Below are 57671 nucleotides of genomic sequence, written 5' to 3'. Positions count from 1 at the left end.
CGGTGGGGGCGCGCTCCGGGGGTGGAGCAGCGCTTGACCAGATCGTGCCGGGGCCGGCATCGGGCAAAAGGCCGGCCCGGGGAGGATGGGGCTTGAAACACGGTGGGGAGGTCGATAAAGAGCGCCTGAAGCGGGCGACGGCAAAGATCTTGCACAGTCATGATCATGCGTCGCTCGCCCCGGCCGAATGTCGGCGCGCTCACTGGCGCACCACCGAGATCTTGTGAGCAGCCGCCCGGTGCACTACGCTTCTTTGCGTGGAGATCCCCCCGATGATGACCTCAATGACATCTTTAAAGACCTGGCTTGGACGCACAGCGCTTGTGGGGGCGCTGAGCATCGGCGCGCTCAGCGTGGGCGCGACCGGCTGCGGCGAAAGTTTTAATGAGAGCGCCGGAGCCGACCCAATCTTTGATGCCGACAACGAGCCGGGAGAGCCGGTGCCCTCGCTGGGAGAGGCCGAGCAGGCCTTGATGGCCCACGATGTGGCCGGGGCGCGGGCGATGTACCAGCAGCGCCTGGAGGTCGACCCGAGCGATGGGGAGGCGGCTGCGGGGCGAGCGATGTGCGATCTTTTGCTGGTGCCGGGGATGCCCGAGGTGGGGCGGCTGCTCACCGAGTCGCTGGGGGCCGCAGAGCCGCTTGCCGCCGCCGAGGTTCTTTACGGCGATGAAGGGCTTTTGTACTGGGCCAGCCGCGGGGCGCGCTGGGCCGACGACGGGCAGTACCTGGGGATCCGCAGCCTGCTTGCGCCCGAGCTCCCCTGGGAGCTTGAGGAGCTGGAGTCGATCACGCGTTTTGTCGAGGGGCTCAACGAGCCGGGCGACACGCTGGCGCGCCACCTTGTGAGCATCGCCAACGCCCTCGGCGGGCTGGACGCGCAGCTGCAGGTGGCCATCGACGATCCGGATTTTGTGCGTTTTTATGTGCCCGGGGAGGTCTTTCACGATCCCTCGCTGAGCCTGACGCTGGGGCGCGCGGAGCTGGCCACGATTCAGGCCGCGCTGCAGGTGGTGCGCGCGGCGCTCTACGCCGTCTCGGCCTACGAGCATAGCTGGACGCTGGACGGGGCGTTCGGGGCGTGGCGCCAGGACGTAAACCTCGATGATGAGCGCTACGTGGCGGGCTACACCCCGACCGACTACACGGTGAGCTACCTCGACGCGCGGCTCTTTCGTCGCGTGGCGCAGCCCGACCGGCTGCAGGCCTCGCGCACCGCGCTCAGAGACGCCCTCTCCCGGGCCCGCGACGCCCTGCGCATGGGTCTGACCAGCGAGGTGCAGACGACCCTGCAGTGGGAGCAGCCCACCGTGGAGAATATCCAGCGCATCGACGAGCTCTTCAGCGCGCTGGCCGGCGCGCTCTACGAGCCGACCGCCCTGCCCTACAGCGAGCCGGCGGTACACCTGAACCTCTCGAGCTTCTTTGAAGGCGGGCGCACGCTGCCGGCGGAGGTTCCCTGGATGGTGCGCACCGAAGATCCCGCGCGCATCGACGAGGGCATGGGCGTGAGCGAGGAGAACTTCCTCTGGAAGACCAACCCGGAGGCCATCGACCTGGTGTTCCAGCAGGGGGTGGTCGAGGGTGTGAGCTCTGAGGAGAGCGTCAACGTCGATCTTGGGGAGGGCGGCCTGGGCGGCTTTATCGACGCGCTGGCCGGCGCCTACGTCGATGCGGTGCAGGACGTCTACTTCACCACCCGCTAAGGGTGCATCCAGCTCCCCGGCCGTCGCTGCGATCAGGGCGCGGCATGGAGGGAGCTCTGCGGGCTCGATTGAGACGATGTGGCAATACCCCGGCGCCCTCCTGTGTTACGATGGGTGTGTGCGCTGGTTGAACTTTGCCCGAGGATCGATGTGACGTCTCGACCCGACCCCACTCCCCGCTTTCGATTATTAAAACGCCCGATGCTCGTGGGGGCGCTCAGCCTGATGGCGCTTGGACTTCTGAGCGGCTCAAGCTGCAGCGCCAACTCGTCGAGCGAGGCGCAGGTGCGCCCGCGTTATGTGCTCGGCCAGGCGCAGAGCGCCCAGGTCGCCTCGGAGCGTGATGCGTTTGAGCGCCCCAGCCTCGAGGAGATCCCGATTCGGGAGGCCCAGCCCGAGGTTCAGCTGAGCGAGGAGGAGTGGCGCGAGCGGCTCACCCCGGCGCAGTACCGGGTGTTGCGCGAAGAGGGCACCGAGCGGGCGGGCAGCGGGGAGCTTCTGCACGTCAAAGAAGACGGGACCTTTGTATGCGCGGGCTGCGGCCAGGCGCTCTTCTCCTCGGAGCATAAGTACGACTCGCGCACGGGCTGGCCGAGCTTTTATGCGCCCATCTCCGAAGAAGCGGTGGGCACGAAGATGGACACCCGCCACGGGATGCGCCGCGTGGAGGTGCATTGCAGCCGCTGCGGCGGGCACCTGGGGCATATTTTTCCCGATGGGCCGGCTCCCACCGGGCTGCGCTACTGCGTAAACTCGGTGTCGATGGGCTTTACGCCGGCCGATGGGACTCCCGTCGAAGTGCCCCCCACCGAAGAAGCTCCCTCCGAAGACGCCCCCGCGACGCGCTGACCCCTCGGCGTCGGATTCGCAATGATCCGGGGAGGTCGGCCGCGCGGAGGGGAGCGGGGTTTAAGTACGCCAACCTCGTAATTTTACAGCTGAATTGACATTCTCCACCCCTTTCTCCAAGGTGATCCCGTCTGGGCGCGCACCCCGTGCCTGCGGAAATCCCCTAACATTACGGTGGAGTACATCATGTTTCATCACGCGACCTCTGGCCTGCGCGCCCTGGCTGCGGGCGTCATTGCCCTCGGACTTGTCGCCTGCGGATCCGACGCCGACGTCAACGAGCCTCAAGCCACAGAGGGTGCCATCGTGGGGATGGTCTCCTTAAGTGACGGCGAAGCCCCGGAGGGGGTGCTCGTGGAGACGGGCGCCCGGTCGACGACCACCGCCGAAGATGGCTCCTTTCGTTTTGAAGACGTGAGCGCCGGCGCGGTGCTGGTGAGCGCGAGCCTGGAGGGCTACCGCCCGGCGGAGGCCTTCATCACCGTGATCGCCGGCCAGGATAACGCCGTGCAGCTGGTGCTCGAGCCCCGCTCGGCCGGCCCGCAGATCGTAAGCCTGAGCGCCGATGTGAGCGCGCTTGCTCCCGGAGAGCAGACGGGCGTGCGCGTAGAGGCCATCGACCCGGAAGGCGGCCAGCTTGACGTGAGCTGGAGCGCCACCGGCGGCTTTGAGGTGGAGGCCGACGCCGAAGATCCCTTCTCGGCCACGCTGATCGCCCCCGAAGAAGCCGGCGCCGCTGGCGAGGTTGTGGTCACGGTGACCGACAGCGCGGATCGCCAGGCCGAAGAGCGCCTGAGTGTGAGCACCGTGGGCAACGCCGCGCCGCAGATCGCCTCGATCAGCGCGGATACCCCGGTGGTGGCGCGCGGTGGGCAGGTCAGCTTAAGCGTCGCGGCCAGCGACGCCGAGGGCGGCGCGCTCACCTACGCCTGGAGCGCCCCCGAAGGGTGGGAGCTCGACGCCACCGACCAGGCCACCGTGGTGGCCACCGCCCCCGATGCTCCCGGCGAAGTCGGCAGCTTTTCGGTGGTGGTCAGCGATGACCAGGGCGCCGAAGCCAGCGCCCAGCTCAGCGTGAGCACCGCTCAGAACCAGGCCCCCCGCATTCAGTCGGCCACCGCCCTTCCCGCCGAAGTCCTCCCGGGCGCCACCCTCGATCTTCAGGCCACGGCGGCCGACGCCGATGGTGACGCGCTCCTCTACGAGTGGCTCGTGCCCGAAGGCTGGGAGGTCTCCAGCGTGGTCGGCGCCCAGACCACCCTGACCGCCCCCGAAGCCTACGGCGTCTCGGGTCGCATCACGCTGATCGTCAGCGATGACTTTGGCGCCAGCGACCAGACCGAGCTCGTCGTCAGCACGCTGACCAACCAGGGACCGACCATCTCCAGCCTCATCACCACACGTCCGGTCGCCAACCCCGGCGAGCTGGTGTTTCTGGAGGCGATCGCCTCGCACCCCTATGAGGAGGAGCTGACCTACAGCTGGGAGGCCACCGGCGGATTCAGCGTCATCACCGAGAACCGCCCGGTGAATGAGCCCGCGCTGCGCGCCCCGGACCAGGAGAGCGCCATCGGCACCGTGCGCCTGACCGTCAGCGACTCGGCCGGCGTCACCGCTGAAGCGGCGCTCGTGGTGCAGACCCGCACCTATGCTGCGCCCATCATCAACAGCATCACCGCTATCTCTCCTGCGGATCTCGGAGACAGCGCGCTGGTCTCCGTCTCGGCCCGCGACCCGGAGGGCGGTGATTTGAGCTACGCCTGGACCACCACCAGCGAGAGCGTCGTGATCCTCTCACCCGACGCTCGCACCACCGAGATCCTCGGCGGCAACCCCGATGAAGTCGTTGTCATGACCGTCGAAGTCACCAACTCGGTGGGCAAGACCACCCGCGGGGAGACACGTATCCGTATCCCCGGCATCTAACCTTTTTCATACCTCCCCTCTCCCACGCCACAGGCGCGTGACGAGATCGAAGCCCGCAGCGCCATCAAAGCGCTGCGGGTTTTTTCATGCCCTTCATCCCAACCCTCCCGGGCGCGATCGATTCTCAGGTTGATGCTCGCCAGCCTCTTGACTGCATTTGCACAAACAGAAATGTAAAGTTACGTTACAAGAGTTCCACCCCGCATCACCGCTGCCCCCTACCCGAACGTCCGGTCGCCCAACGCCCGGCGTTCCTTCTTGATAAGGAGCGTCACCATGCACGTCGTACGCCTGCATTGGACATTGTGGCCGGTCACGAGCTTGCTCGTCGTCGGCGTTGGCCTGGGGTGCGGAGCCCCGGATGACACCCCTGGCGAGTTGCAGTCGCCGCCGACCGGTACCATCGTCGGGCAGGTCACGCTGGACGACAGCGCCGACGCCTCCGGGGTGCGCGTGGAGGTGGGCGCAGCGCACGCGCTCACCGAAGCCGACGGCAGCTTCAGCTTCACCGTGGCCACCGGCAACCGCCTGGTCGTGGCGTCGCTGGAGGGTTATGAGCCGCAGCAGCAGGAGGTCGAGGTCGTCGAAGATGAGGAGGTCGAGGTCAGCCTGATCCTCTCGCGCGTCAACGCCGCGCCCGAGATCCTCGAGTTCAGCGCCGAGCGCGACGTGCTCCTCCCCGGGGAGTCGGTGATGGTGGAGGTCGACGCCGTCGACGCCAACGGCGACGCGCTCAGCTACGCCTGGGAAGCCTCCGAAGGCTTTGTGGTCGACGCCGGCGATGCCTCCGGCGCGGCGGTGAGCGTGATGGCCCCGGAGGGCTTTGGCGTCAGCGGCGAACTTCGCGTGGTGGTCAGCGACGGGCGCGGCGGTGAGTCGAGCGCGGCGCTGAGTTTGAGCACGCGCACCAACGCCGCCCCAATCATTTTGAGCATGTCGGCCGATCCCGCCTCACTGGCCCCCGGCGGCGAGTCGATGGTGCGCGTGGTGGCCGAAGACGCGGATGAGGACGCTCTGACGGTGGCCTTCAGCGCCCCCGAAGGCTGGGTGCTGAGCGTCGACGAGAACGATCCTTTTGCCGTGCAGGTCAGCGCCCCGGACCAGCCCTCGGCCAGCGCGGCGGTGGTGGCCGTGGTCCGCGATCCTTTCGGCGCTGAAGCCACGCAAGAACTTAACCTGAGCACCGCTGCCAACAACGGCCCGCGGGTGCGCAGCCTGGTCGCCGTGCCCGCGCGTGTGGCCCCCGGCGCCACCCTGGAGCTCGTCGCCAGCGCAGTCGACGCCGATGGCTGGGATGAAGACCTCCTCTACGAATGGATGCTCCCCGAAGGCTGGGAGAGCGACACCATCATCGGCCCCACCATCGAGGTGGTTGCCCCGCAGGTCTACGGCGCCTCGGCGCGCGTGGAGCTGATTGTGAGCGACCGCTACGGCGTCGAAGATCGCGCCGAGATCGTGGTGAGCACCGAGGCCAATGAAGGCCCGCGCATCACCTCGCTCATCGTCACCCCACCGGTGGCCGAGCCGGGCGAACTTCTGGAGGTTGAGGCCAGCGCGTCGCACCGCTTCGAAGACGCCGCCTCCTTGACCTACGCCTGGGAGGCCCCCGAAGGTTGGGAGGTCATCACGGCCAGCCGCCCCGTCGGCCAACCTCTCTTGCGTGCACCGCAGGCCGAAGGCGTCAGCGGCGCGCTCACCCTCACCGTCACCGACGCCGCTGGCGCCAGCACCAGCGCTCAGACCACCGTGCAGACCCGCACCCTGGGAGCTCCGCTGATCACCTCCATCAACACCGATCTCTCCAGCCTCATCCCCTCCTCCACCACTCGCCTCTCCGTCATCGCCAGCGACCCGGAAGGCGGTGACTTGAGCTACGCCTGGAGCGGCCCGGCGGGTTGGCAGATCGACGACGCGAGCCTGCGCCGCCCCACCATCACCGCGCCGGCTGGCTACCAGCAGTCGGCGACCTTCCGCGTGGATGTGAGCAATGAGGCCGGCAAGAGCGCGCGCGCCGAGATCATCGTATCGACCATGGCCAACCCCGGCCCGAGCATCGCGCTGGCCTCGGCCCAGCCCGACCAGGTGGTGCGCGGCGGGGAGATCGAACTTTCGGTCGACGCCTCCCACCCCCACGCCCTGGAGCTGAGCTACGCCTGGTCGGTACCCGCCGGCTGGACCCTCTTAACCGAAGGCCACCCGGCCAACTCGCCGCACCTGCAAGCCCCGGCGACCTCTGGCGAGTCGGGCCAGGTGGTGGTCACGGTAAGCGACAGCGCCGGCGGCGAAGCGTCGTATGCCATCGGCGTGCACACGCTGCGCAACCAGGCCCCGGCCATCGCCGAGCTCGTCGTCGCGACCTCACTCGTCGCCCCGGGAGATGTTGTGGAAGCCTCCGTGGTCGCCACCGACGCCGACGCTGACGCGCTGACCTACAGCTGGAGCATCCCCGCAGGCTGGACGATCATCGAGGGCCAGGACGCCGCGTCGGTGCGCGTGCAAACCCCCGAGCAGTACGACGTCTTTGAGCAGCTCACCGTCACCGTCTCCGACGGTCAGGCGCAGAGCTCGGCCAGCGCCACCATCGGCACCCGCTCCAACCGCGCCCCGCAGGTCAACGCCTTCTACGCCGACCGCATCATCGCGCAGGCCGGCGAGTCGATTGCGCTGACCATTGACGCCGAAGATCCCGACGGCGACGACTTCATGGTCGTCTGGGAGAGCAGCGATCCGAACTTCCTGGTCGGCACCACCGCGCCGGGCCAGGGAATGGTGCAGACCTCGTCGGTGCGCGACGCCTCAAGCCTCATCACCGCGCGCCTGGAAGATGCGCACGGCGCGACCACCTCGGTGAGCCTGCGTGTGTCCACCTACCCCAACCGCGCCCCGCAGATCGTGCAGGTGCGCGCCCCGGCCTCCATCCTCCCCGGCGAGCCGGCCGAGGTGCAGCTGAGCATCGAAGACGCCGACGGCGACGCCACCTCGGTGGCCTGGTCGGTCGACCACGCCGCCGCCTCACTGAGCCCCTCCGGCGACGCGGCCACCTTAAGCGCGCTCAACATCGGCGAAGCCTACACCGCCACGATCAGCTATGAGGTCAGCGACGGTCAGGGCGCGCTGAGCACGGGTTCTGTGGCCATCCAGGTGCGCGAGGGCGGCCAGCCCGCGGCCTTCAGCTTCGTTGACGCCAGCGTGCCAGCCGACGCCGAGATCACCTCCGACGCCGTGGTCGCCGCGGGCTTTGAGGGCCGGGTCGTCGCCACGGTCAGCGGCCCCTGCGGGCTGCTCGTCGACGGCGGCCCGGCCACCTCCAGCGCTCTGGTTGAAGCCGGGCAGTCGCTTCAGCTTTATTACCCCGGCGGCCCGGTCGGCGCCGTCAGCTGCCAGCTGAGCCTGGCCGCGACCAGCGCCTCCTGGGACCTCACCATCTTTGAACCCCTGCCGCTGGTCTTCGACACCTGCAACACCTCCGGGCGTTTTGGCCCCGAGCAGGCCGCCTGCGACACGACCTACGCCGACGCCAACATCTACGCCCCGCGCAGCGTCACGGTGGCCGCCGGCATGCAGCGCTGGAGCGTGCCCACCTCCGGCACCTACCGCATCGAAGCACTGGGCGCGGCCAGCGGCGGCGCCAACGCCGACCACCAGAGCCGCGGCGCCCGCATCCAGGCCGAGTTTGAGCTGGAGGCTGGCGAAGAGCTCGTCATTGCCGTCGGCCAGATGGGCGGCATCGCCTCGTCGGGCTACGAATGGGGCGGGGGCGGCGGCACCTTCGTCGTGCTCAACGATGAGCCGCTGCTCGTCGCCGGCGGCGGCGGAAGCCCGGGAGGTTGCAGCGTGTATACCGGGGGCAACGCGCTTGGCATCGGCGGCCAGACCACCCCGGAGGGCAGCGCCGGCAACGGCGGCGGCCCGGCCGGCGGCACCAACGGAAACGGCGGCGCAGCCACCACCAACAGCTACCCCGGCGGCGCCGGCGGCGGCTTCTACTCCCACGGCCAGAGCGGCACACGCACCTTCACCGGCGGCTGCTCGCCCAGCGTCACCGCCTCGGCCGGCGTGGAGTATCTGCCCCTTGAACTCGACCCTGACCGCACCCAGGGCGGCGGAAGCTTCGTGAGCGGCGCCTTCGGCGCGCGCGGCTGCTACACCCCTGAAAACGGCTTCGGCGGCTTCGGCGGGGGCGGCGGTGCCGGCGGTTGCGGCGGCGCCGGCGGCGGGGGCTACTCCGGCGGGGGCGGCGGCACCAGCGACAACTACGGCGGCGGGGGCGGCGGCTCGTTCAGCGCCGGCGCATCTACCGTGAGTGAGGCCGCGTTCAACCTCGGCCACGGCAAGGTCTCCATCGAGCGCGTCAACTAAGCCTCAACGCTCAGCTCTGAAGCCACAAAAAAGCCGCCGCACCCTCGGGCGCGGCGGCTTTTTCATGTCTCACAACGTTTTTTATCGGCCCATCAACGCGCCGGCGAGCTCGCCGCGCCGTTGAACACAATATCGCCAAAATCGTGCAGCTCATCGGCCACGCCTGTCGCGGGGTTGATGCGCAACAACTTCCCCTCGCCAGTGGTGCCAAACAAGATCCCCCACGCCGCCGTCAAACCGTAGATGTCGGCGTGGCCGGTGCGACCGCGCAGGCTTCCCTCGCCGGTGTCGCCGTTGAGCCACACCAGCTCATCGTCCTGACTGAAGCCGCGCGGCGCGCTGCTCATGAGGATCGTGTTTCCCTTATCGATGACGCAGTCGCCGCTGGAGCTAAAGCCCCCGCCGGTCTCACCGACCAGCGCCACCGCCCCGCTCTCCAGGTCCACGGTGTAGAGCTCATCGTAGGAGGTCAGATAGCCCTGTCCGCCGGTGTCGATACATAAACCGTTGGGGTTGGCCAGGCCGGAGAGCGGCTCCATCAACTCCCAGCTCTCGGCGCTGGCGTCGAAGCGGTAAAGCCCCTCGGGCGTGATGCCAAAGAGCCGGCCGTCGGGGTGAGTGTCAATATCAAAAAGCCCCTCGGGCACCGAACGCACCTCCTCGATCGTCAGCCGGAAGGGGTCGATCAGGTAAAGCATCGAGGCCGAGTGGGCGTAAAACTGGCAGACCGCCTCGGACTGAAGGTCCATATCCAGCGCGCAGGTGTCTTCGTCCCCACCCGCGTCCGCATCCTCGCCGGCGTCGGGGAGGTTGCCGGCGTCGTCCCCACCCGCGTCCGCATCTTCGCCGGCATCTGCGCCGGGGCCGCTGCGCACATCTTCCACACAGCGCCCGCTCACCGGGTTGAGCCGCTCTCCCGGATCGCAGCTCTGCCCCTCGACCTCATCGCTGCCGCACCCACCCAGCGCGATGACGATCGCTCCCAACACACACAGCGCCCCCGACGCGCTCCAACCACCGCGAGGCAGGTGCATCTTCTCTCCCTTAGCTTCCTGACGTGTCATGAGTGTAACGATCTCGTCTCCTACATTTCAACAGATGTTCACACACCGCCACACAGATGTCACGAAAGTCCACAAAACGCGCCCACTTAGGGCGTGTTACACGTTGTAGACCGCGTCATCCCGCCATCAAGATCATCGCCACACCCACACACATCACCGCCGCGCCCACCAGCCGACGCGTGATATTGCGCTCGCCAAAGAAGAAGTATCCGGCGGCGATCGCCGCACTCACCCCCACCGCGCGTTTGACCGTCTCCACATAGGCCACGTCGATAAAGGCGTAGGCGCTCAGCTGAAAGGCCATCGCGCCCACGGCGAAGAAGCCCCCCAGGGCCAGCCAGCGCGGCGTGGACTTAAACTCGGTGATCAGCGGACCAAAGCTCCCGTCGCGCACGCGCCGGCTCAGCGCGAAGATCGTGCCCACCCCGCCGGCCAGCACCATCGTATGCCAGATGGGGCTGGTCATATCGGCCGCGCTCTTATCGAGGATCGGGGTGATGCTCCAGATCATCGCCACGATCAGCATGAAGGCGCTGCCCCGCTCGGTCCACAGGGCCTTTAAGGGCGCCAGCGGGCCGTCTTCTTTGTTGCCCGGGTTCATAAAGAAGGCGCCCACACACACGATCGCGATTCCCGCCCAGCCGTAACCCGAGGGCACCTGCCCCAGAAAGATCAGGCCGGTGATCGCCGTAAACACCGGTGTAAACGCCAGATAAGGCGTCGTCAGGCTTAAGGGAGAGATCTGCACCGCGCGCAAAAACAAAAAGTTCGCCGCCAGGTTCATCAGCACCGACACCGAGGTCGGCAGCAGATACGCGAGCGGCACCTGCGGATACCCCGCCAGCAACGACTCCCCGAGCGCCCCCTCCACCTGGGTGAGGCTGCCGGCGAGTAGCACGGGGTTGATGTAGACCAGGTGCAAAAGCATCAGGCCGGCGACGGCGCCGGTGGCGCTCATCTTCACGCCCAGCTTCTTGCGGGAGATATCCAGCACCGCCCAGCAGCTCGCTGAGGCCAGCGCCAGCACAAACCCGAGGGTAAACGCGCTCGACATCGTGGGGTCCTACGTCTCAAGCGAAGGCTTTGGGGGCCTCCAGAAACAACCTCGGCGGCGCAGCGCGCGCCGCCCTCAACTCCCAACCTCGCGCCGTCCAGGCAGACGACGCAACGCGGGAGCGCCCGGCATAGTCCGGCGCGCGCGCTCGCTCAAGCGTCAAAAAGCAGCCGCCGCACCACTCCGGGCGCATAGCCGCGGTAGACCATATGGCGAAAGGCGCGCCGCTGCGTGCGTTCATCCAACTGCCCGGGCGCCCCAAACTTCCCGCGCAAATACTCCGAGGCCCGCACCGTCCAGCTCGTCTCGGCCTCCACCAGGTCGAGCACCGCGTCGATATGCACCGAATCCACCCCGCGCTGGCGCAGGCGATGGGCGATCTGCGCCGGCCCCCAGCCCTTACGCGCCAGCGCCTGCCCCTGGGTCTCGGCAAAACGCTCATCATCGAGGTAACCCCGATCCACAAGCTCCGAGAGCACCTCTTCGACCAGCGCCTCCTCAAAGTCGTAGCGACCCAACTTCTGGCGAAGCTCCCCGCAGGCATGATCGCGGCGCGCCAGAAAACGGTAAGCTGCCGCCTCCACATCCTCGCGCGTGTGCTCTTTCGGTTCTGATTTCAAGGACGTCTGAGGGGCTGAAAAAGGCTCGACTTTCGACGGGTTAAGACTTACTACGCCCGGAGCAAAACGCGACGGCGACGGATGCAACGCGAAGCGTGACGCTGGCGAGGCGCAACACCCCGAAGATGCTATCGCATCGCCGGGGCATTGCAACGCCGCCCAGGCATGCGCTCCATGCAGCAGACGCGACCTCGACGACAGCTCCGGGCCTCGCCAGCCGGGGGCGCATCGCGCAAACAACGCCTGCTCAAAACGGTGGCGTTGCGACGCCCCGGCACAATCGTTATCCTGCGCCGCCGCTGGACCTCTTAAAAAGGCACCCGATGTCTGATACGCCTCCTCAAACACCGCCCGAAGCTCAAAGCAACGCGACCTCGCCAACGGTCGGTCGTGGCGCGCTTATCGGCGGCCTTATCGTCATGCTACTTCCCGCCGGCGTCCCCATCTACCTGGGGCTTAAACAACCCGAGGGCGAGGGCATGTTCCTCTTTGTGCTCGCGGCGATCGTCGCCCTGATCAACGCGGGCATCGTCTACACCCTCTGGCGTTGGATCCGCGATCAGACCTCCGACTCCGCCTCCTGACCCCCTACCCTACTCTTAAGCTGTGTGCCCCATGTCGAACTCGCAAGCCACCGATGTTGAGCTCTCCATTGTCATCCCCATCTACAACGAGGAGCTCATCCTGGAGTCCTCCGTCGAGGAGCTCACCGCCAACATCGCCGCCGATCCTCGCCTCAACTCCCGCACCTACGAGCTGATCTTAAGCGAGAACGGCTCGTCGGATAACACCGTCGCCCTGGCCAAATCACTCCAGGAGCGCTTTCCGCAGCTGCGCATCCTCCACAGCGACGAGCCCAACTACGGCCTGGCCATGCGCCGCGGCATCATGGAAGCCCACGGTGAGATCGTGCTCTGCGACGAGATCGATCTCTGCGACACCGACTTCTACGCCCGCGCGCTGGAGAAGATCGAAGGTGAAGGCTACGACCTGATCGTCGGCAGCAAGGCGCTGGATCGCTCCATGGATCACCGCCCGGCCTTCCGCCGCCTGGCCACCCGCGTGCTCAACGGCCTCTTCCGCGTCTTTCTGGGCTTCCACGGCACCGACACCCACGGGCTCAAAGCCTTCCGCCGCCAGCGCCTGCTCGATGTGATCGACCGCTGCGTGGTCGACCGCGACCTCTTCGCCAGCGAGTTTGTGATTCGCGCCGAGCGCATGAACTTCCGCATGACCGAGATCCCGGTGCACATCGTCGAGAAGCGCCAGCCCTCCATCCACCTGGTGCGCCGCGTGCCCAACGTGCTCAAGAACCTGGGCCGCCTGGTCTGGGTGATCCGCGTCACCAACCGATGAGCGCCCGCGCCTCGGTCTCGGTCGATCTCGACGCCCTCTCCTGCTACCGCCAGATCCACGGGCTGCCCGAGCAGCCCGTGGATGCGCGCGGCGATCTGACCTGGCGGGTCGGCGTCGATCGTCTTCTGAGTCTTTTCAAAGAGCACGATCTGCGGTCGACACTCTTTGTCGTCGGCCGAGATCTGCAACACGACGCCCACCGCGAGCTAGCGGCCCGCGCGCATCACGAGGGCCACGAGCTGGCCAACCACACCTACGATCACTTCTACGATCTTCGGCGGCGCTCCCCCGACGTCATCCGCACCCAGCTCGAGCGCTGCGATGACGCCGTGGAGACCACCGGCGCCCCGCGCCCGGTGGGTTTTCGCACGCCCGGTTACAACCTCAGCAACCCCCTGCTGCAGACCTCCCGGAAGCTCGGCCACCGCTACGACGCCTCGGTCTTTGGCTGCGGCCCCTACTGGGTGGCCAAAGCCGCGGTGATGGCCTTTCGCGAGCTGCGCGGTGAGCCCAGCCGCAGCGATCGCACCGATGTGCGCGCGCTACGCGCGCCCCGCTCTCCTTATATCCCCGACCTGCAACACTTCTGGCGACGCGAGACCTCCGCGCCCGCCGACCCCGATTCAACCTACTGGGAGGTTCCGGTGGCCGTGCTCCCCGCCGGCAGCTTCCCGCTGATCGGCACCAGCCTGCACCTCCTCGATGCCCCGGGACTTGAGCGCCTCTGGCCGCTGATCGAGGCCTCCTTCCCCGCCTACTTCGATCTGGAGTTTCACGCGCTCGACTTCATCGACGCCGACGACATCCGCGACGAGCCCGACGCCGACCTGCTCATCGCTCGCCAGCCCGACCTGCGCATCCCCTGGCAGAAAAAGCGCGCGCGCTACGCGCGCACCCTCTCTCTGATGGCATCAAAGCGCACTCTGGCGCCGATGCGTGAGCTCTTCGCCACCTCAAAAGCCGGCGAACTTTTCCGCTGATCTGCTGATCTGCTGTGAGCTACGCACCCCGTCAACGCGCAGCGAAGGCCCTCAGACCCGCGCCACGCGCCAACTTCCCCCGCCTTGCTGCTTTCAATCCTGCTCGATGAAATGCCCGTCACCGGGGATCGCCTCATCGACGATCGCCTGCTGAATCAGGCCGCGGGCCTGGTCCACACGACCGCTTTCGACCGCCAGGCGCACCTCATCGTGGCCGCCCACGTGCACCGGCATCATCGACATCTCCATCTCCCGGGTTAAGTACCCGATCTGCTCTTCATCGAAGATGTCCGTCAGAATCTGCATCTCGGCAAAATTCGCCGTGGCGTAAATCTCGATCATCTCGACGTTCTCGTCGGTGGTCGGCGAGGAATGGGCTTTGGACTGTGTCATATCGACCTCCGGAGATCGTCATTCGTCATGATAAAGCAATTATCAACCTGTTCGGCGCGGCGAAGGGATACTAGACACCTGCGCAGCCCGGGCAAGACATGTTCGTCCCCGCTCTTGGCATCGAAAACGCGCCCGGCAGGATTCGAACCTGCGACCCACGGCTTAGAAGGCCGTTGCTCTATCCAACTGAGCTACGAGCGCAAACGTTTGGACCCGAAGCCACGCCCGTAACGGGGTGAGTTCGGGTCCGGAGTCGGGGCGGCAGGATTTGAACCTGCGACATCCTGCTCCCAAAGCAGGCGCGCTACCAGGCTGCGCCACGCCCCGACATGCCGCTGATCGCTGGCGAGCACGCTCGTCAACAATCCGGCAAAAGTCTTCTTAATCGATTCACGCGCCCTGCGCAACAACCTGCGCTCTGGAAAATCTCTTCGCCAATCCCCCCTATTCAAATTCCTCAAAGCGTCGTAAATAAGCCATGTTGGGCCCGGGGTGCGTCCGGCACCTTGCGCCTGATTTTTTGTGCCTACATCTCTGTTCAGATGTTGGCGGGCTTGCCCCGACGCCCTTCCCCCCGCGCCAGCCCCCGGGTCGCCTGACCCTTGATCTTAATGCAACACCGATGGAGTTCTCAGTTATGGCTTACAAAGCGCAGCTCGTTGTTCGTGCAAGTGATCGCGAAGGCGTCGAGGTCGTCGACGGCGTCAAAGCAATGGCCGATCGCCTCGGAAAAACCTACTCCGAGATGGCCCTGGAGCTGCTGCGCTCTGCGCTGGGAACCCCCGCCTCCACCTCCTCCAGCGTCGCTGAGCCGGCCGATGAGGCCCCCAAAAAAGCCACGGAGCCGGCCGAAGCCCCCTCCAAAAAGGCCAGCGAAACCCCGGCCAGCGAACCCAAAAAGATCGCGAAAAAAGAGCCCAAAAAGGAGGCCGCCGCTCCCAAAAAGAGCGCCTCAAAGCGCACCTCGGCCAGCGGCGTCACCATCGACCTGAGCAAGCCCCAGTCGATCATCGAGACGCTCATCGCCCACCGCGACAGCGACGGCGAAGAGGCAGCCTCCCGCGTGCTCGTCGACTTCTACGCGGTTGCCGGCCCGGCCGACTCCTTCAAACTTAAGCAGGCCCTTCAAGAACGCCTCGGCGACGAGGCCTACGAAGCCCTGATGACCCCGGTCAAAGAGACCCCCGAGTACCGCGACTATAAAGACCGCGCCCTCTTCGGTCGCTGATCCGCCGGGCATCTGGCGTGCGCAGTTCGACCCGGCCCTTAATCCCTGCCATAATGCAGGTTATCCGCTTCGGCCCAGACTGCTGACGAGCTCCGACCGTGACCGCACGCCTGATGTTCATTCAAGACGCCGCCCCTCTGGCCCGCGCCCGCGTGCGCCTGCCCGGCTCGTCCGAGGAGTTTGAACTCGACGAGGAGGGCCGCGTCGAGCTCGCGCTCAGCGGCGGCTCCCACACCCTGGAGATCTTCAGCGAGGGCAGCTGGAAGACCACCCGCGTGGAGGTCGCCCCGCAGAAGAGCCTGATGGTCGTGGAGGTCGGGCAGGCCCAGGCCCACGCCGGCACTCTGGCCGCCTGCGGCCAGCCCCTCAACAGCACCGCCCCCCACGCGCCCCCCACCCTCATGGGCGATCGCTACCGCCTCGACTAGATCTTAGGCCGGGGCGGCATGGGCGTGGTCTACCTGGCCACCGACACGCGCCTCAACCGCCAGGTCGCCCAGAAGATGCTCAGCGAGGCGCTTCGCGAAAACCCCGAAGCCCGCCGCCTCTTCCTCGAAGAGGCCCGCGCCATGGCCACGCTCACCCACCCCAACCTGGTGGCCGTTCACGACGTCACCTCCTTCGACGATCGCGACGTCATCATCACCGAGCTCGTCCGCGGCAAAAACCTCGATGAGATCCTGGAGGCCAACGGTCCTCTGGAGCTCGACAGGGCCCTGGAGGTCGGCTTTCAGCTCGCCAACGCCGTGGCCTTCCTCCACGAGCAAGGCATCATCCACCGCGATCTCAAACCGGCCAACGCCATCCTGGAGCCCGAGGGCAAACTCAAGCTCATCGACTTCGGCCTGGCCCGCTCCGTCGATCACCTCATGGCCCGCGGCACCGCCGTGCGCGGCACCCCGGCCTACATGGCCCCCGAGCAGATCCTGGGCCCGCAGATCACCGACAAAACCGACGTCTACCAGCTCGGCGTCACCCTCTACGAGCTCCTCTGCAAAGAGCTTCCTTTCGAGATGACCGGCAGCGGGCTACTCGCCCACATCAACAAACCCGCCATCGAACTCTGCACCCGCCGCGCCGGGATCCCCGACGAATTTCAGCGCCTGGTACACCGCTGCATCCTCCCCGAGCCCGACCAGCGCCCCACCGCCGCCGAGTTGGCTGCAGAGCTCAGCAGCTTCTGCAAAACCTACTGCGGCCACACTCTGGCCACCCCCCTCGGGCACCGGACGCGTCAGCGGCGCGATGGCCGCAGCCTCAACAAGCTCCGCAACCTCTACGACCTCCCAGCCCTCTTCCACTCCGGCACCACGCGTCGGCCCCACAGCCTCCACACCCGACCTCCCCGCCGGCTCCAACGCCCCGACAGACGCCCCGCCCGAGCCCCAGAACCTGCGCTCACGCATCCTCATCCTGGCGGCCCTGGGCGTGGCCATCATCATCGCGCTGAGCGTGGCCGCCTTCCTCATCGCCCGCGACTCCGCCACCACCTCCGAGCCCGATCCCACGAGCGATCCCGTCGCCGCTTCGGCCGCCCCGGATGATGCGCCAGCGCCTGCCGCGCCCGAAGCCCCCGCACCTTCGCCAGAACCCGACGCCCCCACCCCCGAGGCACAGGCGCAGGCCCGCCAGGCCGCCACGCGCGCGGCCGGCACCATCACCGAAAACGCGCAGATCGCCAGCGCCGCCCCCTCGCCGGCACCCGAAGACAACGCGCAGGCACCGAGCCAGCAGCCCGCGCGCGGCGCCGCTCGCCAGGCCTCCGGCGCCCGCGAACCCTCCCCCACAACCACCGCGCCCTCCCGCGCCCCGGCGCCTGCCCCCGAAGACGCCCCCGAACACCCCACCGCCGAGGCCGCTGACCCGGCAGACGAAGACATCGCCGCCCCGACCTCACCAGCTCCCGAAGAACCCGCTCCGGTCCAGGCCCTCCCCCTGCCCACCCCCGAGCCTGAGCCTGAGCCCGAAGCCCCGAGACCCCGGCCAACGAGCTGACCCCCGACGACATCGAAATCCTCGATCTTCGCCTCGACCGCAGCGCGCTGACCGCCGACGCCGGCCTGATCATCCGCGTGGCCGGCTTCGAGCTTCTTGCCAACTACGGCTACACCTTCTGGGGCCGCAACACGGCCGCCTCCCACAGCTTCTCGCTGGGCACGATCTTCGCGCTGCCCGACGCCACCGCCGCGCGCTGATTGAACCTCTCGGCCATGACCGATCGGGTTGCGCTCCGAGAAACCCGCCACGATCCGCGCGCTCAGCCCGGCCCCAGCCACCTCCCAAGGCCCGCCTTGCTCAACACTCGCCCCGCCTCATGCGGCCCCAGCAACGTGGCATAGAGCGCGCCGCGCAGCCGCATCGCCGGCCGGTCGAGCACCAGCATCGTGGCCGCCCGCAGCAAAATCGCCGGCACCGATCCCACCTCCGGCATCACCGCCGCCACCGTCCCGCCCCACCTCCCCGGCGCCTCGCCAGTCAGGCATCCCCGCGCGCTCTCCGCGCTTAAGCGCGCCCACGCCTCCACCGCCCCCCCTCGCTCCAAACCTTCAAACGCCCCCTTACGCCCGACCAACACCTCCAGCGCGCGCAGCCCCCAGCTCACCACACCCCACACCCCGCAACCACGCGCCAACGCTTCGACTTCCTTAAAGAACGTCGCCTCGTCCCCAAACGCATCCACATACGCCGCCAGATCGAGCAGCCCCCGGGCAAAGCCCAGATGCTGCTGCAGATGCACCGCAAGCTGCACCATCCCCCAGGTCGCGCTCGGCACCCCCACCTCCACCCCGCGCAGCTCCACCACCTCGGCCTCCAGCAAACACCGCCCCACCCCCAGATGCGGAAGTTCTGGAAACCCCACCGCCCAGTGCAACTCCACCAGCACCCCGGTCGTGTGATGACGCCAGGCGTGCTGATTATACGCCCACTCCCGCGGCGCCTCATCCGCCGCCGGCACATACCCCGCCAGCCTCAACCGCGCGCAGGCCTCCTCGCGATCGCCGGGCAACACCAGCACATCCACATCAGCACTCACCCGCTCCAGCGAGCCCTCTCCAAAGAGCACCGACGCAAGCGGATACCCCTTCAAAATCAAACACTTAAGACCACCAAAAAGCCGCGCCACTTCGAGCGTCGCCTCCCGCACCAGCGCCATCTGGGCGGTAAGCCGAAGCCGCTCTCTTACCACCACCCCCACCGCCGGCAAGCGCTGGCAAACCGGCGCCGCAAGCCCGAAACGCCGCGCTCGCGAGAGCACCTGCTCCACCCCGCGCCCGTCCAGCTTCGAGAGATCGACACCCCCGGCCATCGCCTGCAACGCCCCCTCATACCAGCCCCCCTCAACCGGCCCACCACGCCCACCCTTGGAATGGTTTTCCCCCCTGGCTGCGCTTACCCTTGTCGCCATCGTACGATCACCTTCGCCAGTCGATCCTTAAGCTGCAATTTGCTACGACACCCGAAGCCACAGTGGGCACCAACGCTTTTTGGGCAAAAACGACGCCGAACTCCTCCGCCCACGTCTTTACGGAACCTCATGACGCGCCTCCTTCATATCACGACCGTCGCCGAATCGCTGGGCTTTCTGCGCACCCAGATCCCCTACATGAAGTCGCAGGGCATGCACATCGAGGCCCTCTGCTCCCCGGGCCCCCATGTCGCGCGCATGGCAGAGGAGCTCGGCATCACCATCCACACCGTCGAGATGCCCCGGCGCATCTCGCCAGTGCAAGACCTGCGCGCGCTGGGCCAGCTCTGGCAGACCCTGCGCCGACTTCAGCCCGACATCGTGCACGCCCACACCCCCAAGGGCGGCCTGCTCGGCACGCTCGGCGCGTTTGCCGCCGGCACCCCCGTGCGCATCTACCACATGCGCGGCCTTCCCCTGGAGACGGCCACCGGCTGGCGACGCGCCCTGCTCACCGCCACCGAACACGTCTCCACACGACTCTCCAACCACACCATCGCCGTGGGCTTCGCGCTTCGCCAGACCGCGCTCTCACTCAACCTCTGCCCCCCCGATCGCATCTGCGTGCTGGCCGGCGGCAGCGGCCAGGGCGTCGACGCCACCACCCGCTTTAACCCGGCGCGTTTTGACGCCGACCACCGCGCCAAAAAACGCACCGAGCTCGGCCTCTCCCCCGACGACTTCGTCATCGGTTTTGTCGGACGCCTGGTCGTCGACAAAGGCATCGAGACCCTCTGGCGCGCCTTCGATAAACTTGCGACCATCGCCCCCGAAGCCCACCTTGTGCTGGTCGGCCCCTTTGAGGAACGCGACGCCCTCAGCCCTCAAACCCGCCAGGCGCTCGAAGACCACCCGAACGTCCACCTCGCCGGCTTCGTCGCCGACACCGCCGAGCTCTACCCGGCCTTCGATCTTCTCACCCTCCCCACTCGCCGCGAGGGCTTCCCCAACGTGCTCCTGGAGGCCGCCGCCATGGAGCTTGCCTGCGTCACCAGCGACATCGGCCCCTGCCGCGAGGCCATCGTCGACGAAGAAACCGGCCGCTCCGTGCCCTTAGACGACGCCCACGCCCTCTTCGGCGCGCTGAACAGCTACCGCCTTCAGCCCGAGCTGGCCCGCGCCCACGGAAAAGCCGCCCGAGCCCGCGCGCTCACCCATTACAGCCCCGACGCCATCGCCCGCGATCTTCACGTGCTCTACCACCAACTTCTCCAGCCTCGAGCCTGAGCGTGTCTGCCGTAGAAAAACTGAAAACTCTGGTGCGCAGCGCATTTTTCAAAAACGTCGCCCTGCTCGCCAGTGGCACGCTCGTCGCCCAGCTCATCACCGTGGCCTCCACCCCGGTGCTCAGCCGCCTCTTTCTGCCGGCGGCCTTCGGCGTGCTCGGCATGCTCAACTCGGTGGTCAACATCCTGGCCGGCGTCTCCGCGCTTCGCTACGACATGGCTATCGTGCTGCCCGCCGAAGACGACGACGCCGCGAACCTCCTCTCCTTGAGCCTGGCCATTCTGACCACGCTCACCCTCATCACCCTCATCGCCATCACCCTGGGCCGCGTCCCCCTGGCCGAACACCTGGGCCAGCCCGACGCCGCCGACTGGCTCTGGTGGGTGCCCCCGCTTGTCTTCGTCACCGGCGTCTTCCAGATCTTGAGCTACTGGTGCTCGCGCCGAAAAGAATTCAAACGCCTCTCCATCTCCCAGGTCGCCGCCTCGGCCACCTCCGCCGGCTCCAAGATCGGCGCCGGCGTAGCCGCGCTGGGCCCCCTGGGGCTGGTCGCCGGCCAGGCCGCAGGCCAGATCATCGCCTCACTGGTCTTATTGGCCCAGGTGCTTCGCGAAGACTTTTCGCGACTTCGAGAGGCTTTCAGTGGCGAGCGCATCCGTAAGGTCGCGCGCACCTACCGCGATTTTCCCCGCTATAACGCCCCAGTCACGCTGATCAACGGCCTGACCAACGGCCTGCCCGTGCTCCTCTTCGGCATCATCTTCGATGCCGCCACCGCCGGCCTCTACTCGGTGGCCTACCTCATCTTGAAGATGCCCGTAACACTGGTCTCCAACGCCGTGCGCCAGGTCTACTACCAGCGCGCCAGCGAGCGCCTCAACCAGGGCCTCCCCCTCTACCCCGACCACAAACGCACCACCCTCATTCTGCTCGGCGCCGGCATCCTCCCGGCGATCGTCGCCGCCATCATCAGCCCTCCCCTCTTCGGCCTGGTCTTAGGTGAAGAGTGGACCGGCGCCGGCGACTTTGCCCGCTACCTGATGGTCTTTCTCTTCGCGATGCTCGTCGCCGTGCCCGCCAGCGCGCTGGTGCCGGTGCTCAACCGCCAGCGCTGGTTTCTGGGCTGGCAGATCATCGCGCTCGTCTTAAGCACCGCCGGCATCGCCCTGGGCTACGTCTTCGGCTCCCCCATCGCCGGTGTCATCGGCTACAGCGCCGCCAAAGCCCTGATGTTCATCATCCTCACCCTGGCCATCACCGCGCATGTCCGCCGCGTCGATCAGGAAGGCCACCGCGCCTACCTCGACACAGATACAGATTGAAACATTTTTTCACAAAACCTTGATTCTCCACGCCGCCTCATTATGGTGGTCGCCGTGCACTTCACCCGAGCGAGCGACCCCACTTCACCGACGTCGATGGAGCATCTTCTTATGATCTTCCCCACCCGCCATGCCCTGGCCGCCCTCCTTGCCCTGACCCTCGTCGCCTGCGGCGGCGACGATGACGACACCGCCACCACCCCCACCGGCCAGGTCCCCACCGTGGAGCTTCGCGACATCTCCCCCGGTGAGACCTGCGAGTTCGGCGGCGTGGAGCTCCGCAGCGGCGTCGACGCCGACAACGACGGCGTGGTCGACACCTCCGAGCTCGACTTCTCCCGCGCGGTCTGCAACGGCGAAGACGGCCGCGACGGCCTCAATGGCACCAACGGACAGGACGGCACCAACGGTAGAAATGGCGACGACGGCACCAACGGGGAAGACGGCCTCACCCTCGAAGTCGAAACCTCGGTCATTGAGCCCGGCCTGGTCTGCGAAAGCGGCGGCACCCTCTTCACCTTCGGCTACGACGACAACAACGACGACGCCATCTCCGGCGACGAGATCGTCGAAGAGGTCGAAGTCTGCAACGGCACCGACGGCACCAACGGGGAAAACGGACAGGACGGCCTCACCCTCGAAGTCGAAACCTCGGTCATTGAGCCCGGCCTGGTCTGCGCAAACGGCGGCACCCTCTTCACCTTCGGCTACGACACCAACGACGACGACGCCATCTCCGAAGACGAAGTCGTCGACACCGTCGAAGTCTGCAACGGCCGCGACGGCACCGACGGCCAGGACGGCACCAACGGGCAAGACGGCATGACCTCCCTGATGGAGCTTGAGACCCTGGCCGAAGGCGACGCTACCTGCGCCGCCGGCGGCGTGCGCCTGCGCGTGGGCTTCGACACCACCGGCGACGGCAACATCGACGACACCTCCTCGACCCGTGAGATCTGCAACGGCACCGATGGTGAGAACGGTGAGAACGGTGAGAACGGTGAGAACGGTGAGAACGGTGAAGATGGCCTGAGCTCTTTGGTCGAGACCACCGTCCTAAACACCGGCGATCCCAACTGCCCCAATGGCGGCGTCCAGGTCACCTTCGGCTACGACACCACCGAAGATGGCAACATCGACCAGGTCACCTCCACCGAATCGGTCTGCAACGGCACCGACGGCGAAAATGGCGATCCAGGCCCCGCCGGCCCACAAGGCCCCGCCGGTGAAGATGGCGAAAACGCCTCCGGCGGCGGCACCACCCTCGTCGACGGCAACGGCGCCACCCTGGGTCTTGTCATTGGCTCCACCGACGCCGACATCAGCGTGCTCACCTCCGCCGGCTACCGCGTCACCATGACATGGACCGGCGAGTTCGTGAACGCCGCCACCCTGGAATACTCCAGCGCGGGCTGCGCCGGCTCGGTCTACCTGAGCTACTACAACAACGAGACCCGCAAGGTCTGGGGCCGCTCCGTCTTCTACAACCCCTTCACCGACACCCTGCTGCTGGCCAGCAGCTCCTCCATCGGCGCCGACGGCATCATCGTGCCCACCAACGCCACCGTCGCCTCCTACCTGGAAGCCGCCGGCACCTGCTCCGAACTCACCCCGGAGAGCTCTCCCACCGCCCCGCTGGTCTCCACCACCGCGACAACCGTGGGTCTGCCGAGCACCATCGTCGGCCCCCTCACCCTCCAGTAGGCTCCCCTCACCCCACTCCGGGTGATCTTTTCTAAAAAAAGCCCCCGGCGCGCCGCGCCGGGGGCTTTTTTCGCTAAAACTCTCCCCACGCCCGCTGGCAGCTCCCCACTCCATCTTCCCCTCGCATTGGACATCCCCTACCCCAACCTCCTCGCCACATCCTCCCCACGCCCCCTCACCCACCTCCCCGCCAGTCCACACACCGCGCTCCGAGCGCAGCTTCCCCTCCCCGCTGGCACGCCTTCTGCAAACTCCCCCACCGCCAACGCCAACCCCACGTCCCCGGAGCGTCCCGATGCGACCCCCCATCACTCCCCGCGCCCTGCTCGCTACCTCCCTCGCCATCACCTTCGCCGCCTGCGGCTACGACGATGCTGCCGAGGGTCACTGGTATTACCCCGGAGGAGCCGACTACGACTACGCCCCGGAGCCCGCCCCCATGCCCGATGGCGAGGAACGCCCCGACCTCGACCACCCCACCTTCGAAGAAAACCCCTTCGTCGACACCGCCGAAGAGAACACCTCCACCTTCTCGGTCGACGTCAACACCGCCTCCTACACCTACACTCGCGGCCAGCTTCAAAACGGCCAGCTCCCTCAGCCCGAGCAGGTGCGCATTGAGGAGTTCATCAACTTCTTCCGCTTCGACTACCCCGAACCTCTCGACGATCAACGCTTCTCCATCAACATGGAGATCGCCCCCTCCTACTTCGCCCCCGAAGACGTTGAGAATGAGCGCCATCTTCTGCGCATCGGCCTGCGCGCCGCCGATGTCAGCATCGAGGAGATGAAACCCTCCAACCTCGTCTTCCTCGTCGACGTCTCCGGCTCCATGAGCTCGGACAACCGCCTGCCGCTCGCCCAGCGCGCCATGCACACCATGCTTAACCACCTGCGCCCCCAGGATTCGGTGGCCATTCAGACCTACGCCGGCGGCACCGGCACCGTCCTCCCCCCCACCGCCGGCGATCAGACCGAAACCATCGCCGACGCCATCGACAGCATGGCCTCCGGCGGCTCCACCAACGGTGAGGCCGGCCTCATCGCCGCCTATAACCTGGCCGAAGACGCCTTCATCGAAGGCGGCAACAACCGCGTCATCATCATCTCCGACGGCGACTTCAACGTCGGCCGCACCGGCGAATCACTCGTCGATCTGGTGCGCGAATACCGCGACCGCAACATCACCATCACCACCGTCGGCGTGGGCATGAGCTACAACGACGCCACCATGGAAGCCCTGGCCCGCGACGCCAACGGCAACTACCTCTACCTTGACACCGTCGCCGAAGCCCGCCGCGCCTTCGGCGAAGAGCTCCCCTCCACCCTCGAGATCATCGCCGCCGACGTCAAAATTCAGGTCGAGTTCAACCCCGACTCCGTCGCCCGCTACCGCCTGGTCGGCTACGAAAAACGCCTGCTCGACAACGAAGACTTTGAAGACGACGCCCGCGACGCCGCCGACGTCGGCCCCGGTCACACCGTCACCGCCCTCTACGAGATCGAGCTCACCGACGCCGACGACGACCTGGTGCTCTCCGAAGTCCGCATCCGCCACAAACCCGAGCTCGGCGCCGAAAGCATCGAGGCCATCCAGCAGATCAAGCGCTCCCAGGTCCTCGATAACTTCGAAGAGGCCTCGGCCAACTTCCGCTTCGCCACCGCCGTGGCCGAGTTCGCCGCCATCCTCAAAAAGAGCGAGTTCAGCCACGGCGCCCGCTTCGCCGACGTCCACGCCATCGCCCAGGCCGCCGCCGACACCGAGAACCCCCACCACCAGGAGTTTCTCGAGCTCGTCGACATCGCCGAAGGACTCTGGCCCCAGAACTGATCGCACCGACCTGTAATCGCCTCACCTCTACGCCCGCCCGGCCTTGCCGGGCGGTTTTTTTTGGCCGCCAGATTGGGAAAGTTTCCCCCACCTCCCTACACTCCTCAGTCCACCTCCAGATGCCCGCATCGCTCCCCATATTTCCGCGCGGCATACATTTTGGAACTCCAATGGAAAAAGAGCGCAACACCGCATTCTACCTCGCCATCCTCGCCATTCTGGCGATCGCGATCATCCTTATCCTCAAGCTCACCGGCCCGCCCGCCCCCGACGAGTTTTATAAAGGTCCGGCTCCGGCCGATGCCGCCAGCAGCGACCTCGTCGAACCGCAGGCAGAGTGAGCGCGCCACGCATCTTCCCACCCGTCTGATTGGGAATTCTGGCCTCAACCACGTACACTTCTTCCATCAAGCGATGATGTACGGATGGATGCCGAACTTCCCGGAGCCCCTTATGATTCTCAATCGCAGCACCCGATTCTACCTCGGCATCCTCGCCGCCCTGGTCGTCGTTGCCATCTTCGCGATCAAACTCTTCGGCGGCACTATCGCCTCGAAGTTCCAGCCTGCGAATGAAGATGTCACCGTGAACTGTGACTTCAGCAGCCGTCCCATTGACCCGGACGCCCCCAAACGCCCCAGCGTCTCGGAACAAAGCTCCGAGTCCTTTAACGACCAGGTCGCGAACGCCGCCCGGCGCGCGGCACTTCGGGAGGTCGCGCAGGCGCGCAGCGGCGCGCCCGAAGTTCATATTCCGCCGCCCACCCCCACCGCCCCGCCCCCCGCGCGCCTGGCCCTCGATCCGCCCGCCCGCGCCATCGGCCACCACAGCTTCACCCGCGCCGCGCAGGAGCCCACGTCCACCTTCTCCATCGACGTCAACACCGCCTCGTATACCGCTTCGCGCGAGGCGATCCTGCGCTACAAGCTCCCGCATCCCGACTCGGTGCGGCCCGAGGAGTTTTTGAACTTCTTTGAGTACGACTACAACCCGCCCACCCCCGGCGAAGACTTCTCGATTCAGCTCGACATGCTGCCCAGCTACTTCGGCTCCACCGAGACGCCCCGCCAGCTTGTGCGCGTGGGCATCCGCGGCGCCGATGTGCCCGTCGAAGAGATGAAAGCCTCCAACCTGGTCTTTCTGGTCGACGTCTCCGGCTCGATGGGCCTGGACACACGCCTTCCCGCCGCCAAGATCGCCATGCGCACCCTGGTCGAGCGCCTGCGCCCCGACGACACCGTCGCCATTCAGACCTACGCCAGCGGCACCCACACCATCCTTGAGCCCACCCCGGTGGCCGACCGCGACCGCATCCTGCGCGCCATCGACGGCCTCATCGCCAAAGGCACCACCCGCGGGGATGCCGGCATCGTCAACGCCTACGAGCTCGCCAGGCAGGGTTTTATTGAAGATGGCAACAACCGCGTGCTCATCTTCTCCGACGGCGACTTCAACGTCGGCCCCCCCGGCGAAGACCTGGCCGAGCTGATCCGCTCCTACCGCGACGATCACATCACCGTGACCACCGTCGCCATGGGCCTGGGCTCCAAAGACGACATCATGGAGCAACTCGCCCGCGACACCAACGGCAACTACTTCTACATCGACACTCAGAACGAAGCCGAACGCATCTTCAGCGAGAAGGTCGTCGGCACCCTCCAGGTGCTCGCTGCCGACGTGAAGATCCAGGTGGAGTTCAACCCCGACTTCATCGCCGGCTACCGCCTCATCGGCTACGAGAAGCGCGCCATGGCCAACGAAGACTTCGACAACGACGAAGTCGACGCCGCCGAGCTCGGCCCGGGCCACACCGTCACCGCCTTCTACGAAGTCGAGCTCACCGAAAGAGCCCCGGCCTCCAGCGCCGAGCTGGCCCGCGTGGACGTCCGCTACAAAAAGGAGCTCGGCGCTGAGAGCCAGCTCGTCAGCCGCGCGCTCACCCCCGATCGCATCTACGCGACCTTCAACGAGGCCCCCGCCCAGCTGCGCTTTGCGGCCACCGTGGCCGGCTTCGCCGAGAGCCTGCGCGTACCCCGCAGCAGCTCCCGGACGCCCCCCTTCGACGAGCTCCTCGCCACCGCCGCGCAGAGCGCCTACGAGGGCGATCCGCACCAGGTGGAGCTGGCCTCACTCATCACCCGCGCCCACGACCTCTGGGTGGGCCGTTGATGCAAGTCACCCCGGCGAGTTCACGGCTCGCCGGGCATAAAGACCCACTCCACCAGAAGTTCGGACTCGCCGGTGGCCTCAAAGGTCAGCCCCTCGACCTGGACCACGCAGGCCTCAAAGCCGGGCTCGCGCAGCCCCACGTTGGCGCGCACCTGCACCTCCCCGATAACCCCCACGCCGCCGCCGGCCAGCATGGTCCAGTTCAGCGCGAGCCTTCCCTGGCGCTCGGGCTCGCGGGCTCGAAGTTCCTCGAAACACACCCCCACCCGCGGCGCCACCACATCGATGGAGCGCTGGCGATCCTCGCGCATCGCCAGGAGCTGCGCCTGGCGCATCTCCCCCTCATCGAGCTCCGACTGCAGCTCGTGCGCCTCCTCCTCACTTAAGCGCTCCGGCATCCACCGAGCAGGCCCTACCGGCGCGCGCTCCCCCTCGCTCCAGTCTTCCTCCGGCTGCCCTTCATCGTCGGCCCGCTGCGCCCGACGCCGGCGATCCAGGTGTGCCAGCGCCCCACCACGCCCCACCTCCTCAGCCGAACTCGCCACACCCCCGTCCGCCCGCCCCCCGGCGTCGCCCAGGTCGAGCTTCCCCGCCGAGAGCGCATTGAGCGCCCCGCCCCGCTTCGTCGCCTCCACCCGAACCGGCGCAGGCCGCGGCATAAAAGGCGCCTCTACGCCCTTGTCCTCCCCCTCATCCACCGTCGCCAACGTCGAGTTCACCACCCACGCGGCCGCCCCCATCCCCACAACGAGCACCACCACAGGCGCGATCTTGCTGGTCTTCACGACATCCTCCTGCCAAATTTGCGTCGCAACCATCGTGGGTTACACTGCCCCCGTTGCCGACATACCCACCTCGTCCGCAGAGCCCCCTTGATGGGAACTTCCACAAGCAGCGAACATAAAGAGCTCCACCCCGGAGAGCTCTTCCTGGAGCGCTACCGCATCGAGCGACGCATCGCCGACGGCGGCATGGCCTCGATCTACCTGGCCATCGACGAGCACTCCGGCCTGCCGGTCGCCATCAAGGTACTCTTCTCACACTACCTGGACAACGAGGTGGTGCGCGCCCGCTTCCTCGACGAGGGCCGCATCCAGGCGATGCTCCAGCACCCCAACATCGTGCACGTCTACAAGGTCGTGCAGGACCCGCTCTTGTGCTTCGTCATGGAGTACGTCGAGGGCGACACCCTCGAAGAGTACCTCCAGCGCGAAGGCCCGCTCCCCGAGGCCCAGATCATCGACCTGATGCTCCCGGTGATGAGCGCGGTGGGCCTGGCGCATACCCGCGGCATCGTGCACCGCGACCTCAAACCCAGCAACGTGCTGCTCAAGCCGGTAGCCGGCTTCTTCAAACCCAAGGTCATGGACTTCGGCGTGGCCAAGGTCTCCAAAGACCGCGATCTGACCGCCGCCGGCACCACCGTGGGCACGCTGCACTACATGAGCCCCGAGCAGATCGTGGGCGCCCGCGCCATCGACGGCCGCGCCGACATCTACAGCCTGGGCTGCACCCTCTACAAACTTTGCACTGGCGAGGTGCCCTTTAATGCGTCGAGCGAATTTGCGCTGATGATGGCGCAGGTTGAGGCGCCGCCCACGCCCCCCACCCAGCTTCGCGCCGGCATCTCCACGCGCCTCGAAGAGGTGATCCTCAAGGCCCTGGCCAAAGAGCCCGAGCACCGCTTCCAGTCCATCGGCCAGATGACCAGCGCGCTTATCGAGCTGACCAAAACCTCCGACGCCGGCCGCACCACCGAGACTCGCCCCATCCCCCGCGAGCTCATCGAGATGGCCATGGCCGCCAACGAGGTCGCCCAGGATCAGACCGCGCAGTTTCGTCTGGCGCCGCTCCCCGAGCAGACCCACGTCGCCGGCGACTACCGCGAGGCCGCCGAGCTCGCCACCCACGAGATGAGCGCGCGGGCGTTTGACGAGATCTCCCGCGACCGCGAGATCGCCGAGATCCGAAAAAGCCAGCACATTCAACCACTTAAGCCCAAAAAAGAATTTGCCGGCGATGACATCGACGCCACCCGGCGCGCCATCATCGATCACCTCCCCACCCAACCGGTCGCCGACCCTCCTGAATTCAGCGATGAGGATTTGAGCGAGACCAACGCCATCTCCAAAGAGCGCATCCAGCGCGCCCTCGAGCAGAATGAGGAGCCGGCCACCCGCGAGTTCGATCGCCGGCGCTCCGGCATCATCGCCGTCGATCGCGGCGTCGACTCCGGAGAAGTCACCGGCCTGCACCTCTCCGACCGCGAACTTCGCGCGGCCATCGACGAAGCCAAACGCGCCGGCATCACCGGCCCGCCCCCCACACCGGCCACCCGCGTCGACGACTCCGATGAGCTCGATCGCACCCGCGATGAGCGCCCTTCAGCGCGCGTCCCCTCACTGGCCGGCCTGGCCGACGAAGACTCCGACCCCACCCTGGGCGCCCGTCCCTCGGTGCGCGCCGCCTCACTCTCCAGCCTGGCCGACGAAGACTCCGACCCCACCCTGGGTGCCCGCCCCTCGGTGCGCGCGCCCTCGCTCCCCGGCGCCTCACGGCCGGATCGTGTCGACGCCAACCTCCCGGCCGACTCCCGCGACACCACCGCCCGCGATGCCCGCGCCCTTTCGGTCCCACACGCCGACGCGCCCGGCTCCAATCTTAGCCGCCCCGCCCGCGCCCAGCCCCTGAACCAACACCAGACCAAACGCCACAAGCCCGACGAGAGCTCCGAGGGCCAACTCTGGGTCGTCGGCGGCATCATCGCCGTCTTCATCGCCCTGCTGATCCTCGGCTGGGCCCTCTTCCTGGCCTGAAGCCAGCCCCCCCACTCGTTTTAGAGGTACTTCTCGATCGTGGTGAGGATGTCGTGGCAATCCACCAGATCCGTCACATAGTCGAGCTCGTGGCTGGGGATGATCACCACCGGTGAGAGATCGTAGTTGGCGATCCACCCCTCGTAGAGCTTATCGAGCTGCTTGAGATACGCCGTCGGAATGTTCTTTTCCATCTCTCGGCCCCGCAGCTTGATGCGCTTTTTAACCGCGCGGATCGGGCAGCGCAGGTAGATCATCAGATCCGGGGGCTGAATCTGCGAGTGCACCGCCTCGTAAAGCTGGCGGTAGGTGCGATAATCGCGCTCCGTCATCAGTTTTTTGCGGTAGAGGTTCTCCGCAAAGATCTCGGCATCTTCCCAGATCGTGCGATCCTGAATCACGCTGTGCGCGGTCTGGTCGAGGTCGAGGTGCAGCTTGAACTTCGCCGTCAGAAAGTAGATCTGGCTGGCAAAACTCCACTGCTTCATGTTCGCGTAAAAGTCCTCGAGGTAGGGGTTCTCCTCGTTGGGCTCGAAGTAGGGCTTGATGTCGTAGCGCTGGCATAAAAACTCGACCAGCGAGCTTTTCCCGGCGCCGATATTGCCGGCCACCGCGATGTAGCGGCGCTTGCCGGCGGCCTCCCGGCCCAGCTCGGAGGTGCGGTCGACCTCGATGATCTGGCGAGTATCCTGTGGCTGTGTCATCGTCTCTCTTTTGGCGCCCGGCGCCACCAACACCATTCATCGGCCCGCAACAGGGCCTTAACTTCAGCTTCTTCGGACCCACCCATGCGTGAGACCTCTCCTGCCCCCACGATCCTGACCTGGGTCGTCGGCCCCCTGCAGACCTCTATCTACGCCATCGCCTGCACGCGCACAAATGAGGCCGTGCTCATCGACGCCGGCGGCCAGGCCCAGACGGTCTTAAAAGACCTTAAAGATCAAGAACTTACCCTCAAAGCCGTCTGGCAGACCCACGCCCATATCGATCATATCGCCGGACTCCCGGAGATCGCGCAGGCCAGCGGCGTGCCGGTCTACATGCACCCCGACGACATGCCGCTTTACCGCGCCGCGCCGCAGCAAGCGCAGATGTTTGGCTTTGCGGCGCTGGGCGATCTTCCCCCCATCGATCACGACTTAAGCGACGGCCAGACCCTGAAGGTGGGCGATCTCCAGGCGGAGGTTCTTCACGTACCCGGGCACAGCCCGGGCTCGGTCGGCTTCTACTTTAAGGAGCTCGGTCTCTTTTTTGGCGGCGACGTGCTCTTCGCCGGGAGCATCGGCCGCGTCGACCTGCCCGGCTCCAGCATCGAGCAGATGCGCGCGTCGCTGGAGCGCCTCAAGCAATTGCCCGATGCGACGCAAGTGCTCCCCGGCCATGGTCCGGCCACGACCATCGGCCAGGAGAAGCGCTACAACCCCTTTATGCAGGGCTTCTAACGCCTCTTCGCCGGCCGGGCGCTCACACCACCAGCCGCTCGCGCGTCGCCTTGATCATGCGCGCGAGCCGGCGCACCTCTTCGGCGCGCGCGTCGACCTCAGAGATGAGCTTGTCGCGGTCGCCCTCAGCCTCACGGTCGGTCTGCACCTGCTCCAGCGCCTCCTCAATCTGGCCGTAGAGACGATCGCCGGCGTGCTCAATAAACTCTTTGAGCCGATCGCTGTAGCTGTGAATCATGCGCATCAGCTCCGCCTCAATGGCCTCGGTGGCCTCGCGGATCGCCGTCGCACCTTCTTCTTTGGCGCGATCTTTCAGCCGCTCATCGCCCTTGCCTTTGAGCACCATCGCCAGAATGGGCGTGGCCAGCGTGAGCACCCCACCCACAAGCGCGTTGGCAAAAAGCCACACCGAAACCCCCAGCGTCCCCAGCGCAAACACGCTCACATCATAGCCGATTGTGTCGATCTCCAGATCCAGGCCCTCGCCCATCCCCAGCTCCTCGCGCAGCGCTCCGACCACCTCGCGCATCGACTGGTTGGTGACCTCGATCGTCTCTTCGGCCAGCGTTTCGAGCCCCTGCGCGATCTCCTGGCCCTCGTCTTCGAGCCACTTCTGAAAAGTGTCCTGGATCCAGCGCGAGAGGTAGCGTTTGACGTCTTTGGCCTCGGCCCGCTCCACCTGCACCGGCAGCGCCTCGGCAAAGCCGTCGGCAAAAACCCGCAGGTTATGGCGCGCGGTCGCCGCGATGCCGGCGCTGCGCTCATCGACCCGATCGAGGTTCTCGCTGATCACCCGCCGGCTCTCTTTAAGCCGGGCGTGCACCGCGCGGATGCGCTCCTCCAGCTCGGCCTGCTCCAGTCGGTAACCCTGACGTTTGATCGCCAGGTTCTGCTCGATCATCGCCGCAATCCGCAGCGCCCCGCCCAGCGCGCTGTCGAGCACGATGGCCTCTTTGCGCTCGCGCACAAACTGCTGCACGTACTGCCGAAACGCCTCAAACTCACCGGACGGCGCCTGCCCCTTCTTCTGGGCGTCGAGCGCCGCGCGGGCCGAGAACGCAAACAACTCCACCGGCCCGATCAACGTCTCCAGGCGCTGGCGCGCGTAGGCCTCAACTTCCTTTGCCTCCTCCTCGCTGAGCGCGTCGAGCTTGCCCAGCACAAAGAGGATGCGGTCGCGGTTGGCCTTTAAGAGCCGGTCGCGAATAAAGCTGACCTCGCTCTTCTTGAGCACCTGCGTGGCGTCGAGCACATACAAGATCACATCGGCGCGGGGCAGGTACCCGTAGGTGATCTCCACCTTCTGGCGCGAGATGTCGTTGACCCCGGGCGTGTCCACCAGGATCAGCCCCTCGCTCAAAAAATCGTTAGGGTAGCCGATCTCCACATACTCGGGCTCCTCGGAGCTCTCTTCCTCGTGGCGAATCAGCTCGCCAAGGCCCTCATAGCTGACCTCGCGCAGCTCCCCGCCGCGCCGCTCCTTGATCGCCGCGCGCGGCGCATCGGCATGCACAAGATGGGTGATCACCGCGGTGGTCGGCGTGATACCCATCGGCAGCACCTCCTGACCCAGCAGGGCGTTGACCACCGTGGACTTGCCGTGGTTGAACTCCCCCAACACCACCAGCGAGACCTGACCGCGCTCCAGCGCCGGAAGCCGCTCCTCGACCACCTCCTGGTGGATCGAGCGCAACCCGCTGCGCTGAGCCATCTCCGCCAGCTCATCGAGGTAACCGCTGACATGCCCCCGGTTGACGCTCACCTGCGCCTCTGCCTCAGCTTGCTGCGTCATCCATCCTCCTGATTATCGCATCATCACCGTGGACCCACGGCCCTGAAATAAAAACCCGCGCAAGGATCGGGCGAGGACGATCTTCCGCCGTAGTCTCGCAGCACCTGTGGGTTGTGGCATGGCTCATCCCCGTGTCGGATCGCACCTGGTTGACTCCCCACAAGGCCGTCGGCACCACCGGGTGAGCCGAGGTCTGAACACCGGGACGCTGTGCGCCCGATGCCCTCCCTCGACCTCCGATGGTCGATTCCTCGCGGTGTTCAACTCTGGAGACCCGAGCATCGCCGGGATGAAGCACCCAACCTTCAGGGCGTACGAACGACGAATACTGACTCCTCGCCGCGCCTTGCGCGGGCTTATAAGCCTTTGAGAGCATTGCACTTTTCGCCTCTCAAAAGCTCACATCACTTGTATGACTTTCTCGACGTCTCTGTCAACCTCATCGAGCGCCTCGCCACCACGCTCGCCAATAAGCTCGCGGAAATACGCGCTTTTTGCGAAAAGCTGCAGCGCCTGCACCCGCTTGGGAAGGTAGGGGTGCGAGGCCAGGTATTCTTGAAAACGCCCCACGCCTTCTTTGATGCCATCGACCTGACTTAAGTATTCGTCGAGATCGATCTGTTCAAAAAGTTTCTCACTGCCCAGCGCGAGCTTCATCATCACTTTGAGCGCGACCTGCTCGTCGCGGCAGCAGATAAGCCCGGCCCGATCGCAGGTGATCTCCCCGCGCCGACTCCAGCCGTTGAGCGCCAGACGCGCGGGCACCGCCGCCCACTTCACAAAGGTGATGACACCCTGGGAGAGGAAGTTCGCCGCGGTGTGGTAGACCACGTGGTTGTTCTGGATGTGGCCGCACTCATGGCCGATCACAAACTTGAGTTCCTCGGCGCTCAAGCGATCGACCAGCGCGGAGTTGAGCACGATAAAGGCCTCATCATCGGTGCCGTAGGTGCCCGCGTTGAGGCTCGCCAGGTTCTGCGCCACGTAGACGGTGGGCACGGCGATATCAAGCGTCTCGGCGCACTCCACCACCAGGTTATGCAGCTCCGGGAACTGCCGGCGGTTGACCTTGACGCTGCTCCCCAGGAGCGCGTTTTTCTGCACCGCCTTCCAGAATCGCACCGTGGCCTCGACCACGATGCGCACCGGGCGCAGGCGATCGAGGCGGCGCAACACGCGCAGATCGCCGGCGAAGGCGTACTCGCCAAAGCCGGTCTTCTCATCGCGACCGCTTCGCCCCTGATTCTGTCGGTTGATGTATTTGAGAAAGTCGAAGTCGTAAGCAGTCATCGCATCGCCAGGCAAAGGCCGGCGCCCCCTCAAAGGTGGGCGCGCCGCCATAAGATCCAGTCTTCATCGCCCCTCACGCACCGGGGCTGCAGAGCATAACCTCCGCGCCCTCCCAACCTACTCCCCGGGCTGCCACGCTTTAGCCTTCGCTGAGCGCGTCCATCATCTCTTTGAGCGTGCGGCGCGGCGCGGTATCGCGGATGGCTGACTGTAAGCGCACACGGTCCACCGTCGAGAGGGGTTGCAGATCGGTGCGCTCAATCGCGTCGACGATGCGGTCGAGGCTCTCCATCTTCGCGCGCAACGCACCGGCATCAAAGGCCGGCCCGGCGGCCTCACTGCCGCGCGCGCGCTCCCGCTCAAGTTTGAGGCGCTGCTTCAAGCCCTCGATCTCCCCGCGCAGATCGCGCTCCAGAGATTCGAGTGAAGCGCGCGCTGCGCGCGCTTCTTCCAGGGCGCCCTCGGCAGCTTCTGCGCGCCCCTGGAGCGTGTCGCGCTCGGCGCGCAGCCCCTCGAGCTCCTCGCCAAGGCTGGCAAGCTCGGCCTGCGCCGCCTCCAGCCGACCGCCGGCGTCGACTGCCGCCGCACGCAGCGCCTCGATCTCGGCGTTGAGCTCCACCTGCTCGGCCTGCAGGTCGCGGTTGCGCCGCTCGAACTCCCCGAGCAGACGCTCCTGGCGAGCGGCCTCCTTGCGGGCGGCCTCCAGCTCCTCGCGGGCCTGACCGCCGCCGCGGGCCGCACGCAGCTCTTCCTGGGCGCGCTCAAGCTCCCGCTCCAGAAGATCGACATCGCCACCGCGCGCCTCCAGCTGCGACTCGGCCGTCTCGGCCCGCGCGCGCAGCTCGTCGATGCGCGCGGTGGCCTCCTGCAGGCGGCGATCGAGATCTTCGCCCCGCTCCCGCTCGATGATCGCCTCCTGGGAGGCCTCGCGGGTCTCTCGGAGCTCGGCGCTCAAGCGCTCTTTCTCCTCAAGGGCCTCTCGGAGCTCGGTGCTCAAGCGCTCGGCCTCGCCATCACCACCGCCGCCCTGCTGCGCAGCGATCTGCGCTTCTTCGAGCTGGCGGCGAAGCCCCTCAAGCTCATCGGCCTGGCGCGCCGCAAGCTCCTCAATGGCCCGCTTCTCTTCCTGAAGGCGCGCCACATCGACGCCGCCTGCGCCACCGCCAGCGTAAGGATCCACCTCACTGACCTCACTGGCCAGCTCCCGCGGATCGATCTCCAGCACATCATCATAGCCCGCCGAAGGCTCATTGAGCCCGGCGTACTGCCCGCCCCCGGCGCTCACGCCAAAGCTGACGCCGCCCCCATCATCGTCGTTTCCTTGATCGAAGCCACCCTGGTCAAAGCCGTTCTGACCAAACCCACCCTGGCCCGCACCCATGCCCGAGTCGTAGGGGTTCTGGCCAAAGCCGTTCTGACCGCCGCCCTGAGGCTGCCCCGCACCCATGCCCGAATCGTAAGGGTTCTGGCCAAAGCCGCTCGGCGCGCCGCCCTGGTTCGGATTCGGGTTCGGGTTCGGGTTTTGATTCTGGCCCGGGCCAAACCCACCCTGGCCAAAGCCCCCCATCTCCTCCTGACCAAAGTCCTGGGTGACGCGGTTGGCCCCGTAGCCCTGCTCCACCTCCAGACCACCGCCCCCGGCGCCATAATTGCCGTTGAGTTGCGGCGCAGACGCCGCCGGCTGCTGGCTGGCATCCTGATAAAAACGCAGGATGAAGTCCCCGCACCACACCTCATCCTGATCCTGCAAAAACTCCGACGACGTAATCGGCTTACGCTCGTCGTTGATCATCAGGTAGGTGCCGTTGGAGCTGTTGAGATCGACGATCTCGTAGCGTCCATTCGAATAATGGAACTCCGCGTGATGCCTCGAGACGCTCTTTCGATTGGAGCGAATCGTGCAATCTGTCGCTCGCCCGATCGAGACCACCGGGGCCTGAGGCCCCAGCTCCACGCTCATCTCTCTGCCAGACGCGTCCGTGTACACAAGCTTCGCCACCGCCACTACTCCTGCGCTCGTCGCTCTTTTCGATCTGCTCGATCTGCCCGTGAAGCTGCCTTGCTCATTCGACGCCGCATCATAAGGCCGCCGCCTTCCAAGCGTCAATCAAGCCTGAACGCTCGGATAGGATTGCCCCCACTCCCCCGGCCCGCGCCGAGCTTCAGCCCCGCACCCAGGCCCGGGCCCAGCGCACCAACTTGTACACGTTGTACGCCGCCAGAAGCCCCATCAGGAGCGCCATCACCGCGTACCACCAGTGGTCGACCGGACGGCGCCCGTCCTGCACAAAGTAGGCGTTGACGCAGAGCGGCTCACTCTCAAAGACCTGCTCAACCTCGGCCTCCGTCGCCCGCTCCGTCCACCCCTCCTCGGCCCGCTCCTCCTCACTCGCCTCGCGGTAGCGCGCCGTCCAGTTACGCCGAATCGTCTCTCGCCGCTCCTCGGCCAGCCGCTCCAACCCCGCCGCGTCATAATCCTCACAGAACGCCATCCCGTAGCGCTCCCCGTAAAAGCGCTTCAGCCCCCCCAGCCGCTCCCCGCTCGACGCAAACGAAAGCAGCCGCCCCTGCCCCTCATAATAGGTGCGATCATTGTCCCCGGGCTCATCCGAGCTCAGCGCCATCTCCCGCTCCAGCGCGTTCATCCCCGCCAGACGCCCCTCCCGCTGCACGTAGACCTCGCCACCCACCAGCTTAAAAAACTCCCAGTCCCCCCCCTCGCTTCGCCTCGACGGCACCCCCTCCAGGCTCACAAAGGTGTTATGCGCCACCGGCGGCTCCCACCCCGACTCATCGCGCATCTTCGCCGGCCAGCCCGTCACATCCCCGAGCGCCACCGGCTCGCTATCCTCAAAAAAGTACGCGATCTCACTGCGCCAGTCGCTGATCACCGACCCCAGCACCGCGATCACAAGCAGCATCAAAATCGGCTGCAACACCGAGCTCCGCTCGCGCCGCTGCGCCAGCGCCATCAGCTCGTCGTCCACCTGCCCCTGCTCTTCTCTCATCGCGCCCATCCTAGCCCTGCTCAGAGTTCCATGGTCTCAGCCAAAACACGCCGGACTTATACGGTGTTCCGAGGGGGGTCACAACCGTGGGGGGTTGGGAGGTTCGCGAGGTTGGGAGGTTCGGACCGGCGCCGGGGTTCGCGTTTTGTGGTGGGGTGGTTGGGTGGTTGGGTGGTTGTGGGACGCCGGGGTTTGCGGCGTTGGGCGATTCGTGCGTGCGGTGGGGGGGGGCGCTTTTGTGGTTAGGTGGTTGGGTGGTTGGGTGGTTGTGAGACGCCGGGGTTTATGGCGTGGGTCGATTCGTGCGTGCGGTGGGAGATGCATGAGTTTGAGATCGAGCCTGAGATCGAGCCCGAGCCCGAGATCGAGATCGAGCCCGAGATCGAGATCGAGAACGAGCACGAACGCAAGCCCCCCAACCCGAACGCCTCCAGGGCGACGCCTGGCAAGGAGTGAGGGATGAAGCTGTAGCAGCGCTACTGCGAATCCCTCACGACACCGCCAGCGTCGTCCTGGGGCGCTCGGCCCCCCAACCCGAGCGCATCCAGGGCGAAGCCTGGCAAGGAGCCAGGAGGAGCGTGTAGCAGCGCTACTGCGAATCCCTCACGACACCGCCAGCGTCGTCCTGGGGCGCTCGGCGCTCGGCAGCTTGATATCGAAGCCCCGTTCGCTACCTTTAAGCCGCTTAAACCGCACGCCCCACAAACCCACAAACCCGCACACCCCCCAACGCCCTCACGAACCTCTCCCCCCCCGCAAACCCCAACGCCCCACAACCACACAACCACCCAACCACCTAACCACAACCCGCACACCCCCCACCGCCCTCACGAACCTCCCCCACCCCCGCAAACCCCAACGCCCCACAACCACACAACCACACAACCACCTAACCACAACCGCAAACCCCAACGCCCCAACACACCTCCCAACACCGCGAACCCCATGCCCCACACCACCTGCCGCCCCATCTTCCTGATGAGCCCCCCCACCCGCGCCTGGCACCTTAAAGGCCGCGCCAACTTCCGCTCCGCCTCCGCCACCGAGGTCGACGCCTCGCAGGCCCGCGCCGAGTGGAGCGCCCTGGCCGACGCCATCGTCGAGGCCGGCGGCGAGGTCGTGGTGATGCCGCCACAAGACGACGCACTCACCGGGCTGATTTACACCGCCGAGAGCGGCGAACTCTTTCGCGACGAGCAGGGCGACCTGCGCTTTTTGTTGCCGACGATGGCATCACCCCACCGCCGCCTCGAGGCTGAGCTCATCGAGCGTTTTATCCGCGATTCATTTGGCCTGCAGACCCACCGCGTCCAGCACACCTGGGAGGCCCAGGGCGACGCCATCCGCGCCGCCCACGGCGACCAGATCGTGCACACCTTTGGCGAGGGCCCCTACCAGCGCACCTCCCAGGCGGCCTACGCCGAGGTCGCCCCCCGGTTGAGCCCCCAGCACATCCAGCTGGGCTTTAAGGCCGACCCCTGGTTCCACGGCAACACCTTTTTGCAGTTCTTCCGCCGCCGCACCGACACCATCGGACTTGTCTGCCCCGACGCTCTGCTCGATGGCGAGCTCGAACGCCTCCAGGCCTTCCTCGGCCCAGACATCGAGCTTGTCTTCATCTCCCCCGAAGAGAGCCGCGGCTACGACACCAACGCCCTCCAGGTCTGCGACACCGTCATCGCCCCCACCTCCTTCTCGAAGACCGCGCGTCGGGCCACCGACGCCCTCGACCTTCAGGTCAAGACGCTTCCCCTCGACGAGCTTTTTGCCAAGGGCGGCGGCGCCCCGGTCTGCCTCACCAACCGCCTCTGGGGCCTGGACATCGCCGAGGTCCCCGACGAGGTGCGCTGGTCGCTTCAGCCTTCGATCGAGGCGTATACGACGTTGTAGGCCTCGGAGGTTCGCGATGGCCGGCGCTTCGGGTGGGGCGTGGGGGTTCGCGGGTTGTGGTTAGGTGGTTAAGGGGTTGGGTGGTTGTGGGGCGCTCGGGTTCGCGATGCTGGTCGATTCGTGTGGGCGGTGGGGGGGTTATGCGAACCAAAAGATCCGAGCGCACTCAGGGCGGCGTCTGGCAAGGAGCAAGGAGGAAGCTGTGGCAGCGCCACCGCGACGACGCAGCGACACAGCCAGCGTCGTCCTGATGCGCTCGGCACTTGTCGCACCGCGTCATCGCGTCGACTATTTGGCATCTGGCCCGCACACAAGGCTTCAAAGCCCGAGTTGTGCCCGCGCCGCTCCGCCCAGGTCGTCTCGTCGTTTGAGGAAGTTCCGTGACCCCACACACCGCCCCCGATCCCCGCTTCCCCCTCTACCACCCCGGCTACGAGCACGACGGCTGCGGCGTGGGCTTTATCGCCGACACCCACGGGGTAACTCGCAACGACATACTCCGACTGGCCACCGACGCCCTGGCCAACCTCACCCACCGCGGCGCGGTGGATGCCGACACCCGCACCGGCGACGGCGCCGGCGTGCTCTTTGCGCTCCCCACCACCTTCTTCGCCAACTTAAGCGACGAGCTCCGGCTGCCCCGCAAAGGCGGCCCCATCGGCGTCGGCGTGTTTTTTCTGCCCCGCCACGCCCCCGATGAGCAGCACCAGATCCGCCAGCTCGTCGCCGACATCCTCCACGAGCGCGGCTTTTCACAACACGCCTGGCGCCCCGTCCCCACTCGCCCCGCCGTCCTCGGCCTGAAAGCGGCGGCGACCATGCCGCGCATCGAGCAGCTCGTGCTGCCCTTCGACGCCGACGTATCGCCCCTTGCTGCTGATCAAAAACTCTACGCCCTGCGCCGCACCATCGAGTCGCGTCTGCACCGCGGGCGCCTCACCGCCTACATCGCGTCGATGTCCGCCCGCACCATCGTCTACAAAGGCCTGATGATGGGCGACGCCCTGGCCGACTTTTACCCCGATCTGCGCCTCGATCTGCCCACCGCGTTCGCCCTCTTTCACCAGCGTTTTTCCACCAACACCTTCCCCTCCTGGTCGCTGGCCCAGCCCTTCCGCATGCTTGCGCATAATGGCGAGATCAACACGATTTTGGGCAACGCCAACGGCACGCGGCTGCGCCAGGCCGACCTCCACTCCGAGCTCTGGGCCGACGTCATCGACGATCTCAAACCGGTGCTGCAGCCCGGCTTTAGCGACTCCGCCCACCTCGACAACGTCGCCGAACTTCTCACCGTGTCGGGCCGCTCCCCTCTGCACACCCTCACCATGCTCGTCCCCGAAGCCTGGGAGCACGACGCGACCATGGACCCCGCGGTGCGCGCCTACTTCGACTACTACGCCTGCCTCAACGAGCCCTGGGACGGCCCCGCCGCCATCACCTACGCCGACGGCCGCTTCGTCGGCGCCCACCTCGACCGCAACGGCCTGCGCCCCCTGCGCCTTCTGCGCACCCACGACGATCTCCTCTACGCCTGCAGCGAGGTCGGCGTCCTCAACATCCCCGAAGATCGCATCGCCCAGAGATCGCGACTGGGCCCCGGCCATATGATCGCCGTCGACCTCGAAAAAGGCCGCGTGCTCACCGGCGACACCATCAAACCCGAGCTCGCCAGGCGCCACCCCTACCAGAAGTGGCTCGACGAGAACCTCATTCGCGTCCCCCACCGGCCCGTGGCCGACGCTATCGCCCCCGACTTAAGCGACGACCGACGCCTGCGCCTGCAGACCTGCTTCGCCTACAGCCGCGAAGAATTGAAATTTACGCTCGAGCCCATGGCGACCGAGGGCAAAGAAGCCATCACCTCGATGGGCGACGACACCCCCATCGCCGCGCTCTCCCTGCAGCAACGCCCGCTGGCGCACTTTTTCAAGCAGCGCTTTGCCCAGGTCACAAACCCGCCCATCGACCCTATCCGCGAGCGCCACAACATGTCGCTCAGCGTGCACCTGGGCCGCCGCCGAAACTGGCTCACCGAGACCCCCGAACACGCTCGCCAGGTCGCCCTCGACGCCCCGGTGCTCACCGCCGCCGGGATGCAGGCGCTCCACGACGCGCTGCCCCCCGAACGCATCGCCACCCTCGACGCCACCTTCCCCACAACGGATGGCCCCGCAGGCCTCAAAACTGCGCTGGATCGCCTCTCCGCCGACGCCCTGAACGCCCTCAACGCCGGCGCCGAGATCCTCATCGTCTCCGACCGCCAGGTCTCCCCCGAGCGCGCGCCCATCCCCATGCTGCTGGCGGTCGGCGCGCTCGGCACCGATCTGCTCAAAACGGATCTTCGCCTGCGCGCCTCGCTCATCGTCGAGAGCGCCGAGCCCCGCGACTCCCACTTCATCGCCACCCTGCTCGGCTTTGGCGCCAGCGCCGTCTTTCCCTACCTGGCCCTCGACACGCTTCTGGCCGACCTCGACCTTGAGACCTCCCCGGCCCAGCGCATCGAAAATTTTCTAAAGTCTCAGCACCAGGGCCTTTTGAAAATCATGAGCAAGATGGGCATCAGCGTGCTCGGCAGCTACCGCGGCGCCCAGATCTTTGAGGCCATTGGCCTGGGCCCCGACGTCATCGAGCGCGCCTTCCCCAACACCCCCTCCCCCGTCGGCGGCCTCACGCTCGAAGACCTCGCCAGTGATGCGCTGACCCGCCACGCCCGCGCCTTCGAGCCCGACGATCCCACCACCCTTGTCGACCTCGGCCTCCTGCGCTTTCGCCGCAGCGGCGAAACGCACGCCTGGAGTCCGCAGCTCCTCGGCGCCATGAACCGCCTTCGCAAAAACAAACCCGGCGCCTACCCGAAATTCTCCGCCGCCTCCGCCGACCTTGCCCCTCTGCAACTCCGAGATCTGCTGCAACCCTCCGCCCTGCGCCCGGCCATCCCTATCGATGAGGTCGAACCCACCGACGCCATCTGCCGCCGCTTCACCACCGCCGCCATGTCGCTGGGCTCGCTCTCGCCAGAGGCCCACCGCGCCCTGGCCATCGCCATGAACCGCCTGGGCGCCCGCAGCAACACCGGCGAAGGCGGCGAAGACCCCGAGCGCTACACCCTCGACGAGCACGGCGACGACGCCAACGCCCGCATCAAACAGATCGCCTCGGGCCGCTTCGGCGTCACCCCCCTCTACCTGGTCAAAGCCCGCGAGCTCGAGATCAAAATGGCCCAGGGCGCAAAACCCGGCGAAGGCGGCCAGCTCCCCGGCCATAAAGTCACCGACTACATCGCGTATCTGCGCCACGCCACCCCCGGCGTCACCCTCATCTCCCCGCCGCCGCACCACGACATCTACTCCATCGAAGACCTGGCGCAGCTCATCTACGACCTCAAGGCCATCAACCCCGAGGCCGAGGTCTGCGTCAAACTCGTCGCCACCTCCGGCGTGGGCACCATCGCCGCCGGCGTCGCCAAGGCCCGCGCCGACACCATCCTCATCAGCGGCCACGACGGCGGCACCGGCGCCTCCCCCATCACCTCCGTCAAAAATGCCGGCATCCCCTGGGAGATAGGTCTGGCCGAAACCCAGCAGACCCTGCGCCTGAACGGCCTGCGCGAGCGCGTCAAACTCCGCGTCGACGGCGGCCTCAAAACCGGTCGCGACATCATCATCGCCGCCATGCTCGGCGCCGAGGAGTTCAACTTCGGCACCGCCGCGCTCGTCGCGCTGGGCTGCCGCTACGTGCGCCAATGCCACCTGGACACCTGCCCGGTCGGCATCGCCACCCAGCGCGAAGATCTCCGCGAAAAATTCGAGGGCGACCCCGACATGATCGTCACCTACTTCCAGAACGTCGCCCACGAGGTCCGCGACCTCTTAAGCCAGCTCGGCGCCGCCAGCCTCGACGCCATCATCGGCCGCAGCGACCTCCTCAAACTTCTCCCCCACCCCGAGCACCCCCGCGCCCACCGCCTCGATCTTTCCCCCCTGATGGTCGCCCCCGCCCCCCGCCACGGCGCCACCTTCCACACCTGGCCCGGCCCCACCCGGCTCCCATCGCCCCTCAACGAGCGCATCGCCCGCGACTGCTCAGAAGCGCTGGCCACCGGCCAATCCCTGCGCCTCGACTACCCCATCGCCAACACCGACCGCACCACCGGCGCCCGCCTAAGCGGCCTCATCGCCCTCCAGGATCACCAAACGCCCCTCCCCGAAGCCACCTTCGACCTGCACTTCCAGGGCACCGCCGGCCAGTCCTTCGGCGCCTTCCTCAACCACGGCGTCGCCCTCACCCTTCGCGGCGCCGCCAACGACTACGTGGCCAAAGGCATGGGCGGCGGCCGCATCGTCATCACCCCCGACGCCGACCTCACCCCCCTCGACGAAAAAACATCCCACCACACCCTGGCCGGCAACACGCTCCTCTACGGCGCCACCGCCGGAGAACTCTTCATCGCCGGCCGCACCGGCGAACGTTTCGCCGTCCGCAACAGCGGGGCGCTGAGCGTCACCCACGGCGCCGGCGACTACGCCTGCGAATACATGACCGGCGGCATCTGCGTCTTCCTCGGCCCCGTCGGCCACCACTTCGCCGCCGGCATGACCGGCGGTTTAGCCTTCGTCCACGACCCCGACGACCGCCTCCCCACCCGCACGCAGGCCTCCGACGTCGAATTGTCGCGACCCGCCGAAGACGACCACGACACCACCGAACTCCACCGCCTGATCACGCGCCACTTTGAGCTCACAAAAAGCCCGATCGCGGAGGCGATCCTCGACAATTGGCCCGAGAAGGTTGGGGAGTTTTATAAGGTGACGCCGCGGGCCATTCTGGCGTTGAAAAAGGCGGAGGGGGTGGCGTGAGGGGGCTTGCGGACGTTGGGGGGCGCGCGGATTGTGGTTGTGTGGTTGTGGGGTTAGGTGGTTGTGGAACATCAAAATTCACGAAGTTGGTCGATTCGTGTGGACGGCTGGAGTAGCACAAGGCAGCGCAGCTCCAGGATGCCTGGTATTGACGAAGCCCGGGCGCTCACGGAAGCTGCCAGTGAATCCATTTCGAGGCCGTCACCACCATCGACCCTCCCCCCTCTACCGCTCGCCCTCGTTAAACAGGTGATCTCGTGAGCTTCGCAAGCCCCATAAAACAACTCAGGATTGCGGGTTTCAAGTCCATCCAACTCATGGACGATTTGAAACTCCGATCTATTAATATCCTCATCGGCGCGAACGGCGCCGGAAAAAGCAATCTTGTGAGCTTCTTTCACATGCTTACCGAAATGATGGAAGGGCGCCTTCAATCCTGGACGCGTAAGCAAGGCTCTGCGGACCGCATTGTTACCTTCGGCGTGAAAGAAACGGCGCACATTTTCGCCTCTGTCAGGTTCGGCAGAAACGGCTATGACTTCACGCTGGCACCGACGGTCGATGGTGGGTTTGTCATTCAGGAAGAGAAGACATTTTTCGATGGTAATCTGGGCCCAATTAAAAAATCACTTGGCTCAGGACACAACGAAGTGTGGCTCCCAAAACACTATAAAAAACTCTCCGAGCAGCAGAACATTGTAACTCACTGCTACGAATCCATCTCCAACTGGAAAGTCTTCCACTTCCACGACACCAGCGACACCGCCGGCGTCAAGCGTCTGGGCTCGCTGCACGACAACGAATACCTACGTCCGGACGCCTCCAACCTCGCGGCATTCCTCTACCGGCTCAAACACGAACATGAGGCGACCTACGAGCAGATCCGCAAGACGGTGAGCCTGGCGATCCCCTTCTTCGACGATTTCGTGCTCAAGCCCCAGGCCCTCCCCACCGAGGAGGAGCAGATTCGGCTGCTCTGGCGCCAGAAAGACAGCGACTACCCCTTCTGGCCCAGCCAGCTCTCGGATGGCTCCATTCGTTTCATCTGCCTGGCCACCGCGCTGCTGCAGCCCGAGCCGCCCTCGACAATTATTATCGATGAGCCGGAGCTCGGGCTTCATCCCTATGCCATCACGCTTCTGGGCTCGTTGATTCGCTCGGCCTCCAAGCGCATGCAGCTCATTGTGTCAACGCAGTCGGTGCCCCTCGTCAACGAGTTCTCCATCGAAGACCTGATCATCGTGGAGCGCGAAAACGGCGCCTCTGTCTTTCGCCGCCACGACGAGAAGGACTTTGAACTCTGGCTGGAGGAGTACACGGTCGGCGAGTTGTGGGAGAAGAATGTGTTGGGGGGTAGGCCGGGGCCGGATGGGGGGGCAGGGCAATGACGCGCGTCTGTGTCATCTGTGAGGGCCAGACCGAAGAGACCTTCGTCAACGATGTCCTCGTCCGTCCTTTTGCGCATCAAGGCGTGTACCTCTCCGCCGCCCTGATCGGAAAACCCGGCCATAAAGGCGGTCGCGTCAACCTGCAGCGCCTCACGCGCGACCTTCGCGCCATCCTGAGCGACCCCGCCATCTACTGCACCACCTTCTTCGACTTCTACGGCCTCCCCGCCGACTTCCCTGGCAAGCAAGACGCGAGCGCCCTCCCCACGCCAGCGGCCCGCGCGGCGCACCTCCTCGACGCGCTGACCCAAGCCTTAAGCACGCACCTCGATGCCCAGGCTCTTCGTCGCTTCATCCCCTACGTGCAAATGCATGAATTCGAGGGGCTCCTCTTCAGCGCCCCCGACGCGCTGGCTCGTGGCATCGACCAACCCCAACTCGCCGGCGCCTTCCACGCGATCCGCGACGCCTTCGCCACCCCCGAAGATATCAACGACTCCCCCCAGACGGCCCCCTCCAAACGCCTCGCGGCCCTCTATCCCCCCTACGACAAAGTTTTCCACGGCTCCATCGCCGCCCTGGACATCGGACTCGCGACGATCCGCGCCGAGTGCCCGCTCTTCGATGGTTGGCTCAGCACGCTCGAAGCGCTGGGCCCCTCCGAAGCGTGAGTGGCGAGTTTTGCCAACAGATCGGCGACTCAGACCCCTTACCTCTCGTTTTACCCGGGTAAATCGACAACTCAGACCCCTTACCTCTCGATCTACTCAGGTAAATCGACAACTCAGACCCCTTACCTCTCGATCTACTCAGGTAAATCGACAACTCAGACCCCTTACCTCTCGTTTTACTCAGGTAAATCGACAACTCAGACCCCTTACCTCTCGTTTTACTCAGGTAAATCGACAACCCAGACCCCTTACCTCCCGTTTTACCCGGGTAAATCGACAACTCAGACCCCTTACCTCCCGTTTTACCCGGGTAAATCGACAACTCAGACCCCTTACCTCCCATTTTACTCAGGTAGGTCTCCAGCTCAGCGATTCTCCCCGCACGCCCCCCAACGCACTCACGAATCGACCCACCCCGCGCACCTCCCAGGCCCCACAACCACCCAACCACCCAACCACCTGACCACACCAACCGCCCCCCCAACGCGCTCAAAAAAAGAGCCCCCCGAACTCGCCGGAGGGCTCCAAATCACGCTCACATCATCAACGCCTTACTCACCCGAAGGCTCCACCACCGGCGTCGGCTGCACCGGCGGCGCATCGTTCAGCACCACCTCGCCAGCCTGGGGCGCCTCGGTATCGGTGCTATCCGAGCCACTCGGCCGCCCCGGACCTTTGTAAATCGCGGTGACCGGCAACATCAGCTGCCGCAGGCTCTCATTTTCATTGAGCGAGAGCGCCCCCTCCACAAACTGCCGCGCGGCGACATAGGCGCGGCGAGCCTCGTCGCGGGCCGCGAAGAGCTTCTGCATGGCGAGCACCGCGTCGGAGTTCTCGGCGTTGGCGGCCTTCCGGGCCTGCACGAACCCGTCATAGGCGGCCTGCGCATCGACCACCACGGCGTGCTCTGCGCCCAGGGCGTCGTTGGCGTAGGTCAGCGCGCCCTCCATCAGCGCCCGGGAGCGGTCCATCCCCAGCGCCCGAAAGCCCGAGGGCGGAAGGGGCATCCCCCGCTCCAGCCGCTCCTTCAAACGCGCCGCATTCGCCCTCACGTCGGCCACCGCCCCGTAGTAGTTCGACTGCGCCGTGGCGTAGAGACGCTCGTACGCCCCATCCATCGCCACATCGGCCTCGGCCACCGCCTCGGCCGCCCGCGCCGCCTCCTCGCCCTCCGCCAGCGCCTCACCCACCGCCGCGCTGTAGGGCACCAGCGCCTCCTCCAGCAGATCCGCCGCCAACACCAGCGCCTGCTGCCCGCGCGCATGCGCGGTCTTGGGCGCCATCGCCCGGATCTGATCCGCAGCCCGCTCCATCCACGCCTTCAACGTCACATCAAAATGAGTCTCAGACATCGCATAACTCCTTCTTCAGAAGCTCCGCCCATCCCCCGAGCGCGCCACGCAAGCCTCGCTGCACCATTGCAGACGTCCGCCAGTCGCGCGCCGGATTACCAGCAGCGGTGTCTCCCCCCGGGGGAGACGGTGTGTTTACGAATGCCTCGGTTTTGCCACGAAGGGGGTGGGGGGGCAAGGGGTGGGGAGCGCGTGACGCGCGCGGCGCCGGGGTTTGATGCCCGCGCGCTGTTCCCCCATGTCGTAGGGGCGGGTCTTGTGCCCGCCCCGTACTCCGAGGGGAGTTCACCGACGTGGAGGGTTATTCGGGAGGGAGGATCACCCGGGTGACCTGAATGTCGATCGCGCCTTTGCCCGTGCTCGGATCCTCGCCAAAACTCACTGGCGAGTCGACGGACTGGCAGGACCAGTCAAAGGTGGTGGTGTCGCCGGCGTGGGTGGTGAGTTCGGCGCTGACGTATCAGGAGTCGGGGGTGATCAGACAGCAACTGATTTCTATGACATCAGGCGCAAATTCCTCGCCAATCATATAATTGTATGCATGCATCATTCGCCTATAACCCACAAACTTCTCAAAACGAAACCCTAGGAACGTAATACTTCCGTTTAGTCAAATGGCCACCCGTATAGACATTTCAAACAAAACAAACATTTACAGCTCAGGGAATTGACTCCAAACCTTTCCATCTAACATACGACCACCGGATTTCGAAGTATTCCCTCCCCATTGTTTAAAAAAGAACGCCACCTTTTGTTCAATACACTGATCCCGAATTCGCCTGACCCAGGTTACCTTCTCATCAACGGGCACCCAGGCGCCATCAATTCGTTCAACTAATCCACGTCGCCTTCGAGTGCGTTCCCTCCAAAGATGACTACCCGACTCACCGCCTACAATCACCCAATGGATATCTTTTAGATTTAATTTACTCAAGGGCCCAATTAATGGCTCACAACTCAAAAAGCGTATTTGTGCCGGGGTCTCACGCAAAAATTGAATTCGATTTTGAACAGTAGCATCCTCGACTGATGTGCCCAACCATATATGATTAGATGGTGTATAGATTCCTTCATCGACCATTTTCGAGAGAATCATAGCCATCCGCTCAGGCCTTTTTGTCAGAATTTGATATTGATGTTGTGGTGTATCCATCATTACTCGAAAAATTCTTCGCAAGAAATCGAGCGGAGCATCTTCATGAAAAAGGTCGCTCATTGAGTCAACAAATACGCGTCGCGGCTTTCGCCACTTCCGCGGCTCATCTACTTTGTCCGCGTGAATAGTAAAGTCAAAACCATTCTCATACCTAACACTTCCCATAGCTTTAAGTCGCAACGCCATATTCTCTGCGTAGCAAAATTTACATCCTGACGAAACTTTAGAACATCCGGTAGATGGATTCCATGTTTGATCAGTCCATTCTATTCCTGTATTAGCCATGCGTGGTCACCGGTATGATTTCAAACTTAACATGATCAGCAAAAGTGCCTTTTTTTCTTCCCTTCAAACAACTCTTCACTCTCAACACCCCTTCATCTTCCAACTCCTTTAGTATTTTTGTGTAATGTTTATTGACAAATGTATGTGCCGTCCCGGTTTCAGCTTCGTACTTTTGAATAATTTCCCTTCGTGAAACACATTCCCCCATAAACATTTCCACAATCCCTCTCTTTAATTTATTAAGGGGATTAAACTCTATCAAACGTGGTTGCATCTCCATCATTTCGTTAAATAATGGAGGTTGATCAAGATCAGCAGAACTCAGCGTTGACATGATATTCTTCATTATTTCATATCCTTTAAAATGAGCACTCGCAAAAAACAAATGATGGCTAGCGCGGGTTGAGCTATTCTTCATAGGAAATTCATAAAATAACACCCATGCTCCACCCGCATCTTGCAGCACACCAACCATTTCGTTCAGAATTAATCGCTTTCGTTCAAGCGCTGAGTTTTTTCCTAATCTTAATAATTCTGCTCTTAACTTATTTGCACGCTCGGCCGATCCAAAAATATTATTAACATGATCTACAACTACCGGATTATTCAAACCAGGATTAATACGATTATAGTTAAAAAACAAAATCAGATCCGTACCCCACTTTGATAAAATCGCTTCAAACAGTGAAGCTGTAAGTCCTTCATAACCCCATGGGTCTAAAAAAAACAACGATGGGCATTGCACTTTTTCTTTAACCCTTATAGCAAAACTGTTGCTTACCGAAAAGTTGCCCACCCTGGGCTCAAAACGTAAATTATTCACTCCATCCAACTGGGACACATGAGACTTAAGCCTTTCTGAAATTTCTTTATTTTCATCATTTAAAAAAACAAGAAGTCTTTTAGACAGGTCTGGAGATTGTATTGCACTTCTTACAATTCGAATTGCTGTAGAAGGAGTACCATCACTATAAACACCAGCCCCAGCAAATGGATCAAAATATGCAATTAAATTTTTATGTTTATTTTGCTTTTCCGAAAATCGATTTTGTGTATTCATTATAACTTTAGACCATGTGTCAAAATACCGGCACACAATATCGGCTTTAATTTTTGAAAGCACGGTCGGTTCATCGAAGAAACTTTTGTCAGCCATATACCCTCCTTTTATATGCGTCTTCACATAACAAATTAACACGTTTTAAATCTAATACTTTTTAGAACCACCGCCCCCCATCCACCTCCACCACCACCCCGGCCGCCGCCAACGCCTCCAACGACGCCTCGATCGAGGCGTTGCGGGACTTCACACGGCCGCCCTTGGTGAAGTGCTCCTGGAGCGCCTCGGTGGTCAGGCCCGGCTTCTCTTTGACCAGGGATTTAATGGCCTCGTGCCTGGCGAGCTCATCCTTGGGCCAGGTGCGCTCGTGGAGCACCACCACGCTCTCGGCCTCGTCCTCCTCCTCATCCACCACCGTGTCCATCGCGTTCTGCACGGCGGCGCCCGTGCCCTCCGGATTCTGGTACTCGGGCCGCAACCAGCGAATCAGGCCGCGCGCCTCCTCTTCGGCCCGCTCACGGTTGAGATCGACCAGGCGCTGCAAAATCTCTTCGTCTTCCAGATCGTGCGGCCAGCCATACGCGTCGGCCACGGCGCGGTCGAGCTCGTCGTGCAAAGGCAAAAGGTGCGAACTCACCAACCCCTGCTCATTGATCGTGCGCTCTTTCTCACTCAACGATTCGCCGGCGCGCAGCTTCTCCAACACGTTGTACATGTCGGTGATGGTCAGCTTGGCGTGTTTCTCCTGCTGTTGCTTACGCAGCGCATCCAACCGCTCGCCAAGGTCACGGATGGTAGCTTTTTGTTCGTCGGTGGCGTCGGGGAAGGGGAAGGGGTCGAAGCATCGCGTTTTCGTATAACGCGGATCATTGCCGACGCCCAATCGACCGCCGGATGCCAATGCCCATAGAACATGGAGTGAGCTTGAGAATACTCCTAAATAAAACGCATCTTCTAAAGCAAAGTTTACAACCGTGTTTTCCGTTAATATATCGGCACTCAAAAACTGAAACACCCTGTGTTTAGATGTTTCGGGCGTCACGATATATCGTCGAATATCCTGCAATGCTGGACGCAATGTCGCGCATGGTTCGCCAAAGATCCACCAATTTTCTCGTCGAGACTTGCGACGATTTTGATCTCGTTCAGGTTTTACCCTTTCAAACAACCACTGGTACGCAGCGGGAAAACGACTTTTAACCTCATCAACCGAGAGTCCATAAAAGTCGATTCCTAACACTCCCCTTGGATTATGAATTAGATCCCTACCGTTTCGTAATGGTCGGATGTGTTTTTTCAATTCATCATCATTCTTTTCGCCTAGCGTTTCAGCGTCGTGCATATCAATTTTAAATCCTGCCCCAAACAGCCCCACCCCCCGAGTTGAGAGATTTTCTCCAGCCTTGAGAGGCATAACGGCGGTAATATCAACACCAATCTTCAAATTAGGATGAATCACTCCTCTCACAAGTTCTAGCACTACCTCGTGTTCACCGCCCGAATGTTCCTCAGACAATGATGAAACCACATGACCTAGAGTCCCATCATGCTCACCTAGCGAAACAACAGTCATTGCAATTCGAACAGCCGCGCCATCTTGTGAATCAACCCATGGATGGTCGGGTATCGCAAATACAATGGACGCTGGATGGCTCTTATCAGAAAGGACAGCGCTCGTAACACGTTGCGCAAACGTTTGGCGTATACTATTCGTTGTGATCAATCCAAACCTGCGCAAGATTGAACCAACAAGCATGTCTGACGCTCTTGCCCACCAGTACATGACGTAATCGCAGCTTTCGGGCACATTTGGGTATAGTTTTCGCAATGTTTCCACGTAACCATGAGTTAAAGCGTCGCGCATGCGATAATTGCCAATAAACGGCGGATTCCCCACCACATAATCTGCCTCCGGCCACTCCGCCTTCCTCGGATTCACATAGTCGTAGACCACCTTCCGCGCCTTCTCGTCCGGTACCTGCTCGCCGGTCACCGGGTGCACCTTCATCGTCTCGCCATCCCATACCGTCACAGGCTCGCCGTGTTCATCCAGGCGCGGGACTTTTTCGTCGTAGGCGAGCACGGCGTCGCGGAGCTCGATGTTGTGGTGGTCGCGCAGGATGGGTTCGGAGGGCAGGGAGTTGGGGTGGCGGCGGCGCCACCACTGCAGGTAGCCGATCCAGATCACGAGCTCGGCGATCTCCTTGGCCCAGGGTTTGATCTCGATGCCGAAAAACTGCGCAGGGGTAACCGAGAAATCCGCCAGCCCCAGGGTCTGCTGGGTATGGCCGAGCTCAGCGAGTCGGGCGTCGATCTCGGCCTCGATGCGTTTGAGCAGGTCGAAGGTGACGTAGAGGAAGTTTCCGGAGCCACACGCCGGATCGAGAATCCGGATGGTGCCCAGCTCCTTTTTAAACTCCAGCACCAGCTCGATGGCTTTCTTGACGTCTTTTTCGGCCGGCACCTCATCACCCTCGGTGGCGGTGAGGCGTTTGATCTCGGCCTCGATCAGCTGCCACTTCTCGCGCAGGGGCTCCTCAATGGTGGGGCGTACCAGGCGCTCGATGTAGGCGCGCGGCGTGTAGTGCGCGCCCAACGCGTGACGCTCTTTCGGGTTAAGGGCGCGCTCCAGAAGGGTGCCAAAGATGGAGGGCTCCACGTTGGTCCAGTCCGCCCGCGCGGCCTCGTAGAGCTTTTCGATCTGGGCTTTACTCAGGGGCAGCGCCTCGGCGTCGCGAAAAAGCGCGCCATTAAAGTGATGGATGGTGCCCACAAAGGGGATGGTGCCGCCAGTGTCCATCGTGCGCCACAGCGCTTCGAGCTCGTCTTTGAAACGCGAAGGGTCAGGGAGCCAGCGCTCGCGCAGGTATTTTTCAAAAAGGCGGTTCTCCAACAGGTTGATATCCTCGGCGAACATCGTGAAGAGACAGCGCATCAAAAAGCGGGCGATCTTTTCGGGATCATGCCCGCTCTCCTCCAGGTTTTTCGCCAGAACCGCCAGCCGCTCCGCCACATCCCGCGTCACATGCGCCGCTACCAGATCGGGGTTTCGCTTCGAGGGATCGTCCAGCAGGTCACGCAGCAGCGAGTACACCTCGGGGTCGGCGAGCTCTTCGAGGGTGAAGGAGCCGCGGGCACCGTATCCTCCAAAGGTGCCGCTGAACGCCGTCCAGATATCGAAGCGGTACCCCACATCCACCACCATCAGGATCGGCGGCACCCCATCGGTAGCATACGCGGCATAGCGGCGCGCCTGGTGGAACGCGGCCTCCATACGGTCCTGATAGTTTTTGGTGCCCCGGCGGCCGTGGCCCGGCGCAGCATGGTGCGTAAAGGAGCCCTGCTTGGCCTCAATCACCCACCGCCCCGCCCTGTACACATCCATCCGCTTCGGATGCGACTCGCCGGGAATCGTCACCGGCGCCTCAAACACCACATGCCGCTCCGAGGCCGCCCCCTCCAGGATGTCGAAGTCGAGCTTCATAAGCCCGAAAAGCTCACCGAAGAAGGTCTGGGAGTAGCGGGACTCCGCGCCGCCGGCGTCTTTCCATCGCTCGATAAAGGCGAGCACCGCGTCGCGGTCGAAGGTGGGATCGGGATCGTGAACGAGGTTCAAGAGGTGCTGAAGATTGTACGGCATGGTGCTCCCCGGGTACGGCGCGTGGGTGACAGTTACGTACGTTTACCATAGCGCCCCCGCCCTTTCGATTCGCTTTTCGCCGGAAGCACGATCAAAAGCCCTTATCCCACCGTGCCCGGATCAGCCCTCGGAAAGCCGAGCTCGTGATTTACTCAGGTAAAACGACGACTCAGACCTCTTACCTCACGATTTACTCAGGTAGATCGGCAACTCGGCCCGCTTACCTCGCGTTTTACCCAGGCAAATCGACGATTCAGACCCCTTACCTCACGTTTTACTCAGGTAAATCGACGACTCAGATCCCTTACCTCACGTTTTACTCAGGTAAATCGACGACTCAGACCCCTTACCTCACGTTTTACGCAGGTAAATCGACGACTCAGACCACCTATCCTCGGTTTTACGCGGGTAAATCGACGACTCAGCCTTCTCCCCTGCGCCCCCCCAAACGCCCTCACGAATCGACCATCGTTGCGCCCCCCGACGTCCCACAACCACCTGACCACCCAACCACCTGACCACAAAGCGACCCCCCCGGCGGCCTCACGAATCGACGGATGTCAGTTCGCCTCAACCGGCAAATGCAACCTCAAGCCCACATGATGCGCCGGCATCCAGGCCGGCCGGTCGTGTTGCAGCACGGCCTGGTAGAAATACCCGATCTCAAAGTGTTCGCCGGCATAGTACGCGCCGAGGGTGGCGCCGGGCACCACCCCGAGGTGCTCCACCCCGACGCCCAGGCCCAGCTCCAGGGTCAGCCCCCCGAAGGGGCCCATGCCCGAGAGGCGGCCGCGTCCGTAAAGCGTGCCCCCCTCGATCCCCTCCCAGTTTGAGGGCACCACGAGGGTAACATCGACGCCGACGCCAGCCCGAACCATGGTGTTCATGCCGGCGAAGGGAAAACGCGACTCGCAGGCATACATATACCCCGCGCCCAGCCCGATCCGGTCATTGAGGCCGTACTCCAGGCGCAAGCCGGGGACATGCACCCGCGTGTTGACCGTGGTCTCGCGCAACGCCGAGGGCGCCAGAAACTGCTCCTGGGCGCTCGCCAGGGTCGTCGTCATCATCACCGCCCCCATCACCACCAGCGCCGCCACGCCCGAACTGCTCGCCATGCCATACTCCTCAATCACAAACACCACGGGCACCCACAAGGGGGGCCCTTACAGTTGCGCACACGCAGCCGCGCTCCCCCGAACGTGCTCACGAATCGACCCACACCGCAAACCCCGGCGTCCCACAACCACCCAACCACACAACCACGTAACCACAAAGCGTCCCCCCCCCCAACGCCCTCACGAACCGCACGCCCCCCAACCCGAGCGCCCCCCCACCCATGCGTATTTAAAAGAAGAGCGTGAAACTCGTACTCTCCCGAATCTCCACCCCCTGACTCCCCGCCACGTTCCCAAACGTGCCTTCGACCATGTAGATCCGCCCCTCCTCCACGTTGAACACCGTCGTCGCGTCCACCTCGGACTTCATGGTCGGCGAGGCCGCGCCGACCATGGCCATGTCCTGGTCAAACTCGTCGTCGAAGAAGTCGTCGTCGTCGCCAAAATCATCGCCGAAGCCGTCGTCGTCGCTCTCCTCGTAGGCGCGGGCGGTGGCGATGGTGTTGTCGGTCATCTGCTGGCTGTCCACGTCGAGCTCGATGCGCAGGGTGCCACACGAGCTCATCTCGCACTGCTGCTTCGGACCGGCGGTGGCTTTGACGGTGCCGGCGGGGAACTCCGTCTCAAACACATCGCCGGCGGCGACCGCGCCCTGGGGGAGCTCCAGGAGGCTGAGCACCTGCACGGGCAGCACGTCGAGGTGCTGCACCGGGCGCTCCTGCTCCTCGGTGCGGGTGCGCCGGGTGGGCGCCACCTGGCGGGTGCCCCCCTGCAGGCTCACGCGGCCGGTCTTCGGGTCGATGCTCGCCGACGCGCTCACCTCCACGCCATTGGCGCTGGCGGACGAGTTCATCGAAATGCCGTCGTCGCCCACCTCGTAGCGCAGCACGGCGGTCGGGCCCTCTTCGGTGATCTCGACGACCACGCGCTCAAAGAACTCCAGGCGCCCGCTGCGATCCATATACGCCCGCAAGGTGCGCACCTCGGCGGGCAGGTCGTCGAGGCTCGTCGCCCCGCCCCACTGGCCGCGCATCTCCATCGCGTCCACATGGAACGCCAGCTCGTAGCGCCCATCCGGCGCCATCCCCACCACCTCCATCCGAATCGCGGTGCTCATCTCAACGCGATCTTTGAAGAGCGACGAGTCGCCCCCGCCCATCATCTGGCCCATCATGGCGCCCATCTGTCCGCCCACCTTCATCTCAATATCGCTCGTGGCGTTGTACTGAAGCTCCAGCTCCTCGCCGGCCTCAAGCTCCCACTCCCAGCGCTCGGCCTGCCCGCGGGCCTGGGCGGGTGCGGGCTCCGAGCGCTCCTCGACCGCCGCGACCTCTTCGGCCTTATCGCTCTCTTCGACGGCGTCGACCTCTTCGGCGGCCGTCGCGGCCTGCTGCGCCTCGCCAGTCGCTTCGGCCTGCGCCGGGCGCTCCTGGGGCGCTTCGGTGACGTAGACATAGGTGGGGGTGCAGCCGCTCACTCCAAAAATTGCGGCGAGGATCAGGGTCTTCTTCCAGCTCATACAAACCTCTCCAAATCAGTCTCAATCGTGGTGATTCGACAGTGTTTTTAAATGACGCGTCGCTTGAGCGTGGCCCTATATACGCGGAGGAGGGCGAGGGATTCAAAACGTGTCGGAACGTCGGGGTTTGCGGCGCGGGGCGATTCGTGTGGGCGGTGGGAGGTGCGCTTTGTGGTTAGGTGGTTGGGTGGTTGTGGGGCGCCGGCGGTTCACGGAGTGGGGCGATTCGTGTGGGCGGTGGGGGGTGCGCTTTTTAAGCGCGTTGTCAGGGTTGGGGTTGTGGGGCGCCGGCGGTTCATGAATGGTATTTTGTTCATACATCCACTCAGATCGGGCGCGTTTCAATGGCGGAGGGCTTGAATATGAAATGGTTTCGCGAGGATCGGCAGCGACCACACCACCGTCTGGATGCCTGGCGCTATGGGCGAGATTTTGCGCTGGTAATTTACCAGGTGACGCGCCACTTCCCGAAGGAGGAGCGCTACACGCTGACGGCACAGCTAAGACGCGCGGCCGTCTCAATCCCCAGCAACATTGCCGAGGGCGCGGCACGACGAACGAGCAAGGATTTCTTGCGCTTCCTCTACAACGCCCGCGGCTCCCTGGAAGAGGTGGATACCCAACTCGAAATCGCCAGCGAACTCGACCTCCTCTCGGCCCGCGACATCGAACTGCTCCAAAAGACCTTCGACCCGCTAAGCCGCACCCTCACCGGCCTCATCCGCGCCATCCAACGCAAAACCGACGCCCACTGAACCGCACGCCCCCCAACGCCCTCACAAATCGACCCACACCGCACGCCCCGGCACCTCACCACCCCAACCGCCCCCCCCAACGCCCTCACGAATCGACCCACACCATGAACCCGAGCGCCCCACAACCACCTAATACTGCTTGATTGATTCTTCCGATTTTGATTGCGGCCCTGGTCGAAGCCTGATCTAACGCGCTTATGGACATTTCAAACTTCACATCCTCGTGCGCAGATCTCGAATCCTTCTGCGATTTCGTCTTCAGCGACTGTTCGGGCAAGCCGCTCAGGGCCAACCTCGGGGCGTGCGTTGAGGCGCGGCTGTCGACGGCCAAACGAAAGACCCATCAGCCGGCGGGGATTCAACTGGCCGCGACGCC

The 57671-nt window shown here is 64.5% G+C and carries 43 protein-coding genes, 2 tRNA genes and 1 pseudogene; 27 read left to right on the top strand and 19 right to left on the bottom strand.

Going from position 1 to position 57671, the window contains the following annotated elements; translation table 11 throughout:
- Positions 1-272: 272 nt before the first annotated feature.
- From FRC98_RS19615 to FRC98_RS22120, 4 genes are all read left to right on the top strand, one after another.
- On the top strand, positions 273-1706 hold the full coding sequence (locus tag FRC98_RS19615; protein ID WP_146983203.1) for a hypothetical protein: 1434 nt from the start codon (positions 273-275) through the stop codon (positions 1704-1706).
- 372 nt (positions 1707-2078) lie between these two features.
- Entirely contained in the window at positions 2079-2555 is a 477-nt protein-coding gene (gene msrB / locus FRC98_RS19610; RefSeq protein ID WP_347342176.1) for a peptide-methionine (R)-S-oxide reductase MsrB, read from the top strand.
- Between the two features lie 186 nt (positions 2556-2741).
- Entirely contained in the window at positions 2742-4481 is a 1740-nt protein-coding gene (locus tag FRC98_RS19605) for a carboxypeptidase-like regulatory domain-containing protein (protein WP_146983201.1), read from the top strand.
- Between the two features lie 276 nt (positions 4482-4757).
- On the top strand, positions 4758-8840 hold the full coding sequence (locus FRC98_RS22120) for an Ig-like domain-containing protein (RefSeq protein WP_283809667.1): 4083 nt from the start codon (positions 4758-4760) through the stop codon (positions 8838-8840).
- Positions 8841-8932: 92 nt separating this feature from the next.
- Here the strand turns inward: FRC98_RS22120 and FRC98_RS19595 are convergent, their stop codons facing one another.
- The 3 genes from FRC98_RS19595 to FRC98_RS21835 form a co-directional block, all read right to left on the bottom strand.
- Positions 8933-9874, bottom strand: coding sequence for a hypothetical protein (locus tag FRC98_RS19595; RefSeq protein WP_146983200.1), 942 nt, complete (start codon positions 9872-9874; stop codon positions 8933-8935).
- Positions 9875-10019: 145 nt separating this feature from the next.
- Positions 10020-10958, bottom strand: coding sequence for an EamA family transporter (locus tag FRC98_RS19590; RefSeq protein ID WP_146983198.1), 939 nt, complete (start codon positions 10956-10958; stop codon positions 10020-10022).
- 152 nt (positions 10959-11110) lie between these two features.
- Positions 11111-11578, bottom strand: coding sequence for a regulatory protein RecX (locus FRC98_RS21835; protein WP_230467829.1), 468 nt, complete (start codon positions 11576-11578; stop codon positions 11111-11113).
- A gap of 323 nt (positions 11579-11901) precedes the next feature.
- On the opposite strand from FRC98_RS21835, the gene FRC98_RS21830 reads away from it, so the two are divergent.
- The 3 genes from FRC98_RS21830 to FRC98_RS19575 are packed head-to-tail and all read left to right on the top strand — an operon-like array spanning position 11902 to position 13914.
- Positions 11902-12162, top strand: coding sequence for a hypothetical protein (locus tag FRC98_RS21830; protein ID WP_230467828.1), 261 nt, complete (start codon positions 11902-11904; stop codon positions 12160-12162).
- 31 nt (positions 12163-12193) lie between these two features.
- The gene (locus tag FRC98_RS19580; protein WP_146983195.1) at positions 12194-12934 is read left to right on the top strand and encodes a glycosyltransferase; all 741 of its coding nucleotides are present in this window, start codon (positions 12194-12196) and stop codon (positions 12932-12934) included.
- Positions 12931-13914 carry a polysaccharide deacetylase family protein gene (locus tag FRC98_RS19575; RefSeq protein WP_146983194.1) on the top strand — a complete coding sequence of 328 codons (984 nt, stop codon included), beginning with the start codon at positions 12931-12933 and terminating at the stop codon, positions 13912-13914. The genes FRC98_RS19580 and FRC98_RS19575 overlap by 4 nt, the downstream gene beginning before the upstream one ends.
- 93 nt (positions 13915-14007) lie before the next feature.
- Here FRC98_RS19575 and FRC98_RS19570 read toward each other — a convergent pair whose 3' ends face one another.
- From FRC98_RS19570 to FRC98_RS19560, 3 genes are all read right to left on the bottom strand, one after another.
- Entirely contained in the window at positions 14008-14307 is a 300-nt protein-coding gene (locus FRC98_RS19570; RefSeq protein WP_146983192.1) for a hypothetical protein, read from the bottom strand.
- 127 nt (positions 14308-14434) lie between these two features.
- A tRNA-Arg gene (locus FRC98_RS19565) sits at positions 14435-14508 on the bottom strand.
- A gap of 52 nt (positions 14509-14560) precedes the next feature.
- A tRNA-Pro gene (locus tag FRC98_RS19560) sits at positions 14561-14634 on the bottom strand.
- A gap of 310 nt (positions 14635-14944) precedes the next feature.
- Here FRC98_RS19560 and FRC98_RS19555 point away from each other — a divergent pair.
- From FRC98_RS19555 to FRC98_RS22115, 5 genes are all read left to right on the top strand, one after another.
- Positions 14945-15535, top strand: a complete 591-nt coding sequence (locus FRC98_RS19555; protein ID WP_146983190.1) for a hypothetical protein — start codon at positions 14945-14947, stop codon at positions 15533-15535.
- Between the two features lie 98 nt (positions 15536-15633).
- Positions 15634-15963, top strand: coding sequence for a hypothetical protein (locus FRC98_RS19550; RefSeq protein WP_146983189.1), 330 nt, complete (start codon positions 15634-15636; stop codon positions 15961-15963).
- Positions 15964-17079: a serine/threonine-protein kinase gene (locus tag FRC98_RS19545; RefSeq protein ID WP_283809668.1), complete on the top strand. Its 1116-nt coding sequence runs from the start codon at positions 15964-15966 to the stop codon at positions 17077-17079. It begins immediately after the preceding gene.
- Complete coding sequence (locus FRC98_RS19540; RefSeq protein ID WP_146983186.1) at positions 16964-17530, top strand: hypothetical protein; 567 nt, start codon at positions 16964-16966, stop codon at positions 17528-17530. The genes FRC98_RS19545 and FRC98_RS19540 overlap by 116 nt, the downstream gene beginning before the upstream one ends.
- A gap of 77 nt (positions 17531-17607) precedes the next feature.
- Positions 17608-17730 carry a hypothetical protein gene (locus FRC98_RS22115; RefSeq protein ID WP_283809666.1) on the top strand — a complete coding sequence of 41 codons (123 nt, stop codon included), beginning with the start codon at positions 17608-17610 and terminating at the stop codon, positions 17728-17730.
- Between the two features lie 62 nt (positions 17731-17792).
- Here FRC98_RS22115 and FRC98_RS19535 read toward each other — a convergent pair whose 3' ends face one another.
- Complete coding sequence (locus tag FRC98_RS19535; protein WP_146983184.1) at positions 17793-18941, bottom strand: nucleotidyltransferase family protein; 1149 nt, start codon at positions 18939-18941, stop codon at positions 17793-17795.
- Positions 18942-19070: 129 nt separating this feature from the next.
- On the opposite strand from FRC98_RS19535, the gene FRC98_RS19530 reads away from it, so the two are divergent.
- The 6 genes from FRC98_RS19530 (at position 19071) to FRC98_RS19510 (ending at position 27254) form a co-directional block, all read left to right on the top strand.
- Complete coding sequence (locus tag FRC98_RS19530) at positions 19071-20228, top strand: glycosyltransferase family 4 protein (protein WP_230467827.1); 1158 nt, start codon at positions 19071-19073, stop codon at positions 20226-20228.
- 32 nt (positions 20229-20260) lie between these two features.
- Positions 20261-21550: an oligosaccharide flippase family protein gene (locus FRC98_RS19525; protein ID WP_230467826.1), complete on the top strand. Its 1290-nt coding sequence runs from the start codon at positions 20261-20263 to the stop codon at positions 21548-21550.
- Positions 21551-21661: 111 nt separating this feature from the next.
- A complete protein-coding gene (locus tag FRC98_RS19520) occupies positions 21662-23254 on the top strand; it encodes a DUF7151 family protein (RefSeq protein WP_146983179.1) in 1593 nt (530 codons plus the stop codon).
- 295 nt (positions 23255-23549) lie between these two features.
- The gene (locus tag FRC98_RS19515) at positions 23550-25085 is read left to right on the top strand and encodes a vWA domain-containing protein (RefSeq protein WP_146983177.1); all 1536 of its coding nucleotides are present in this window, start codon (positions 23550-23552) and stop codon (positions 25083-25085) included.
- A 170-nt stretch (positions 25086-25255) separates the two neighbouring features.
- Complete coding sequence (locus tag FRC98_RS21825; protein WP_230467825.1) at positions 25256-25426, top strand: hypothetical protein; 171 nt, start codon at positions 25256-25258, stop codon at positions 25424-25426.
- Between the two features lie 112 nt (positions 25427-25538).
- Positions 25539-27254, top strand: coding sequence for a vWA domain-containing protein (locus FRC98_RS19510; protein ID WP_230467824.1), 1716 nt, complete (start codon positions 25539-25541; stop codon positions 27252-27254).
- A gap of 20 nt (positions 27255-27274) precedes the next feature.
- Here the strand turns inward: FRC98_RS19510 and FRC98_RS19505 are convergent, their stop codons facing one another.
- On the bottom strand, positions 27275-28039 hold the full coding sequence (locus FRC98_RS19505) for a hypothetical protein (RefSeq protein WP_146983174.1): 765 nt from the start codon (positions 28037-28039) through the stop codon (positions 27275-27277).
- 90 nt (positions 28040-28129) lie between these two features.
- Between FRC98_RS19505 and FRC98_RS19500 the strand changes: the two genes are divergently transcribed.
- On the top strand, positions 28130-30070 hold the full coding sequence (locus tag FRC98_RS19500; RefSeq protein ID WP_146983172.1) for a serine/threonine-protein kinase: 1941 nt from the start codon (positions 28130-28132) through the stop codon (positions 30068-30070).
- 20 nt (positions 30071-30090) lie between these two features.
- Here the strand turns inward: FRC98_RS19500 and FRC98_RS19495 are convergent, their stop codons facing one another.
- Positions 30091-30774 (bottom strand): deoxynucleoside kinase, encoded by a 684-nt coding sequence (locus FRC98_RS19495; RefSeq protein ID WP_146983171.1) that lies wholly within the window; start codon positions 30772-30774, stop codon positions 30091-30093.
- 84 nt (positions 30775-30858) lie between these two features.
- Between FRC98_RS19495 and FRC98_RS19490 the strand changes: the two genes are divergently transcribed.
- Positions 30859-31512 carry an MBL fold metallo-hydrolase gene (locus tag FRC98_RS19490; protein ID WP_146983169.1) on the top strand — a complete coding sequence of 218 codons (654 nt, stop codon included), beginning with the start codon at positions 30859-30861 and terminating at the stop codon, positions 31510-31512.
- A 22-nt stretch (positions 31513-31534) separates the two neighbouring features.
- Here the strand turns inward: FRC98_RS19490 and FRC98_RS19485 are convergent, their stop codons facing one another.
- The 4 genes from FRC98_RS19485 to FRC98_RS19470 form a co-directional block, all read right to left on the bottom strand.
- Entirely contained in the window at positions 31535-33304 is a 1770-nt protein-coding gene (locus tag FRC98_RS19485) for a dynamin family protein (RefSeq protein ID WP_146983167.1), read from the bottom strand.
- Positions 33305-33703: 399 nt separating this feature from the next.
- Entirely contained in the window at positions 33704-34594 is an 891-nt protein-coding gene (locus FRC98_RS19480) for a M48 family metallopeptidase (RefSeq protein WP_146983165.1), read from the bottom strand.
- A 139-nt stretch (positions 34595-34733) separates the two neighbouring features.
- Complete coding sequence (locus FRC98_RS19475) at positions 34734-36593, bottom strand: FHA domain-containing protein (RefSeq protein WP_146983164.1); 1860 nt, start codon at positions 36591-36593, stop codon at positions 34734-34736.
- A gap of 163 nt (positions 36594-36756) precedes the next feature.
- Positions 36757-37602 (bottom strand): hypothetical protein, encoded by an 846-nt coding sequence (locus FRC98_RS19470; RefSeq protein ID WP_146983162.1) that lies wholly within the window; start codon positions 37600-37602, stop codon positions 36757-36759.
- Positions 37603-37920: 318 nt separating this feature from the next.
- Between FRC98_RS19470 and FRC98_RS21820 the strand changes: the two genes are divergently transcribed.
- From FRC98_RS21820 to FRC98_RS19450, 5 genes are all read left to right on the top strand, one after another.
- Positions 37921-38058 carry a hypothetical protein gene (locus tag FRC98_RS21820; protein ID WP_230467823.1) on the top strand — a complete coding sequence of 46 codons (138 nt, stop codon included), beginning with the start codon at positions 37921-37923 and terminating at the stop codon, positions 38056-38058.
- Between the two features lie 489 nt (positions 38059-38547).
- A complete protein-coding gene (locus tag FRC98_RS19465) occupies positions 38548-39492 on the top strand; it encodes a dimethylarginine dimethylaminohydrolase family protein (protein ID WP_146983161.1) in 945 nt (314 codons plus the stop codon).
- 380 nt (positions 39493-39872) lie between these two features.
- Positions 39873-44351, top strand: coding sequence for a glutamate synthase large subunit (gene gltB / locus FRC98_RS19460; protein ID WP_146983159.1), 4479 nt, complete (start codon positions 39873-39875; stop codon positions 44349-44351).
- A 257-nt stretch (positions 44352-44608) separates the two neighbouring features.
- Positions 44609-45739, top strand: coding sequence for an AAA family ATPase (locus tag FRC98_RS19455; RefSeq protein WP_230467822.1), 1131 nt, complete (start codon positions 44609-44611; stop codon positions 45737-45739).
- The gene (locus tag FRC98_RS19450) at positions 45736-46410 is read left to right on the top strand and encodes a DUF4276 family protein (protein ID WP_146983157.1); all 675 of its coding nucleotides are present in this window, start codon (positions 45736-45738) and stop codon (positions 46408-46410) included. Before FRC98_RS19455 ends, FRC98_RS19450 begins: the two co-directional genes overlap by 4 nt.
- Before the next feature lie 551 nt (positions 46411-46961).
- On the opposite strand, the gene FRC98_RS19445 is transcribed toward FRC98_RS19450, so the two are convergent.
- The 6 genes from FRC98_RS19445 to FRC98_RS19420 form a co-directional block, all read right to left on the bottom strand.
- Entirely contained in the window at positions 46962-47762 is an 801-nt protein-coding gene (locus FRC98_RS19445; protein WP_230467821.1) for a hypothetical protein, read from the bottom strand.
- 652 nt (positions 47763-48414) lie between these two features.
- Positions 48415-49203: a DUF5131 family protein gene (locus tag FRC98_RS19440; RefSeq protein WP_146983154.1), complete on the bottom strand. Its 789-nt coding sequence runs from the start codon at positions 49201-49203 to the stop codon at positions 48415-48417.
- On the bottom strand, positions 49196-50359 hold the full coding sequence (gene tcmP / locus FRC98_RS19435) for a three-Cys-motif partner protein TcmP (RefSeq protein WP_146983152.1): 1164 nt from the start codon (positions 50357-50359) through the stop codon (positions 49196-49198). The genes FRC98_RS19440 and tcmP overlap by 8 nt, the downstream gene beginning before the upstream one ends.
- Before the next feature lie 61 nt (positions 50360-50420).
- Positions 50421-53903, bottom strand: a complete 3483-nt coding sequence (locus tag FRC98_RS19430) for a class I SAM-dependent DNA methyltransferase (protein ID WP_146983151.1) — start codon at positions 53901-53903, stop codon at positions 50421-50423.
- 560 nt (positions 53904-54463) lie between these two features.
- Complete coding sequence (locus FRC98_RS19425) at positions 54464-55021, bottom strand: hypothetical protein (protein ID WP_146983149.1); 558 nt, start codon at positions 55019-55021, stop codon at positions 54464-54466.
- Between the two features lie 229 nt (positions 55022-55250).
- Positions 55251-56540 (bottom strand): hypothetical protein, encoded by a 1290-nt coding sequence (locus FRC98_RS19420; RefSeq protein WP_146983147.1) that lies wholly within the window; start codon positions 56538-56540, stop codon positions 55251-55253.
- Between the two features lie 362 nt (positions 56541-56902).
- On the opposite strand from FRC98_RS19420, the gene FRC98_RS19415 reads away from it, so the two are divergent.
- Together FRC98_RS19415 and FRC98_RS22300 are read left to right on the top strand one after the other, a co-directional pair.
- Positions 56903-57295 (top strand): four helix bundle protein, encoded by a 393-nt coding sequence (locus FRC98_RS19415; protein WP_146983146.1) that lies wholly within the window; start codon positions 56903-56905, stop codon positions 57293-57295.
- Between the two features lie 197 nt (positions 57296-57492).
- Positions 57493-57671: pseudogene (locus FRC98_RS22300) on the top strand (IS701 family transposase); the annotation flags it as partial.

The organism is Lujinxingia vulgaris (assembly GCF_007997015.1).
Classification (GTDB): domain Bacteria; phylum Myxococcota_A; class Bradymonadia; order Bradymonadales; family Bradymonadaceae; genus Lujinxingia; species Lujinxingia vulgaris.
The sequence above is the reverse complement of the archived record's forward strand: the minus strand, read 5'-3'. Positions and strand labels throughout refer to the sequence as shown.

Bases quoted from the DNA above. Each gene is read 5' to 3' on its own strand.
- FRC98_RS21830 (WP_230467828.1), top strand. From the start codon at position 11,902: ATGTCTGATACGCCTCCTCAAACACCGCCCGAAGCTCAAAGCAACGCG.
- FRC98_RS19500 (WP_146983172.1), top strand. From the start codon at position 28,130: ATGGGAACTTCCACAAGCAGCGAACATAAAGAGCTCCACCCCGGAGAG.
- FRC98_RS19510 (WP_230467824.1), top strand. From the start codon at position 25,539: ATGATTCTCAATCGCAGCACCCGATTCTACCTCGGCATCCTCGCCGCC.
- FRC98_RS19555 (WP_146983190.1), top strand. From the start codon at position 14,945: ATGGCTTACAAAGCGCAGCTCGTTGTTCGTGCAAGTGATCGCGAAGGC.
- FRC98_RS19590 (WP_146983198.1), bottom strand. From the start codon at position 10,958: ATGTCGAGCGCGTTTACCCTCGGGTTTGTGCTGGCGCTGGCCTCAGCG.
- FRC98_RS19445 (WP_230467821.1), bottom strand. From the start codon at position 47,762: ATGTCTGAGACTCATTTTGATGTGACGTTGAAGGCGTGGATGGAGCGG.
- FRC98_RS19570 (WP_146983192.1), bottom strand. From the start codon at position 14,307: ATGACACAGTCCAAAGCCCATTCCTCGCCGACCACCGACGAGAACGTC.
- FRC98_RS19450 (WP_146983157.1), top strand. From the start codon at position 45,736: ATGACGCGCGTCTGTGTCATCTGTGAGGGCCAGACCGAAGAGACCTTC.
- FRC98_RS22120 (WP_283809667.1), top strand. From the start codon at position 4,758: ATGCACGTCGTACGCCTGCATTGGACATTGTGGCCGGTCACGAGCTTG.
- FRC98_RS19415 (WP_146983146.1), top strand. From the start codon at position 56,903: ATGAAATGGTTTCGCGAGGATCGGCAGCGACCACACCACCGTCTGGAT.
- FRC98_RS19515 (WP_146983177.1), top strand. From the start codon at position 23,550: ATGCGACCCCCCATCACTCCCCGCGCCCTGCTCGCTACCTCCCTCGCC.
- FRC98_RS19535 (WP_146983184.1), bottom strand. From the start codon at position 18,941: ATGGCGACAAGGGTAAGCGCAGCCAGGGGGGAAAACCATTCCAAGGGT.
- FRC98_RS19485 (WP_146983167.1), bottom strand. From the start codon at position 33,304: ATGACGCAGCAAGCTGAGGCAGAGGCGCAGGTGAGCGTCAACCGGGGG.
- FRC98_RS19495 (WP_146983171.1), bottom strand. From the start codon at position 30,774: ATGACACAGCCACAGGATACTCGCCAGATCATCGAGGTCGACCGCACC.
- FRC98_RS19605 (WP_146983201.1), top strand. From the start codon at position 2,742: ATGTTTCATCACGCGACCTCTGGCCTGCGCGCCCTGGCTGCGGGCGTC.
- FRC98_RS19430 (WP_146983151.1), bottom strand. From the start codon at position 53,903: ATGCCGTACAATCTTCAGCACCTCTTGAACCTCGTTCACGATCCCGAT.
- FRC98_RS21820 (WP_230467823.1), top strand. From the start codon at position 37,921: ATGCATGAGTTTGAGATCGAGCCTGAGATCGAGCCCGAGCCCGAGATC.
- FRC98_RS19480 (WP_146983165.1), bottom strand. From the start codon at position 34,594: ATGACTGCTTACGACTTCGACTTTCTCAAATACATCAACCGACAGAAT.
- FRC98_RS19465 (WP_146983161.1), top strand. From the start codon at position 38,548: ATGCCCCACACCACCTGCCGCCCCATCTTCCTGATGAGCCCCCCCACC.
- FRC98_RS19440 (WP_146983154.1), bottom strand. From the start codon at position 49,203: ATGGCTAATACAGGAATAGAATGGACTGATCAAACATGGAATCCATCT.
- FRC98_RS19595 (WP_146983200.1), bottom strand. From the start codon at position 9,874: ATGCACCTGCCTCGCGGTGGTTGGAGCGCGTCGGGGGCGCTGTGTGTG.
- FRC98_RS19520 (WP_146983179.1), top strand. From the start codon at position 21,662: ATGATCTTCCCCACCCGCCATGCCCTGGCCGCCCTCCTTGCCCTGACC.
- FRC98_RS21825 (WP_230467825.1), top strand. From the start codon at position 25,256: ATGGAAAAAGAGCGCAACACCGCATTCTACCTCGCCATCCTCGCCATT.
- FRC98_RS19575 (WP_146983194.1), top strand. From the start codon at position 12,931: ATGAGCGCCCGCGCCTCGGTCTCGGTCGATCTCGACGCCCTCTCCTGC.
- FRC98_RS19490 (WP_146983169.1), top strand. From the start codon at position 30,859: ATGCGTGAGACCTCTCCTGCCCCCACGATCCTGACCTGGGTCGTCGGC.
- FRC98_RS19530 (WP_230467827.1), top strand. From the start codon at position 19,071: ATGACGCGCCTCCTTCATATCACGACCGTCGCCGAATCGCTGGGCTTT.
- FRC98_RS19615 (WP_146983203.1), top strand. From the start codon at position 273: ATGATGACCTCAATGACATCTTTAAAGACCTGGCTTGGACGCACAGCG.
- FRC98_RS19470 (WP_146983162.1), bottom strand. From the start codon at position 37,602: ATGAGAGAAGAGCAGGGGCAGGTGGACGACGAGCTGATGGCGCTGGCG.
- tcmP (WP_146983152.1), bottom strand. From the start codon at position 50,359: ATGGCTGACAAAAGTTTCTTCGATGAACCGACCGTGCTTTCAAAAATT.
- FRC98_RS19420 (WP_146983147.1), bottom strand. From the start codon at position 56,540: ATGAGCTGGAAGAAGACCCTGATCCTCGCCGCAATTTTTGGAGTGAGC.
- FRC98_RS19425 (WP_146983149.1), bottom strand. From the start codon at position 55,021: ATGGCGAGCAGTTCGGGCGTGGCGGCGCTGGTGGTGATGGGGGCGGTG.
- FRC98_RS19580 (WP_146983195.1), top strand. From the start codon at position 12,194: ATGTCGAACTCGCAAGCCACCGATGTTGAGCTCTCCATTGTCATCCCC.